A 57,671-nucleotide genomic window follows, 5' to 3' on the forward strand; every position below is an offset into this window, starting at 1 on the left:
AGGTGGTCCCATGCACCTGGCAGAAATCAGCTCACAGTGGTCCCATGCTCATGGCAGACGACAGTAGGGACTTGATGTTCACCTCGGAGTAGTCAGTGTTTCGCCCGCGTGCCAAATAGGTACAGTTCCCGCCTCCATTGCCCCGGAGATCACCTTAAAGAAACAGGTGCTCGAAATGTTCGCGAGGGCGCGACGCGGTAGGCAAACCGGTCGCGATTTCGTGGGTAATGCCGCTGACCATTGTTTCAGCGACCAAGCGTAAACTGCGGTTGTCGAGCGTCGTAGCCGTACATGGGGCCCTGCTCGCGCCAACGATCGGGATTGATCGGTTCTGCGCGAAAGCGCCAGGATCCGAGGTCCTCGGGGACAAATTCTTTCCGAACTGTCTTGCTTCCAGCGTTACGAGCCTGTGCGTCGTGCGGACCAATGCAGAGGAATTCGTATTTCGGTTGATTCGTTCGAGTGCGGCGAGTTGTTCCCAAAAAATGCATCGACAAACCAGCGCCGCCGACCCGCCCCTCCTTCGCGAAGTTCGACAGGGGCAGTTCGACGCGGCCATCACTACCAAATGAGATTATCGAGATGCGGGCGATGTCAGTGAGCAACGGACTGCGTTGGACCTCGTCTTTGAGTTAGTGGAGAGCCTGGTTTACCGCTGGCATACCGCCTGACATCGACCCCGGAGACATCGAATATTAGATAGAAGGTAAGAGTCTAGGCGCCCTCTAAGGCGATGTCGTTGTGCATGTCAAAATGCCCTTCCTCGGCGGGAGTCGAGCAAGTATTTCAGTCTCATGGCACCGCGCGTGTCATCTAATCGATTGACATTCGGGCGGGTGGTTGCCCAATCTTTCTCCGTTAGGCCAGGTTTGGTCGCGCGGAGCTAAGGCATTGTGTTGCGAACTCGGCCCGTCGTGCACGACTTGCGTCGTGATCTAGCATCCTCGACTGGGCGGATGGCGGGTCGATTCGAAGGTATCGCCGTGGAAGTTGGCGCGTCGCCGAGCGATGGACGCGCATTGGTACGCAGACCCAACCTCACGTTCCGCGAGTCGTTAGCGATCAACCCACCGGCCGTCGTGTCGTCGACAGCCGTCGTCACTTCGCATGATTCGATAGATAATTTGCGCCTCGCGGCGGCCTTAGACCCATCTCGCGGGCGCCCACAGCATAGTGAGAGCGTTTGGTCTCACCTGAGACGGACGATTCCAAGGCGCAATAGTGACCTTCCGCAGAACCTCCGCTTTCATTGTATTCGGGAAGGGATTGCCACGCCTTGCGAGGTACAAGCGAGGTGCACCAAACAGCGAAGGATCGTTGCATGAGCACTACTGTATCCGCGAACAACCCGTCCGAGGCGGACGGGCCGCACCCGTATTCGAAGCCCACATTGAGTGATCGCGAGATCGAGGTCTTGCTGGCTTGGTTCAGCTGCGATACGAAGGCGAATGTCGGTAAGGGGCTATACATTTCGCTCGGAACAGTGAACACGCACCTGGCTCGTGTTCGTCAGAAGTACGAATGCGTTGGAAGGGCCGCCCCGACCAAGGCAGCGTTGGTGGCTCGAGCGCTGCAGGACGGACTAATCGATGTCAAAGACCTATGACGGCTGTCCGCCGTCCCGCTGCCGGAATCGGCTATCGATGCCCTCGGCAGCCAAGGCGGCGACGGTCGTAGAGGCAAGGAATTCTCCAAACGAGGATTCGTGGTCAACTGAGGGGCCGATTGTGTTGTGCAAACCTGTGAAGGATGCGGTCGCTACCGTCTGGCGGACTTCGAAGAGCACATCGACGGCAACATCGCCTTGCACGAATACGGCAATTCCGGCGATAGGATGTCCTCGCACCTCGTGGCGTCCCGACGCCTCATCGATTTCCGCGTCAGCGATGAGCGGGATGTCGATGGCCGTTACGTTGTCGAACGGTCAGTTTTTCTTGACAGGCCGAGAGTCTGGTCGCAACGAGGCATCGTGGACTGCGTCGATGAGCGAGCTAATCGCGATTTTCGCGACCGCGACCTCGAAGATCGGTTGATGCAGCACAAATCCAGGCTCCTCGCCAGCGCACTTATAGCTTGTGCCCGCGCGCCGACGGGTTCCAGTTGTCAGATGAAGTGCGACCACGCAATCGACTGTACAACTGTCCAATATGTAGCTGGCGCCGACCGTCGTGGTGCCGCGAACGTCAACGGGGTGGCCGAGGAAGCAGGTTGCCGCGCACAGGCAGGGGCTTGGCCGATAAAACACGGCCGCATTCGTCTGTGCACACGCGTTGTCGGTAATGCGGGAATTCGCGAAGGGGGTCGGAGGTGACGGGTAAGGTTGAGGGGAGCCCAGATTCGGCTGCGCGCTCAGAATTGGGATTGATTCGGGCAGCTGAAAATGTCGAATCGGATCCGCGCTGGGCGCAGTATATGCTCTGGTCGATCCCTGAATGCTCCGACGTCCGGGATGAAATTCTTGCTCGATCTGGCCGGCCAGTCGGCAGTGTCGATCGAGACAGGGTGCTGGCCACGGTGTTTGCCGCGTCGCGGGATAAGTTGTATGAACTCACAATTGATCGTGGCGACGTGAGCTGGGAAGAAACGAAACGCATTGTCGCGAGGCCGGATTTCGATCATCGCCTTCTTTCCGCCTTCTTGAGTACGAAAGGAGCGGTGGGTATCGCAATTAGCGACAAAATAGCGGCTTTCCTCAGCGTCCACGTTCCTGCGTCGGTTGTCCTCCGTGTGCGGTCCGGTGATTTCGACGTCAGGTAAGCGCACCGACTGCATTGGAATCCGTGAATTCCGCACAAACCATCCTGAGGGGAACAGGGACTTCCGCCAAGTCAACGCCGTGGTGCGAGAGATACCGGTGAGTCCGGATGGGTATCCGTGGCCTGAATTTTCACTCCGGTCGCGCGGGATTGCTCGCCGAAATCACGGTTTCGGAGCACGCGTCGCCGATCGGGTCGACTGCGCTGTGCAAGTCGCTCGGTCAACCACCCGGATGTACGATTTCCGGACTCGTCAGAATGTCCGCGTGTGGTTGTGGGCTCGGTAAAAACCGAGACAGTGAACACCGTTGGCACCTCGCGACCGACGTTGTTAAGGATGCGTTCGATCTCATCGTCATCGCCGTCTACGTCGCCGGTGAGGTTGGCACGTCTGGACGATCTCGTGGTCCGGTGCCTGTAGATTGTGGAGAACCCAAAACTGTTGTTGGACTGCATGTTTCGTCCTGCACCGCTCGCGATCGCACTGGCATCGAGGTCGAAATCTTTCCCGCTCGTCGCTCGAATGTCCAACAGATGCAGACCGGCAACGCCGGGAGAACCCGTTGGGTGACTGCACGCGACCGCGTACGTCAAACAGTAGGTCATGACCAGGGCAATGCCCGTGATATCACGATCCGGCCGCGTTCTGCCCTTGACCGGCCAGGTGAGTCACAGCTCGATCAGGAATACGATCCCATCCTGTAGCGCCCGGGCCAGCAACGCGGACTTGGTCGAGGCGGACCGCCCAGCTTCGGCGTACTTGGTGCGAATCCTAGAGATATGAGTGTTGACGGTTCCCATTGTGATGAATAGCTGCCCGGCAGCCTGGGTCTTAGTATCCGCGAACAGCCAAGTTCGCAACACCTCTTTCTCCCTGGTCGACAACGGGACTGGCGCGGGGACGCGGCCAGCGAATGGGCAGTGTTCGCAGGGTCCTTCGGTATTCGGGTTTTCGAGCTGTTCAATCACGCTTATTCCTCCGGGGTCAGTGCGTTCGTGAACGCACCGATTCCCCGCAGGACTGCACGCGTCTGTCAGAAACCCGATGGACACCGATCCGAGCCAACCCGCGACATAGACCCGCTACCCGAGCGCGCCAGACCACCTCAGCCTTTGACCACACTTGTCGGAAGAGGAGGTGACGTTCCCGATCGTGAATCGGATCCCGGAATCGTCGTCGCGCAGCGCCCCATTCATGCAAGACCGGCGGGTCGCGATTCTCGCAGAGCGGCAACGCTGTCGTACCTTGCAGGGTCAACTGCCTGCCCGGGGCTGTGGTCGCGGGGCTGATCGACGCTGTTCGAATCGGCAAAAGTTGCGCGGTTGAGCCAGATGTGACGGGGTGCCGCCGATGTGGTGACCGAATTCGATGTCCGCGTCTGCACCGGGCGATTGCTCGCCGGCGGCCTGCTTCCCATGGTCGCGCGGCGTCGATTGATTATGCCTGCCGCGACCGATGTGTTAGAGGCCTACCGAAATCTTGTGGACAAGTTCTACCGGACGATTCCGCAGTCGAAGGCGGGTCCGGTGTCGATTGACCGACCGCGGGCTATTGCCGATGACGAGGTTGCCCAGACGGCAATTGGTGTAGTTGTGGCTGGACTACCGCAGTCTGCGGCCGAGTTCATCAATGCCCACAACAAGGGTGGCGCAGAAACTGCATGGAGCGGTGGCTCTTTGGAACTGCCCGTCTACGTCACCGCGTTCTTGACGGACGACGTCCGTGACTGTGCTTTTAGTTCCTGCCCTCGTCGGAGATTCGCTAGATTGTTGGCACCCGACCGCGCTTGAAGTCGGCGTCGTTCACAGGCGACCATTCTTTCGTATTGCACGCTGGCGGGCTGGATCCGCGGGTGCGAGGTGGGCGGTTGCCTCAAGCACAACAGGCGGTGGCGTCGAGTCAGCCTCGGGCGGCCGTCGTCCCGCAATGGGGCGTGGGCCAGGAACTGCGTCAGGACTTTCCTTCGTCTGTCCCCTCGGCCTTCTTGCTCAGCCGATCGCGCAGTGCGCCTGCGCGAGCCTGTAAGTGTTGCGCATGCTGCGCGCGAGATTCGGATCCGTTGCCGTGCACTGGCGTCACCGGGATGCGGTGGGCTTGTGCCGTCGCGACAACAGCCTCGGATACACCGTCCAACTCGGCGAGCGCACCGGCGACGAAGAGGCCGCCAGACAATTGCTTCGTGCGGCCGAGCGATCCGCGATATACGATCTCGCAGGGAACCGCGCGAGCTTCGCTTGCAGGTCTGTTGAAGGCCGTGAGTGCGAGCGTCAACAATCCGTCAACGGTTTTGTGCACCAACCACTTGCGTCCCGGAACCGGTGGAAACAGACGGCGGATCCGATCCACTTCTTTGTCGATCACTACGTCGGGGAGTAGGTCGACTGCGCTGTGCAATCGAACTTCCACTACGTCCGACCACGGGATCGTCGTGCCGTCGAAACCCACCTCGGTCGGACTGACGACAACGGCGCCGATGGTATCGAGCGAATGCAACGCGCGCGCCGCTGGGCCGGGAAGCGAGGTCTGGCTGGCGACAAGCGCCCCGACCGACGCCTCCCATCGCTGTGTGACGGGCGCCGCTGGTTGCGGGATCGCAGCTAGCGCTCGCTGTAGCCAATCCTGCGGTGCGCCGGTCGAAATGTTCGAACGTTCCGCAGCACCGCGAATGGACTCGGCCCCGCGCGTGACCGTCGTGGCCAACTTGTCGCGTAGTCCCATCGGTGCAGCTCCTCGCGGGGTTGTATGAACGTTTGCAACTGTCCGACAAGTGTTTCACCGGAATCGAGGGCGCGAAGTCGGCTGTTTGGAGGACACCTCCAAACGAAGGTGCTTGGATCCCCGCCAGCATCGCTCAGAATGCGTCGGAGCCGAAGTGGAGTGACCGCATCGGCTACGCCATGTGTAGAAGTCCTCGGAAGTGGCGGGAATCGTGTTGGGCTCGACCTGCCCAGACCCGGGCAAGGTTCGATGCGAGTCTCGGGTCGTCGGTGCCCTCGACCGCGCAGATTACTACGGCCGGGAGGTTCGGCGTCCTCGACATCGACCGATAGAAGCAACGGCGGCAGGCCCCCGGGTTCGCTCCCTACGGGCGGGCGACCCGGGCGATTCGCGGCTGAACTCGAGCAACCTCGCTAAGCAGCTCCGAGTTCGCTTGGCAGCGTCGGTAAGCCGTTCGAGAACGTCTTTGACGTCTTTGTTTTGGGGCCCTTCCGACGTCTTGGTCGCCGCCAGCGAGCCGCGGTCCCACTGATTCGCTGGCATGTCAACCGTGGACCTTAAGGCAATCCCCACGGTGTTACCCAAACCGGTCTCGTATATGTCGATTGCGCGGCCGAGCGCGCGGCAGAGACAGTGCGAATCGTCGACGGCGTCCGCGGCGACAACTTCTTCGCATACCCGTCGTCGCCGCGAATCTGGGATTCCACCGACTTCCGCACCAGCGCCTTGTTGTCAAGCACCCGATCCACCCGTCGTTCGAGACCGGATCGGCATCGCAGATCGCAGCCGCCCGGGGAATCGGCCGTCCGTGCAAGGGGAGACCCCCTGCACGGAAGGAGAATCCACATGTCCGCACCGGTTTCACGGCTCGACGCCGTCGTTCCCGGCTTCACTCGCGCGCTGCGAATCTTCCACAGCGCTGCGGCTCAGGTGCCCGCCTATCGGGAGTTCCTCGGCGAGCACGGTGTCGATCCGGCCACGATTCGCACGCCCGGCCAGTTCGCGACCGTTCCCCCGGTCACCAAGGAGAATTACCTCCGGCGGTACCCACGCGCGTCATTGTTTCCGAATGGCGATATCACGCGCGCCGGGATCTGGTCCACAAGTTCCGGATCGTCGGGGAAACCCACCTATTGGCCCCGGAACGACCTCGCCGCCGAGCACGCGGCAGTTCTCTACGACCGTGTTTTCCGCAGCAGTTTCGCCAGCCACGAGGCGCCGACGCTACTCGTTGTCGGCTTCGCGATGGGCAATTGGATCGGAGGCACGTACACGCTCGGCGCCGGACTGGAACTGGCACGACGCGGCCACAGATTGTCGGTCATCGCGCCGGGAATCAACGTCGACACCATCCTCAACAATATCGCCGATTTGGGCGGCAATTACGAACGAATCGTCCTTGCCGGATATCCACCCTTTCTTAAGGACGTCCTCGACGCTGCCGGACCCGATGTGCTCGGGCATGACCTGCGGCTATTGATGGCCGGTGAAAATATCACGGAAACATGGCGCGACCATGTCCTCGGGCGAACTGGCGGACGAGCCGAACACACCAGCCTGATCTACGGCACGGCTGACGCAGGCATCATGGGTCACGAGACGCCGACCACGATCGCAATCAGGCGCGCCGCCCGAGACGATGAAGGTCTCGGCACTGCGTTGTTCGGGAACTGCACGGTGGCCCCAACCTTCGTCGAGTACGACCCGCGCTTGCGCTACACCGAGGTCGACGACAAGGGACGGTTGCTGTTCACGATCGACAACGCGATTCCGCTGGTCAGATACAGGATCAACGACGAAGGCAGCGTGCACTCGGCAGCGGACGTCGCGAGAATCCTCGGCGAATCAGAGCATGAACTGGCAATCAGCACTGCCGCGGACCATGGCGGGTTCATCGCGCTGCGCCGCAGATCGGACGTTGCCACCAGCTTTTACGCCATCAATCTGTACCCCGACAGCATCCGCCCCGTGCTGGAACGGAACGACATCGCCGACAGAGTGAGCGGCAAGTTCACGTTGCACAAAGAGGAATCGTTGGAACTCGGACCGCAGCTGGTGTTAGAGGTCGAGTTGGCACGGAACCGATGCGGCGATTCGGCACTCGAAGCGCTCCTGCGCGCGGAAGTAATCGCCGCGCTTACGCGGACGAGCACTGAGTATCGGGAACTCCTCGCGACGAAGGGCGCGGCCGCCAATCCGATGATCCGGTTGCACGTGTTCGGAAGTGAGGTCTTCCAGTACGACGTCAAGGTGTCGTGGGCGCAGTCCTAGTCCGAACGGCGGATCCGTCCCGAGTGGACGGATCGGCCGGTGTCAGTCGTTCGATTGGTTTTGCGGCTAGGGGTCGCGTTTGCCTGTCTCACTAGCGAGAATCTTGTTGCCAGGGGGGTTCGGTCCCAGCTGCGGTTCACGATATGGAGGAATGATGCCGGTGAACCAGCGCCCGCCGTGGCTGGTGCCGAATTGGTGGGCCGAAGACGTTGACTCGACGATCACAGGGCGCCAGTTCTTCGTCAAGATCCACGACAAGATCGGTCGGCCACGACCCAAGAAGGAACTCGTTGAAGTCGAGATGCCGGGTTGGGCTGGGATGCTCGCCGCGCGAGAGTGGGTGCGTCAGCGGTACGGCCCGACAGCTGCGCGGTTGGCGTGGCAGCGCCGCGAAGAATCGAGGGACGCCGACGCGTGGTTCGAAGTGTCGCGACTCGTCGTCGACTTCGTGGACCCACTGTCCCGGTTCACGGTCCAATTCATTGCGGCCGCGCACGATGCGCGCCCAGACTCACTGCCGTCCGATGCGTACGAATTAGTCCGTGGCGCTGAGCGGCGCGTACCGACTTATGTGCGCTCCGTCATGGCGGGCCCTGCGCGCGACGAAGCTATCGGTGGGGTCATCGATTCCGAGGACCGCGTCGATGCGTTTCTCGCCGACTTCGATTCTCGCCGTGACACTTATCTGCCTGTTGCGATCCGCGGCTTCGGATGGTGTCTACTCGACAAACTGCTCCACCTCGACGACCCGGAGGTCGAACGATCACTACGTAAGTGCATCGACAACATAACGGCACGATACGGCGATATCGAGAATCCGCCACGCCCGCTCACCGAGGACGAGGTGGCGTTCGTGCACGCGACGCTACTTGCCGAGTTCGACGCTGACCCCGCACTCCGACAGCTCGACACCGGCGAGGCGTACGAGCGTGCGGCGAAAACGCTTGGAAATCGACTGATCCTGGGCCAAAGGGTGACCCGGACACGCATCGTCAGGGCGCACCTAAAGTGGATTGAGAAAGACGAGGCCCGACGCGAAGCGAAATCCGCTATTCCGAAGGAATTCGTACCCGAGCCTCCGCGATCGGATCGATCTACGCTGGACAACAAACTCGCGCGCGCACACGCGCAACTAATGACATTCCCTGAGTATCACGACGACCGCGTCAGTTGGGAACGCCACCTCGCGCTGAAGATCCTCGACAACCCGCTAGTGATGCACGCCGCCGACACGATCGATGAGCTGGTTGATCAGGCGTGGCATAGCATCGACGATCCACCCCCGACGCATGCCGTATCTGCGGACACGGCTTCGGCGGGAACGCTTGTTAAGGCGTTTCTTGTGATTGCGGCTGACGAGGCAAACCCCGGCCGGCCGTCGACAGGCAATGCGACCGACGACTACGCCAAGCGGCTCCAAGCCACACGCAAACTACTCGATGATCATCGGAAGATGATCAACAGCGGCGAGGATCTGGACCGATGACGACAGTGCACGAACACGTCCCGGTCCCCGGAGTCCTCACCGTTGATGTAGACGGCGCTGCCGAATGGTGGTCCGCGCGCGTCGCTGCGGTCGGGCTGGTCGAGGTGGTCGTCGGCGACTCCTGCACGGTGCGAGTCGATTCGAGTCGTCCCGCCGTGGTGCTCGGTTGGACTGTCGGCGCGGGCGCGGACCCGGACCCGCTGGGCCGCGCCGTCGCGAACATGGCTTTGGCCGAACTGATCACGAGTCTGCGCGGCAACGGCAAATCTGTCCAAATCGTGGACGGTCCAGTGCTTGCTGAACCGTTCGAGCACCTCGCCGCTGTCACCGCCGTCGCACGGTGGACGCTGCGCCCAGTCAACGCCGGCGCGCTACTTCTCGACCGGGCTGTTGCGGCGGAGATGGTCGGCAACCGCGGAGAAGCCTGGCGGCTGTTCTCCTATGCCGAAGACGCCTTACTCGACTTCGCCGAGATGTGTTTGCAGAAAGGCGGTTCGAGTGCGATCGGCGATCGACTCGTCGCGGCACTTGCCGCAGCCCAGACCTGCGGGCTGGACGGCCCTTATATCGACGGACTGCTCGCACAGTTGGAGCAATGGTCGCCGATTGCGGACGCAGACCTGGTGAAGGCCTTCTCGGATTGGCGCAACGCCGAAGTCGTCGGTGCAGTCGGAGCCGCAACCGACATGGGCAACGGGCCCTCGGGGGGCGACCCAGATCTTTTCGTCACGACCTCATATCTGGACATCGAGGCGATCCCGCCGAGGGTGATCGCGTGGGAAGGCGCGGCCAAGCCGGAGTTGCTTATCGAATACCACAGGGCCCAAGACCGCGCCATTGTGACAGCGTCGCTGGCGGCTGGCGTCGACGCGGTATCGCAAGAGGTTCGCCAGCTATTCGCCTATCTCTGCGACAAGGAGACCGGGCGAGTCGTCGCCACAGCACCGATGACGGTGACCGGGGGATCGGTCAGTGCGAACCTGCCGGGAATGGGTCTGACCGTCGATCAGCTCTACGCCGGCCTGTTCAAGACCGGGGTGCGCATCGAATCGCTGCGGACCGATCCGGTCGGGCGTTGCTTGGCCGAGGTCGACCGGCACATGGTGGACGCCTGGGGCCATGCGAGGTCTGCGGTGGCGGTCGGGTTCACCCTTCCGCCGACGGCCTACGATGCCAAGCGACGCGTCGCGATGCGGACGAGGGCCACCCAATTGCGGATGGCTCAAACAGCGGCGCAGAACGCGAGCACACTCCTCACCCGTGAAATCGAGGCGCGCGGTGATTCCGATGCTGACTCGGAAGCCGTCAACGCGTTGCTGCGGGCGCGACTTGACGCAGTCGAGGAATTCGTCGAGGACCTCGGTAATTTCGCTGCGGCACAAGGACATCTATTGCTCACCGAGTTGATCGCGCCCGATCCGGACGACGAGTGATACGCGCAGACCGGGACCCGGCGCAGACCCTTCTGGTCCGCGCAGCCGATGCGGGCGACACCTACCTGTCATGGCGCTGGCTCGACGAGCCAGCAAAACCCGACTACGAGGTGCTGCTTGCTGCCCAACTCACGAACGTTCTCGGTGGCCTGGATGCGGCGTTGGTCGGACGTCGTTCCGGGTCGGCGTCCGATCCCGCGCACACGGCGTTGGTCGCCGGAGCGTTTGCGGATCCAGTGCGCGAACACTCGTTGGCGTGTGCGCTGACCGATTGCGTGCTACCCGCGCGGTTGCGACGCGAAATCGCCGACCGGGCGAAACGGGCGCGGGTTGGATTCCGGATCACCCCGAGCCCACGCCTGGCGCGAGTGCCGTGGGAGTTGCTGTGTGTCGACGAGGAGAGTCGTCTCATCGAGGTCGCCGACGTGACGTACGACCCGCCGGCTGCGGTGCACGCAGGTCGTTCCGCGATGCCGGACGACTGGTCCAACGTCCGGGAGCATCCCGCTGTACTGATCGTCGACCCGGTGCTCCCCGCTGCTGTGCTCGGGGATCTGCGCGCTGTGCTCACTTACGCAGACGGGCTCATCTGGAGCGAACGACTCGTCGACCATCTTGTCGCGAACCGGATCTCGTTGGGCGACTCCGCGCGGGCTCTGCACGCGAAAATCGACCGCGGCCATCTCAGCGTCGCACTGAAGCAACCGCGATCGCGGTTGCTGTACTTCGGGCACGTCACCGCTGCGATCGACCAACCCGGTTCCGCGGCAATACATCTAGACGACACGACCACTCAGTGGGGCGTGCCCCCAGCTGGTGTCGAGTACGGCGATCACCGTCCGCTGACCGCCCTCGACCTGTTGTTGGGCACGCGCCTCGACGGGCCCGGCAGCTGGACGAAGTTCGGTAGCGATGGCCCGCAGGACGGGCACGAACTATGGCCGATGCCGTCACGGGTCGCGATCATTGCCTGCGAGGGCGGTGCCGACTACCGATCGATGGAGACCTTCGGATTGGTGATCGCGATGATCAACTCGGGTGCTGAACTCGTCACTACGACTCGTTGGATCTTGCCGAGCGACAACGCTTTTCGGAGCGTCGGGATCGACACACAGCCTGCAAGCGAACTCGGGTTACGGGTCGACGCCGCGCACGAGCTCGATGATCCGTTGGCCGACCTGACCGCCTGGCAGGTCGACCGATTGGACCGATGGCGTTCCGACGGCGACTTGGCTGCGACGCCGTTGGTGTGGGCGTCGCTCACACACACCTTGGCGCCGCGCCGAGACTAACCTTCTCGCGTCAACCTAGACCTCGTCGCGACAGTCGACTGTGCGGCCAGTATGCCGTACTTAGCGATCGCGACGCCGCCCAGCGCGAGCACCCGTAAATTGCGCGACGGCGTGCACCGCCCGAAGCGCCAGGGTCGCAACGATCACGCGCATCGAACCATTCGTCGGTAGCAGTCCGAACGCGATGTGGGAGGACTGGTGGATGCGCGTTTCGATCACCCCGAACGAGGGCGAAACTCGGCGTTAAGTGAGGGCTTGCCCGCAGCGCGATCGGCGAATCTTTATTGCTGCCAATGCGAATGCGAGGGCACGGAGGACGAACAGCAGGGCAAGAACGCCCACCGAAGTTCCCGGGACTCCTGTCGCTTCTGGTTTCTTCGATGGACGTCGAGGTGCCTGCGACACTGCGCATCGCGCCGTCCAACGAGTAGGCGAGATCCACTACTGCCTTAGGTACCCGGTGACGGAGCTGCCACGACACATGCCGACGGCGACCAGGAACACGTCCGACGGACCGTCGTTGGGCGCCGGTACCGCTAGCGCAACGCGGGTTGCCGCTGTGACCGATGTCCTTGAATCAGCCGTTCGAACGACACTCCGGGGAATCGGTAAGGCAGTGCCACATGGCAACCGAACAGCCGGCGCAGACTGCCGGCCGCTGGATGGGACGGCCACAATGATCGAAATTCTCGACCCCGCAACGGATTCCGCACAGATCGAGGCGGTATTGGCGCCGGGTTCCGGCTACACCCTCGTCGACGCCTGGGAACTCGCCCAGAGCGAACTCGCCGCGATTGACGCGTTCCCGAACATCGATGGAGCCGAGCCGGGCAACCCTGTTACGCCCCGGTTCGCGGTTTTCCCATGGCGCCAAGCGGTGGTGAAGCTTCCGGACTCCGAGCAGTTCCTGAGACTGCGGACCGCACGTAACCGTTACCTGATCGACGGCGGGGAGCAGCGCAAGTGGTCCTCCGCACTCGTCGGGATAGCAGGATTGAGTGTGGGGGCGTCGGCACTGTCGGTGTGCGCGCTCACTGGCGCACGGCGATTTCGGCTCGCCGACCACGACACACTCGGCTTCACCAACCTGAACCGGCTCGTCGGCTCGGTGTGCGACATCGGAGTTGCTAAGCTCGATATAGCACAGCGGCGAGTTCTCGAAGCTGATCCGTATAGCGAGATCACTCCGTTCCACGCCGGTTACACGAGCGAATCCGCCTCGGGCTTCCTGGGAACCGCCGGCGAGCCGCTGTCCGTTCTCATCGAGGAGATGGATGACCTAGCCGCGAAGGTGGATATCCGGATTCGCGCGCGGGCGGCCAGGATTCCGGTCGTGATGGCAACCGACAACGGGGATAGCGCGATTCTCGATGTCGAGCGGTACGACCTCGACGCGAGTTACCCCCTTTTCCACGGGCGTGCGGACCGCGTCGAAGCACTTACGCCTGAGCAACTCGAGGACCAGGGGGAACGGATCCGAATCGTCGGCGGGATCGTCGGCACCGACATCACGCCGCGGACGCGATATTCGCTGACGCAAGTCGGGCGGACGCTGCCGTCGTGGCCGCAACTCGGTACTGCCGCAACTATTGCGGGCGCGGCCGCCGCCTACGCCGCGCGTCTGATCGTATGCGGACACGCGTTGTCCTCAGGGCGCTATCGCATCGACATCGATTCGGCGGTGTTGGGTGCCCGTGCTGGACGCGCTCAGCGCTGGAATGAATTGGACGAGGCGACCTTCCTTGAGACTCTCGCACAGCGGTAGTCGGGCGAAGCAATTCAGCAACGACGATTCGTAATTAGGGCCGCGATCTCGCCGACAGGTTTGTTGTCGCCGAGCACGCCGCTGTCTTGGCCCTAGTTGGACGATCGCGCACGTTTCGTGCAGCTGCGATCGGCGCCGAGACATTGGAACAAGGTTTCGCGGCTGATCCCGAGGTCTCTGCGCGGCTGTCAGCGATTTCTTCCGGCCTTTGAAGACGGCCTCGCGTTTTGGCTTGGGCGATCCCGCTGCAGCTCCACAGATGAGCGCGCGTTCGAATTCGGCGAACGCGCCCATGAAGGAGAGATGATGGTCGCCATTGGTGAGTCGGTGCCTGCGCCTGATCACAACCTGTAGTTGCGGCCACCATGGATCCCGCTCGGCAAGATTAGCCTTGGAGTCGGACACCACCTGGACCTGGGGAAGAGACTATGCCTGAACGACGGCCGAGTCCACGCGACCCGAGCAAAATCGTAGGGCGCGTGGAGCACTCGATGCGCCATTACTCCCTCGACGATTGGGACGAGGGAGTCGTACTCGCCGCATTAGGCGAATGGTTTCAAGCGCTCGACATTCCGATGCCCGGCAGGATCGTCGTCGATCTGAAACCAGACTCGGGCAATTTGAATGATGGTCCCGGTACCGTTTCGTTGCTCGACGAACTCAAGCGGCGCATGACGGGGTACGCCTCGGCTGATCTCGCACTGTGGGGCGTAGCGTACGAACACCTCAGGGTTTCCAGGGAGAGGATCGGCCGCGACCAGTTGGGGTTGCTGGTTCCGAGCCACCTCGCACACGTGGCCGCTGCGCTGCGCAAAGGCGAGAGTGCGCTGGACTTGCGCGCGCTGGCGGCGAACATGCTGACCGCATTCACCAACGGACTACTGGGTGTGAGTGTCGGGCCGGACGCTGTCCACCTCGTGCGACGGCCCGCGATGCACCGCATTGGGGGTCGGCTGCACCGCGTGGACGGACCCGCACTCGAATGGGCTGACGGCAGCCGGTCCTTCTTTCTGCGGGGCACGCAATTCACCGAAGCGGAACACGGTATGGCCTCGTCGCGGTCGTACACCGCAGCGGACGCCGTGGCGATCAGAAACCACTGGAAACGTGCGGCCGCCATTGCCATGTTGATGCCGGAGGAAAAGTTGCGCGCCTTGGACGCCTCGCTGCCGGGTGAGTGGGAGGTCGATGAACAGCATAAGTGGGCGCCGACGCCGCAGATCGGGACGGCCGCCGCGACGTGCGTGCTGTGGAGGAGTCCAGCCGCATTGCGACCCATGAGTGAGGCGTTCGAGCTCGTGGAGACCATCGCACACGAGGTCGGCCTGTGGCGCCATGTGCTGAGATGCCGCTGCTGCGGAGGCAAGTACTTCTTCCAGTTCTACGAGCTCGAAGACGACTGGGACCACGACAATGAGTATTACTGCACGTGGGTGCCGTACGAAACGGACGCGGAACTCGCGAGGATCGTGACTGACCAGTCGAAGGATCTTGCCGAGTACACGCCACGGCTATGTGGCTACTACAGGCTCCTCGATGGCCACGACAACGTCTACTGCCTTGGCGCCAACCCGACTCTGCACTGGGTAGTCCTACCCCATGTTCCTGGGTGATTCCGCAATTCGAATCCATCCCCGAACGCAATCGGCTCGTCGTGCGCCAGTGTGAGCATCGCCGGTCCGAGATCCTTTACGATCTGCCTCACCGTGGTATTCGAAACTGGCGACGATCCCTCTGCCGCAGGAAGTTTGGCGACATGGCGGGTGATCGTCGCCCGCTAGGAATGGGGTTGCGCAACGCCATCTCCTCGATCGCGTGGATCGGGCGTGCATCGGTCTCACGGCTGGTGACCGGGAGAGCTGTGGAGGCGAGGCCGCCAATCCGGATTATCGGTAGCGGTTGCAACCACGCGGGCTATGGTTGTCGACCTACTGGCGACGATTGTGCATCCACAATTGTCGGCGCGAATCTGAGAGAGCGCTTCGCGAGGCGGGGCTTGTTGCCAGCGGCGATCCTTCGGAACTGGCACGCCTAACGTCACCGACTCGACCTGTGGGGTGAGACCGACATCCCGCAATTGGGCGTCGACCGTCACGCTCGACCCGCCGCAGCAACCCCGTGCGGCCCGATCGATAAACTGCCCTTCCCCGCACGGAATCAGCTCACGATTCCGGGTGGGCACACATGCTCCGACTCCGGTCGCAGGTTTGAACGCAGGGCTCTGCAGCCGAGATCCGACCATCTGAAAACCCAGCGCCGAGCCAAAGGCTGCCGCACGCCAGAGGCCGGCCGACGCTGCGGCGGACTCAAGAGACAGACGAACATGCAAACGGGCAAATTAGATCAAAATGGACTCGAATAGGTGAACTCAAACCCCTGACAAGCGGGAACACCCCGGGACCTACGCGGTTGCTCGGATCGGTAACCCAGGCACATCGGACGTGCGGTGGTTAGACGTCGATTCTCGAAGTCATACGGGTTGCGACCTATCGCTCGGTGAGCTGATGTTCGACCTGGATCGAGCTTCCGCAATCCCGCGCTGTCATCGAGAGAAGTGGCCGTAGATAGACAAGAACGTCGATGTAGGACACGAAGTCGGCGACGCCAATCGACGGGGCGAGCCGGCTCAGCCCCGCCATCTGTGCGCAGTTCCGACGATGCGGCACGGTTCCACCCTTCGTCATGGCCAGGCCCATCAGCCGACATCCACGCCGTAGTCCCTCGCGATTCCGGCGAGCCCGTTCGCGTACCCCTGCCCGATCGCACGGAACTTCCATTCGTCGCCGCGACGATATAATTCGCCGAACACCATCGCGGTCTCGGTCGACGCATCTTCGGTCAAGTCGTAGCGCGCGAGTTCACGATCCGTCGACCGGTCGACGACGCGGATGAAGGCGTCGCGCACCTGGCCGAACGACTGACCACGCGCATTCGCGTCGTAGATGGACACGGGGAAGAAGATGCTGCTGACTGCGTTCGTGATCGTCGTGAGGTCGATTTCGATTACTTCGTCGTCCCCATCGCCCGCACCGGTTAGGTTATCTCCGGTGTGGACGATGGCCCCGTCCGGCGACCGTAGGTTGTTGAAGAAGACGAAGTACGTGTCCGACAGGACGCGATTGTCGGAGCCGGTCGCGATCGCGCTCGCGTCGAGGTCGAACTCGATGCCTGCCGTGGTTCGGACATCCCAGCCAAGTCCGACGGATACCGATCGAAGTCCGGGTGCCTGCTTCGAAAGTGAGACGTTGGCGCCTTTGGTCAATGACGAAATTGTTGATGGCGATCGTGGGGTCGCTGACGGCACTGCGCTAGGTTCGGCTGCCGCAGCGTCGGTGGGCGCAAGCGTGGCCAGGACGTCGAGCACGGCATCGCCGAACGCACCTCGGGGGGTGAGTCTTGGAGCGAGAGTGCCGCGTCGGCGGCCGTCGTGGACCTGGGGTTCGTGGACCTCGCCGCGTTCCATCCGCATGACGTCGTCCTTCGCCGTCACCGACCGGATTTCGGTGAGCACCCCAGTTGTCCAACGCGTGTAGTCCCAATTTGTTCGCGCGGGATGCGGGAGCTGCGAATAGGTGCGCTTCTCAAGCAGCGCGGCATGTAGTGTCCCGTCCTCGGCGAGCAGCCAAACGGTCTCGTCGCTTCCCGTGTGCGCGTAGTCGCCGCTGCCGTCCTCGAACTCGTAGGAGAGATGAGAGGCGAGGAGCCAGCCGCGGATTTCGGCCGGCTCGTTCGGTCGCCAATCATCGGTCCTCCAGTCCTGCGGCGCTGCCCCGACTGTGCCGAGAAGGCGGGCGGTGCGGCGCGCTTTCTCGACGATTTCGGCAAATCTCGCGTCGGACGCAGAGGCGATGTAGTCGTTGAGCGTTAGTACTCCGTCAGACGTCTGTCCGGTCGCAGCAGCTATTGGCGGATCGGAATTCGCCGGTGCGGGAACAGGGCGCGTGCCGAGCTGCTGAAGCCGGTACGCGTTCGCCGAGATCTCCCAACCAATGGTGCTGATTTCCTCGTAGGTCATCTGCCGTGCGATCCGGAGCTCCAGTTGCACCATTCCGTTATCGGTGACCTTGACGCTGTATGGCGCGACGTCCTCCCTCCGGATCGCTTCGAGGAGCCGGGGGTCGGGATTGCTTGTAATCAGGCACGACAGCGAATAACAATCGGGGTACGGGCCGAAGAGGACGACCAAGTCCTCGTCGTCGGCGACCGGAAACTTTGCCCTAAAAATCCCGATTCCCAGCGGCTGCCAGCCGTTGGCGCGCAGTGCCCGGGTCACGGTGCCGGGGACGTGGAGCGGTGTGTCGGACCGGCGGAGGTGACCGAGTCCCGGCAGTGACCAGAGGGGTACAGGGTCGGCGGTCCGGAAGATGTCGGCGAATCCGATCGGCGCTTCGGCGGTGCCGCTCGAAAGTGTGCTGTCGAACTGCCACGGAGGCGGAACGGTGCCGTGGGGCATTTCGCTATTCGCGACGAGTTGCATGAATTCGTTCATCCCTTGGAAGCAGTGCACGACGATCGCAGAGCCAGCGGGGCCGTCGACCGCCGTCCAGAACCGTTCCTCGCGGCCGGCAAGGGCACCGACATAGGCGCCGCTCGAGTCAAGCAGACGGGTGCCATCGAACAGTCGCGACGCCTGCGTCACGGCGGTGAAGCAGGCAGCTATATCGCCAGGGCCGTAGAAGAACAGGTTGAGTCCAGCGTCGTGAATACCGATGTACAGCTGCTGCCTGGGATCGTATTCAAGCCCGGGGTCGTCGAGCGTCACACGCTCCGTTTCAACCGACGGCGGCGCCTGCGGACGCCCACCGCCTCTTCCGAAGATTCCCATGGCACTTCCTTCCGATCCGATCGGGCGACAGTCGAAGTCGATTATCGTTGCGCCACATGCATTTCGAATGTCCATCGAACAATCGACATGCGTTGTGTCGACTAGGCCAGATCGGGCTGTCGACCGGAATGGCGGCGCCGCGGTGCCGCCGCCCCGCTTCGTTCAGGGAAGCAGGATGTATGACATCCCGGGCACGTCCTTGATCGTGCGGGTCGACCATTTGCCGGGGCCTGCGGTGGCGTTCATCTCCGTGGTGGTGATGTAGAGGCCATCACTCCGGCGGGCAACGGAATCCACCCAGGCGACGTGGCCGGCGGGTCGGTCGGCTCCGTGTACGCCGGGCTGGAACACGACGATCGAGCGTGCCTGCGCATCGTCGACGACGGTCCAGCGGGCCGCACGCGCCGACGCCGCCCAGTCCTTCGCATTGCCCGCTAGCGCTGGGTAGTGCTTGCGACCGGAGGCATTGAACCACTTGTCGTACGCGCCCCATGTGCATTGGCCGGACACGCCGGTGTTGCTCGCGCGGGTCAAGCCGGTTGCACGGCTGCTCGTGGCTGAAACGGAAGTTTGGCCATCGCCGCAGACCGGCACAACCGGGTTGTTTGATCCAGTCTCAAGCATGGCATCGGTGACGTATCCGCCGTTGTCGAGCCGATTCCAGATGTTGGTCGTGACGCGGTAGGGGCCACCGCTGAAATTCGCACCACGAACGTGGCACAAGATGGTGATTCGTGTCCGGTTGGGGATCGTGCGCACGATGTTGCTGGCGGTCGTGGGCGCCTCACGGACATTGATTTTTCCCGCACCGGTGTTGACAGTGACGACACGGCTGTCGGCGTGTGCCTCGCCAACACCAGTGACCACGCCGATTCCGACTGCCGCCAATGCGATGGCTGTACTGAACTTGCCCATGATGGGATTCGCCCTTCAGATCGGGCAGGTATTGGTCCTGCCGGCTGAAGACGAACCGATTCCCCGGAGCGCCGAAACACAGTCCCCGGTTGCAATTCAGCTGCGCGAGGGCTGGCTGTCCGACGAACGACCGACAGTCAACAGCCGTCTTCTGTGGAATCGTGATGACTGCGGGTCGGAGCATTGACTTTAGTATGTTCGGGCGCATGCAACTAGGAATGTGCGCCGGGCTGAATTCGACAACTGGCCCGGTCGCGGGGCACTACCGATATGTCGAAGGGTGCAAACCACTCACAACTACTCGCTGGAGTCAACAAATGGCCAAGCAGGTGGGATCCATCCTGACGGCGGCTGCGCCGATCGCACAGGTGGCGGCCGCGGTACACAAGGCGGTCTATCAGAAACCTAGGCGGAGCTTCAAGTACCTATTGATGGTCGGTATGGGCGAGAGCTGGTCGATCGAGCGGCTTGGGCTGTCCGATCCTCGTCGATACGACGGCGCCAATCCAGTACCGGCCTATGACTTGGTCGATGCGCTCGGTATGTCGATCCATGTGACATACAGGCAAGATGGCGTAGGTACTAGCGCAGCCATTGTCGGATTCGGATTCGATCCCCCCAAAGCGGCGATTCTCCATTCCGAGAAGTTCGCCCAGCGTACGGCAGAGTTGCTTGCGGAAGTCGGAGTGCAAGCCAGCGTCGACAAACTCAAGGCCTGAGAATGGACATACGTTTCGCCCGAAAATGATTGAAAATGCGGACGGTCGGCCGAGCGGGTTGTCGATCGGACGAGGTTTGTTCGACAATGGAGCGTTCGCCGCGTCGCTCAGCTTCCTGTCGGCGGCGCTAGCGGAATGCCGCGCGGACGGTCGCGACGACGTGTCCGCCGAGTGCCTGCGGTGGATCGGTGCCGCCCATGCGCAGCTCGGTGCGGTCGAGGAAGCGGTTCGCGCTTTCCTGGATGCTCTTGCGTTGCTACCGGATCCGAGGTCGGAGGTGGCGATCGAATGCGCTGAGTCCGCAGGTATCGGGTTGCTTGAGCTCGACCGCCCGCGCGAAGCGCTTCCTCATTTGCGTGCTGCGTCGATCGAGTATCACAGGGTCGGCGCGGGCGAGGCCGCCGCCGATTGTGACGATGCGCTCGGCTGGGCCTTCGTTGGCGTCGAGAACTTCACAGAAGCGACACAGGCTTTCCGTCGCGCAGCTGACGGCATGATCGCGGCAGGTCGGCACGATGACGCCGCCGTGTGTCTGCGCTGGCTCGCGGCCGCCCACGCAAATCTCGACGCCGTCGAGGAATCGGTGAACGCGTTCATCGAGGCAGTGCCACTATTCGCCGACCCGTTGTCAGAGCTGGCGATCCTCTGTGCCGAGTGCGCCGGTCTCGGTCTCAACAAGCTCGACCGGCCGCGTGAGGCGATTCCGTACCTGCGCACGGCGTCGACGCGATACCGGCAGGCAGGCATTGTTGCGGACGCTGCCGAAACAGACGATTCCCTTGCCTCAGCCCTTGTGGACATCGAGGAATCTGCCGAAGCAATCACGGCCTACAGGCGCGCGTCGGACGCCTATCTCTCGCTCGGCCGCGTACAGGACGCCGCCGACAGCCGGGCGCTCGCCGGGACTGCGGCGGTCGAGTTGGAGGATGCTGCACTCGTGCGTGGTGAGTTCAGCGCCGCGCGAGTGCTCTTCGAACGCCTCGACGACGCAGTCGACGACGTTGCACAGTGCTCATTCATGCTCGGACTGGCGGCCGTGGATCTGAATGAGAATGCAAACGCGGAGGTCGAAATGCGCCGCGCGAGAGCAGGATTCGATGCCTGCGGCGGACGCTCCGCGGTTGCGGAGTGCGACGAGAGGCTCGGTGGACTGCTCGCAGATGATGGGCGTCTGGACGACGCTCTGTCGGCGTTCACCGCAGCCATCGCTGGCTACACGGAGTTCGAGCGGCATGGCGATATCGCGGATTGCCATCGTGGGATCGCGAACGTGCACGACAAGTCGGGGCGGATGGACCTGGTCGTGGAGGCGCTAGGCGACGCCGTAACACACGACACTGCCGCCGGTCGACACGATCTGGCTGCGGACATGGACACTCTCCGTGGGATGAGCTTGTTCGAATTGAACCGACGTGACGAGGCAATCGCCGCGCTCGCGGCCGCGCGCGAGTACTACCGCCGAAACGACCGACAATCCGACGTGACGTGGTGCGATGTCGTCGAGGCCGCAGGTCGCATGTCGCTCGGCGAGGATATCGTCGAGGACACCTTCGCCCGCGCGAGCGCGGAGTTCCATGCGGTGGGCACCCTCGACCGCTACGCATGGACCGAACTCAAATGGGCGACTGCGGCGGTGAACCGGGAGGACGTAACTGCCGCACTTATGCATCTCCGGGCCGCGCGCGCAGGAGCCGAGTCAGCAGGTGATGGCGACCTAGCCAGGGACTGCGACATGGGCGAGGCAGCGGCTCTGATGGCGATCGGAGGCTACGACCGGGCGATCGTGCTCGCGATGGCAGCTCGCGCTTCGTTCCTGCGACGCGGGTACGGCGCAAAAGCGGCGAATTGCTTGCATATTATCGGGATCGTCAAGTACTTCCAAGGCCGAATTGCCGAGGCCGAGGTGGCGTTGAAGCAGGCGCGCGTCGAGTCGGATCACCTTGGTGCCGCGTACGAGGTCGCCATGATCGACTTCCATCTCGGTCAGGTCATCGGTGAATCGGGTCGGCTCGATTTGGGCGACGAGGTGATCGGTGCCGCGCGCGCGGGCTTCGCACGGCTGGGACTACCCGAGATGGTCGCCGCAACCGCCGGTATCTCCGCTGCAATGCTGTTTCGGCGTAAGGACTACGCCGGGGCCGAAGCAGCGCTCCGTGCCGCGGAGGTCGGACTTCCGCGCATCACCGATTTCGCCGTGGACCTCGCATTGCTCCGGCAGAATCTGGCGAGCGCGATCCTCCTGCAGGGCGGCGCGGATCGCGCGCTGCCGATGATGCGGAGAGCGCGCGATGCAATCGCGTCGGGCTCAATCCAGCGCGACTTCGTCGCGATGTGCGATATGAACATCGCGGTAGCCGAGCTGATGCGACACCGGCTGGATTCGGCGTACGCGTCGCTGCGATCGGCAAGGAGTGGCTATTCGACTATGGGTGCGACCTTTTTTGTAGCGAAGGCTGACTTTATTGATGCGGCGATCGCAATCGCACGATCCCAACACCAGATCGCGCTCGATATTGCGATACCAGCGGCAATTTTCATCGACGCACAACGGTTCACGTTCGCGCAGGCCGCCTCGCGCATAGCCTGGTCGGAACTGAACGCAGAGTTCCGCGTCACGTTGTTCGACTGGGTGCACAAGTTCGGCGACAAGACGATGCTGGCCGACCTCGTGGAGACGTCGATCAACTCTGGGACGCACTTCGCGGGCGTTGGACCGGCCGATCCAACGGTGAGCATGGGAGCCCTCGTCGGTGTCGGCACTGCGACGACAGACGCCGCCAGTCCCAACACGCGATCCGCGGCTGCGCCATACGACCTCGGTGGTGCGGCCGCACTGCTCGCCGGTCCTGTCCTTCCTCTGCGGCCGCCGCCGCTGCTGATTATGCACAAAGGTCACACCGCCCTTGGCGCATACGCGGAGCGCGCCGACGAGCTGTACGAGCGGATCATTCGGCCGAGCGCTATCGACGCGCTGCGGTGACAGATCACCGTCCGGTCCGGGCACAAATTGTGCGGCCTATACATGCGTGATCCGAAATGCCCAATGTTCGTCTCCCATCACCGAGAAGTGCACCGAACTGTGCCGACGAGCCGGCCTGCCGAAGTTCACAGCAATTGAGCATCGGATGCGCAGTAATCGAGATCGTTTTCGTCTTCCAAAACCTCGCGTATGACCTCGGCACGCTCGCGTAGTTCGACCTTCAAGTCGTCAAGCATCGCGGCGACTATGTCGCGGTAGTTGGGCTTGTGGAGTTCGAGCCATTTGGTGGCCGTGTATTCGATCAGCACCTGAGAGAGCGGCACCTCCGTCCCTAGCGCGCCATGCATTCGTTTGAATATCGGGTCCGTCGCGTAGTCAGTTGCGTTGGCATCGATCCACTCGACCACGAGCTGTTCGTCGCGGTTGATGATCCGTTCGAACTCGTTGAGCTCTATGTCTGTCAGTCCGTCCGATAGACGCGTGCCCACGCGGAGCTCCAGTTCGTAATAGATCTGGTGCAGGAACTTATAGATCTGGTGCAGGAACTTGTCCGCGGCCGCTCGCGGCACGCCTTCGAGTCCGACCTCGGCCAGAAAGTCGTAGTCCAGGGTGATCATGTGAGGTTCCTTGCTCCGTCGGGTTATGCCGAACCAACCGATTCCCCACGGCTGAGTTATCGGAACGAATGAGGCCCTGATAGCCGGGTGTGCTGTTCATCTGAGCGGACACAGTCGCGGACTGCGTGGGGAATCGGTTGAGAGAATGCCGCGACACATCGACGATGCGCGAATCGCACCTGTTGGAGGCGCCGATGTCACGTCCTGAATTCGGAAACAGTCCCGAAAGACCCACAGTGATGCACGGAGTCGAGATGACCGGGCTGCGGCGGCTGGGCGACACCCGCGCTAATGCGCTTCGTCGTGAAATCCCCGAGATGCGCGGACGGCTTGTTGCGGAACTGCCTGGGTCTGCACTGGAATTGCGCGTCGACACCGACCACGACGGTGTCGTACGCACGCTGGTCCTGGTCGACGCAGGCTCGGACACCGAACTCTTGGCCGCCGAGGTTACTGCCGTATTGGAAGGCATCGCTGACGTGCGCTCCATAGGGGCGGCGACGGGAAATGAGCGCATGGAGTGGCCCATCCAGGTTATTCGTGAAGAGTGCACCTTGGGTTATGAAATACCCGGTTCATCGGTCCTTAAGAAGGTCCCGCTCGATGTGTCGGACCGGCGGCGTGCGGTGTGGCTGGGCCGTCCCGCCGTTGTCGACTGGGTTGGTCCTCATCCGGGCCACGGCGTCCGAATTCGATTGTGGGCCAGCAAGGGCATCGAACGCGACGGATGCATCGCGACGTGGACGGTGGTCACGGATGGGCAGTCGCCGTCGTTGCGACTGCGGGCTTGGTTGAGGTCTCTGTTACCGGGCCTCGTGATCGCAACCAACCCAGGTGGAGCCCCGAACAAATTGGAAGTTGGGAGCGAGCAGTTGGGATTGGCACTACCGGTGCCCGTAGTTGGAAGCGACCCCGTCACCGGAGTGAGACTCGGTGCTGCGGCACCAATCCCGATGAATCCATCGGCGCTATCGGATTCGGATGAAACTGCGGTCCGGATCGGTGTCGGCCGCACGCCGGGCGGTAGCCGGTGGCCGCTGCGATTGAGCGAGACCGAGCGGCTGCGGCATCTCCATGTATTTGGGCGTACCGGCACAGGTAAGTCGACATTCCTAGCCGGAATTGTGAACGAGATAGCCACGGGCAGCGAAGGCATGTTGGTGCTCGATCCACACGGACATTTGATCGATCGAATTATTGCAGAGCTACCGGAATCGGCACGCGGGCGCACCTGGGTGATCCGATCCGGTGATGTCGAAGCGCCCGTCCCGCTTAACCCGATGGCGGTGGAGGATCCGGATCGACGTGAGATCGCCATCGAAGCAATGTGCGGCATGTTTCAGTACTTGTTCGACCGGACCAATACTGGAATAGTCGGGCCCCGTTTCCGTGAGCGTCTCGGCATGGCGCTGCGTGCACTTGCGGCAGTTCACGGCGGAAACGCTTCGGTATTGGATGTGCCTCTGGCATTGGCTGACGACAAGTTCATGCGAGCTGCAGTGAACGCGTCAGGAGACGAACGTCTGAAGAAATGGTTCGAGAACGATGTCGTCAACCGGCGTTCAAACGAGTACGGAGATCTCGTCTCCTGGGTCAACTCGAAGTTCGAGGCTTTCACGGCCACCGCCGCGATGCGAGCAATCCTTGGTAGCGGCGCCGATGCCTTCGATATGGCAGAGGCGATGGATTCGGGGCGGATAATCCTCGTCGATCTTTCGAAGTCGTCTTTGGGTGAACAATCAGCGCGTCTGCTCGGTTACTTGCACTTGCATCGGTTGTGGGAAGCGACGCTGCGGCGGTCCACAGCGAGGGCGTTCACGGTGGTCGTCGACGAAGTGCATTCCGTCATTTCAGGTTCGTTGACGGCGATGTTGTCCGAGGGCCGGAAGTTCGGCTTATCGGTGATCATGGCCAACCAGTACCTCGGCCAGCTGGATGACGATCTGCGACCCGCAGTCGACGGCAATGTTGCGACTACGGTCTCTTTCCGATGCGCGGCACAAGATGCCGCAGCGATGTATCGGCGGCTGGGTGGAAACATTGATACATCGACGTTGATGGCGTTGCCCGACCTGACGGCGATCATTCAGCGGACGGCGGCGCCGGGTTCCGGCGAGCCGTACACGATGTCAGTGGACCACAACGCGCGAACCACTCCGCGGATCGCTGCGGACTTGACAGACTTCCACGCAGCACTGGAGGAGTCCACCAATAGGGGGTTGGTGGAACCGCACCGGAAACACACCGAGCGAGCACGGGCAGGCAAGTCCAATCTGAGTCTCCCCATCGCCGATAACCCCGCAACGCCGCCGCGCCCCTCGGTGACTAGCGAGCGCCGGCTGGCAAGCCTCCGGAACGGACGTCGTTCCTCGATGAGTGGCTCGCGAAACGTCAAGCAATGCAGGCCAAATCGGGGAAATCGGTCCAATCGCCGCAGAGTACGGCACCCGCTACTAATGAGGAATCGGCGTAGGGGACCGGCTGTGCGGGAAGTGATTCTGCAATGTTCAGTGGCGGTGTTGGCGTCCGAAAGCGCCCCCGCGGAGCGCCTCAAGGCGGTGGGCGGACCCGAGAGAAGCTGACACCAAGTGATGTTTTGTCCCCGGCGCGGATTTCCGAATGTCGTCGGCGACTGTTCTTGCCCTCCGTCGGCGTCACGTGATGTTGGCGCGGATGAGGCGCCGCTAGGTGATCATGTTTGCGTGAGCACAGTTGAGTCGAGCTACGGGCCGGCCGCAGAGCAATTGTTCTATCGATCGCACGCCATGTCTCGAGCGCGCGGTCACCGCGGCACAACGTGGCTGTGCATTGCCGCGGCGAGTTCGGAACGGGTGTGCCGGGACGACGGTGTAGCGGCAGTAGTCGAGACACTCGATGTGTCTCCCGCTGCCCTCGTCGATGACGTGCAACGGGAACTGCTTGCCGCTGCCCGGCGTGGGGAGCGTGTCCGTCCGCTAATTTGGCGGAGCTATAGCTTTTATGGGTTCGGGGCGGGCTTTCTCCCATGACCGGAATGATCGAATCCGAAGCGCGGAGAATAGATTCGGCCAGCCACATCTCGACGTGGCCGGTGACCGTCGAGTTGGACAATGGGCTCACTGTGACGGTCGATCCGACTTCGCCGAACACGCGGTGGTCGATCGAAGTCCGTGATGTATCGACGTCAGCGGCCGTGCTGGACCAATTGCTCCGCGATCGCCATAGCCCGGCCCCCAAGGTTGGGCGCGCGTGGCCAGGCATTGCGAGGCTGGCGACTCTGGTCTGGCTTGAGTCTTGGTTTCCGTGGCTGCTGGAAGGCGACGCGCTGGACATCGAAATCGCCTCGGTTGCATCTGAAATGGTCGAGATCGGTGCGGCTTCGATAGCGCGCGAAAGATACTCGCGATGCATCGGGACGCTGCTCGACCTGGGTGGACGCACTGGGCCCGGCGACCGTATCGACGATCGAGCGCAAGTTGTCGTTCGGAAGGCGCTCGCTGGTGCTTGGGCCTTTGCCGACGCGTTCGACAAGCGGGATCGAACGCAGCTGCAACGGCTTATGTCGATTGGCGGCCAATCGCGCGGCGGCCGGGTCGAGCCCGAACGCACGGTGGACGATTTGTTGTTGGGCGTCGATTTGTCGACACTGGTCGCCGGGTTTCGCACCCAATCGGGCGGAATTCGCGCCCGACGGACTTCGGTCGACTGGGCAGTTGTTCCTCGCGGCTACCTAGACCCCGGCGAGAATACAGTCACAGTGACGACTCAAGGCGATGAAGTCGGCGTCTCTGTGGTCGCCGCTGAGAGTGCGCAGAACAGCGGCCTGTGGACCCACACGCTGGGCGTTCGAGTGTTCCGCGAGGGAAGCGTCGCACCGGCTGTCCTCGGCCGTCTCGAAGTCGACCGTAGCAGCGGCGAATACCGGGGCACCGTGAAATGTGCTGGTGGGCTTGGTGATACAGACGTCGTGGACGTCTACTCAATGGGAGATTCATTGCCGGCCGCATTGGGCCGCGACCGGGCTATCGCTGCCGCACGGCGCCACGCGACGTGGGCAGCCGCGATATCGCGCCTCGCGATGCTCGATTCGCCCGAATTCGCTGATGAGGCTCTCCGAACCGCACGGACGGAATGGCATGCTGCCGCGTCACTCGCGCCCGTAGGTTCGACTGTGCCGGAAGCGATTTCGGGCCCAGTAGTGCCGCCGTCGTTGGCCGAGATGGCTCTCGTGGGGATTGTTTCCCCTTAGGCACCTGCCACGTCGACGGGATTGGCCGGTCGCGGAACTCGCGCGTACAAGACATCGACCCCCGATATGTACTGTTCTAATGCGATGTTGCCGTCGGGCATCCGCAACTTTGGTGGCGGACTCATCGGCAACACCGGCCACGCTACAAGCCGGTGCCCGCCGTCGAGCGACGCGAGATGGTGCGCGAGTCGCGCTGGATCGATCCCAATCGCAGGCGCAACGAGATCTGTACCTGCGACGTGCATGCCGGAGTTGATGGCGGTTTCGATCAATTCGCAAACCAACGATGAATCCCCGAGTTCTGCTGCCCACTCGAATATAGCTGCCATGCGTTTGACGGTCTGTCGCGCCCAGGCTTGACGTACGGGAGCATGCGCGAATTGGAACCGTTGCGCGTCGAGGAATAAGACGGCTGGCAACGATCGGTCGAGTCCGGCTCGCATTTCTTCGCGTCGCGATGGCGAGTCGACTGGCATCGTGTGCGCTTGCAGGACCGACAAAAGACCGAGATTTACATCGCACCACGCGAGCTTTTCGTGGAGGGAATTGCTGGAGTAATACGAGCGGGCGCGTGTGAGTTTGCCCTGCGCCTCGTCGAACCGCCCAGCAGAGCGCAGCGCAACGCCGATATTCATATCGCAGTCCGCGACCTTCTCGAGACTGCCCATCGCCGTGAAAGTGTCGCTAGCCGATTGGTGAGTCTGCAGAGCTTCATCGGTACGTCTGCAGATTTCGAAGATGATCCCGAGGTTCTGCTTGCACTCAGCCGCCCGAAAGGGCAGACGGGCTTCGAGGAATGCGGCGTGGGCGCGTTGAGTGGCCTCCTCGGCTTCGTCGAACTGCTGATTGGATTCGAACACGACGCCCAGGTTCTGATTGGCTTCGGCTACTCCGACCACGTCGCCCAGTTCCTCGAAAATTGTTTTAGCCCTGAGTAACTCGTGCGCCGCGAGATCGAATCGGCCGGTTGCCTCGTACGTGTTGCCGAGTCCCTGGATAGAATCGGCGAGCCTAGCCATCAGCCCCGCTTTTGCGAACACGACCGTCGCTGCGGTGAATGATTCCTCCGCGCGGCGGTACCTACCCATCGCCAGGTACGTAGCGCCGAGGCCGTGACTGCAATCCGCGCTCCGTTCGAGCTGAGAGTGTTCGGCGAAGAATTCCCAGCCGAGAAGTAGCGCTGCTTCGGCTTGCATATGTCGGTCCTGCGCCAAGCGTACGGTTCCTAGATTCGAAAGACAGTCTCCGATTCGGCGAAGTTCACCGAGGCGTGCATAGCGGATCAACGCATCACAGAGCTGCGCACATGACTCTTCGAACCGATCGTCCTTCGCGCGGCTCATGGCGATTTCTGCGCTTGCGTGGGCTGCGAAAAGTGGATAGCCGTCGCGGTCGAATACGGCACGGGCGGACGATAGGGCATCTGCAGTCTCCTGGGACGCCGCGAAGTCGGAAACCGTCGTGTGGTACGTCGAATAATGCGCCTCTGCGGAAGTAGCAGGCATGTTGCTGGCTGATCGCTCGACGGCGTAGCGAAAGGCGGCTATTGCGTTGCTTATTTCACGCTCGTCGACGCCATTCAATGCCTCGCGAAGCAACGACAACCAATCGGTGAGCCGCTCTGAATCGAGCACTGGTCGGATCGGCCTCCTGTCGGAATCCCGGAGTCTTCTTCGGCAGCTTTAGCCTAAGCGAATGGAGATTGACAGTGAGTCTTTCGCGGCGAGGCTGATGTCTGGCGAGGCGCAGCGCGAGGCCGACCGCTGCGAAGTTGCCAGCGCGATCAGAGAGCAGTAATCCAGGATTTGGTCCGTTGTTGGTGGCGTTGCACCCCGAAACTCTGTCCGCGGCGCATGCGGCGGCCGATGGCGCGGCCGAGTTCGCGCGGCTCGAAGCCGCACGTTGCGCGGGTCCTTGGTCCAGACGATCCGGACCCGCTGGCGTTTTGGCATCTGCTTGCAGAGTGGCGCCTTGAGTTGGGCTATCGCTCGACAACAGTCAGGTCTGCGGGCATGCAAAAGGGTTCGGCCGGCAGATCAGATTGCGCCCCGACTGGCTCGAGGTGCGCGATTGCGCGAGGCTCGCGATCCTTCGGGACAAGTTCCGGCGAAACCCCGACGCGGCAGCAGCGCCGGTTGGCACAGGCGACGCGAGCTTCGTCGAGGGCAACAAATGGCACGACAACTACTGGGGCCGTTGCGATTGCAATGAATGTTGGGCGTCGCCGGCCCGCGCGTCGAACACGTTGGGGCGCTTGCTGATGCGCGTTCGAGGGGAGATAGTGTCCGATCCGGAATCGACCCGTGGTCTGGATAAAAATCCTGTGTGCTCAGCGGATCTATCGTTGTACGTTCGGGGGAATCGGTTTCTGCATTGGAGAGGAAATGCACCGGATGTGTTGACCAATCGAACTCGCCTACGGACACGTCTCGACAGGAGACGTGTATCTACAGGCAGGAGAGATGGAATGGTCGAAAATCGCAGGGTGCAGTTCGCGTTGGCGCAGCTGGCGGGTCGGCTGCATAAAGCAGTGAGAAGCGTTGCGGCTGCGGACCGTGCGCATACTGGGTGGCAGCAGCGGCGCGAGGCGCTGACATGGCAGAGCGACGCGGAGTAACTATGGCAAAGCAACAGCGCGGGCACCGGAAGCCGGGGCAGGCGAGTCCAGTCAAATGGCGTGGGCAGGCGGATGGCGATCGTCCGCCGGTCCTCGGCGTCGACGTCGGTGGTGTCATCGTCGACCGCGCGGCGGAGAACTCGGATACCTCGTTCTTCGGCCTGAAGCCGATGGATACGCCCGCCGTGGACGGTGCCCTTGATGCGCTGCAGCAACTGACAGTCAGCTTCGAGTGGCGAGTACATCTTGTGTCGAAGGCTAGGTCGACGACTGCAGCGACTTCGCGCCGTTGGTTGGAGCACATCGACTTCCATTCGAGAACGGGCATCGATCCGCATAATGTACATTTCGTGCAAAATCGTCAGGACAAGGTGCCTGTTTGTGAGCGTTTCGGGGTCACGCATTTCATCGACGACAGAGTGGAAGTGCTTGGCTATCTTCGTGATTGCGTACCGCGCCGGTACCTGTTCACAGGCGGGCTTGGGACAAACGGACGTCCGAACGGCACGCCCACCGACCTCATCGTCGTCGGCGATTGGACCGAACTTCGGGAGCTGATCGAGCGGACGCTACGACCGTGATGCCGAAGCTGGTGGCCTCGGGCTTACGTCATCGAGACCCTGCGCTTTACCTCTGCAGCGCGGGCCTCGTTGAAGGCGACGAACTCGCCGAACGACAGGCCCTGGGCAGCGACGATTCGATCGAAATCGTCGTCGGGCCGGTGAAACGCAGGTCGGCGGAAAATCTTACCTGCGGCGAAGTCGAACGTCATGAATGCGATGTCTTGCGCGAGCATCGCGGCCAACTGGTCGGGCAGGAGCGCAAAAGTGCCCGGATGATGGTGGGGCGCAGAAACTACAAACGACGCCAGGCGCTTCCGGTATATGTCGTCGCTGTCCGGCATTTGCATCCAGTACTCAAGGCTCGAGTTTCCGATCCCGCGTCCATAGACGGTCACCTCCGAACCGTCAGTATTTTCCCGGGGTACCAAACGGGTACCGTGCCCGGCTGCATCGCACCAGCGATCATTTTGGACGTGGCGTCTCTCCAGAAATAGGTGCCCGAGACGCTCGCTAGCGGCGCAACCCTGGCGAGCAATCCAGTTGCAATCTCCAGCGTTGCACCGCTGACCATTGTCTCGTCGACGACGACTACGTTGCAGCCATCGAGCGTCGTGGGCGCCGCTTTGACTTGTTCGATCCACCCACTGGGGTCTATCGGCTGTGCGCAGAAGAGCGCCCGGATCCGGAGGATAAGGTCGTCGGGGACGAATTCGACGCGGACTGTTTGCTTTCGGCGTTGCGAGCCTGCGCATCCGTGTACCCCATGTGGCCGAGCCAGTCGCGCCGATCGATGCGCAGAAATTCGCATCTTGGTTTGGCGGCATCTGGCGCCGCAAGCTGGTTCCAAAATGCATCAACGAACCACGACGCTGGTCTCGCCGATTTGTCGAGCCAAACGACGACATCTGGTCGTTCAGGCCTGGACTGATTGTCTTGGAGGACTTCCCGTTCCGATATCGTCCCATCCAGCACTCCGATTAGATGGTCGACTGACCGCAGGTATTGTTCGCGGGTGTAGTCGCCATCCCAAACTTGGCGACGACCGTTTACTGGGTGCGATCCGTTCAGCAGTGTGTAATTGGCGTCCGGAGCGTTGAATTTGTTTCGCAGCGCTGTGTAGTCGGTCCTGGACATCGGCCTGCAAGGTCGGGACAATTCAACCCTTTCAACAACCTTTGGGCAGTCATCGTATGCCGTGCGCCGCGGTCGTCGGTGTCAGCAATTCGATCGACACGTCGACCGTGTAGTCGTGACAACGATCTCCGGTAGAGGCCTAGCGTTTACGCGTTCGCGAAAGTCGGATCTCACCTAGGTCGCGAACCACATGCGGCGCTACGACCAAAATGTGCTCTGACGTCGGCGGTTCTTAGCAGACTCGCTGTCCACCCCTTCGATCGTCCCGGCGACGTCGCGGTGTGGTGACTTCGAGTGAGGGATCCTTTGTCACATTGATGTGGATGTCGGTCGAATGGAATACAGAGGCCGACGCCACTGACTGGCACGATAATCCGTATTACCAAGCCCAGGCGCCGCGCAAGGGGGCAGGTCTCCCCGCCGAAATAAGGAGCAGAAATGGTCGCGAAGATCAAGGGAAAGTTTGTGGACTACAACGAGGACCTGAAGGTCAAGGTTGTTTCGTATGGCGAGGACCTTCAGGTCCTTCCGGTTACCTACAACGAAGAATTCAAGCTGAAGATTGTCCAGTACAACGAAGACAAGAAGATCAAGATCGTAAACTACTGAGGCAAGGATTCGTCGTGTCCGACTTTGTCGCAGAGTTCCGCGAGAACCGCGCAGAGGAACTCGGGGAACTGCTCGACGCGTGATTGCAGGACCGTAGCGACCCGCCGTCGAGTCCAGGGATCTTGTCTCTCGATTGCGGAGCTGTACTATTTTTCGCCCGACATGCAAAGGCTCGTCAACATGTGATCCGCGTGAATACCCGCGCCGCCGTGGCGGATTGGGCGGCACAGAAGGGCACCATGGCGGACCTGCCGTGGAGCAAGATCGCAGATGCGCAGGAGCGGCTGCTTGATGCGCCCTTGTGATATGCGCGTGACTGGTCCGACGGGCCAATCGAGGACCATTTCGGCGGAGCGATCGCGGGGAGGTGGATCTTGCGTCCATCGCGCGCGACGTGAAAGAGGCATCGGGACGAGGTGACGAGATCGGTCGCGTTCTCTTGGTCGGAACCACAGTTACATTGTTCTGTTCGCGAAATGGCGAGGTCGACTCGCTTCTGTGGAACACGGTCGCTAGGCGCATCGGTGGGGCTCTGGCGGCAAGTAGGCCTGACGGAGTTCCAGCTGTTGCAGCACATGAAGATCCATACGCTGACCTGACCGAGCCAATTCGTTGATCGACAACGGTCGACGTCGCAGTCAACAATCGACCCATGCAATCATTTCCCCGCTGCCGGCGGGGTTGTCGAGGACAGCGTCGAAGGCTGTTCCCCTGGCGCGGAGCACCGTGAGCTTCCGCTGGTTTGCCTCTGGCGTGTCGTAGAAACCCATAATGAAGCGGCCTCCTGGGGCGGTGTGTCCGCGCACTAGGGCGAGCCAGTTCTGATTTTCCTGCCGTTCGAAATCCACATTATCGCCGACGGCCCAGTAGACATAGTCAAAAATGCGAGATTCGGTCAGTTCGGCCGGATCCAAGAAATGGTGGGCGAGCGACGGAAACATAGCTCTCGCCTGATTCAGTCGTCCCGGGTGATTGTCGACTCCAAATGGTTCTAGTCTGGATCCGGACCATTCCTGTAAGCAGCGCAATAGATAGCCGTTTGCGCAGCCGTAATCGACAATTGTGCCGTCACCGTGTAAGGCCTCGACGATGAACCTGCGGCTTTTCTCCCAGGCCATAAGAGAATCTTCCCGAACAAATGGCTCGGCAAACACGCAGCTACCATTGAGGACTGAAAGCGTCTTTTCATCAGTATCTGTCAACGCGAGAAACTCCGCTGGGTAGCGGGTGGCATGTCCGGCATGTGTCGGGGTCACGTCGCGACCGTACCACTAGTCGAGATGTTGTGTAGTGCAATGATATTGGAACTCAAGGGGAAGGGTCAGCTCCGCAGCAAGGGGCTGCCGTCCGTGTCCTACATACGCATGACATGGGCCCGAAATCGTTGACTGCGATCCCGTCGCGAACCTAACGTTGCATCGTATTTCGCGTCGGAGCGAGACCCCTAGAAACGGAGCTTACAAAATGACCGAAGGAAATTCACGGAAGGCTCTTGCCGACCTCGTCGGCAAGGACATCGACAACGATTCCCTTCTCGAAGAGGCGGTCCGCCGCGCAAAGCGGGAGGCTGCCGCGGACAGCGTGGAATTCTTCCGTCATGGCCAGTTCGGTTCACACAACGCCTGATATGACTGACCTCTGGCCGTACGACGGTTCCTGTGATTTCCAGACCCTCCGCGAGGAGGGCTGGAAGCCACGGCCGATCAACGAGTACATATTCAAGATTCAGACGCGCTGCAATCTGAATTGCGATTATTGCTACGTGTACAATTTGGGTGACGATTCGTGGAAGTCGGCGCCGGCGGATATGTCCGATGAGATCATCGCCGCCTCCGCGAATAAGATCCGCGATCACGCGTTGTCGCACGGCCTAGGGGGCGTCGGGATCTCCATCCACGGCGGGGAACCCTTGCTGCGCGGAATTCGAAGCGTCGAGAACTTCGTCGAGATTATGCGGGCGGGTTTGCAGCCGCTCGCGGTCGAAGTGTCTATGCAGACCAATGCCACTCTGGTGACCGAGGATGTGGCACGCCGCCTTTACGACCTCGATATCCATGTCGGGGTCAGCCTCGACGGCGATCTTCGCGCGAACTCCCATCGACTGGACTTGGGAGGCAAGTCGTCATATCGACGCGTCGTTGCAGGCATTTCGAACTTGGCGAAGTTCCCGGGGCTTATCCAGGGAGCGCTTGCCGTCATCGATCTGGAGAACGACCCGGTCTCGGTGTACGAGTCCATCAAGGAGCTCGGATTTACGAGTTTGGACACGCTGCTGCCCCACGCGACGTGGGAGGCCATTCCGGCGGGCAAGACCGCGGACCGCTCTGTCACAGCTCCCGCGCCGTATGCCGAGTGGCTGATCGCGCTGTACCGGCACTGGTCCACGCAAGAGGGCAGGATCAGGCTTCGCATGTTCGACGACATCCTCCATCTGCTGCTGGGTGGCGAGAACAGCTTCGAGTCGGTCGGACTCGGACCAACTCAGCTGGCGACCATCGAGTCCAACGGTGACATCGAATTGGTCGACAGCATCGGCTTCACTTACGCCGGCGCAGCCGACACCGGTGCCAACGTGTTGCACAACGAGATCGACGAGATCCTCGAGCACCCTGGTGTCATCTGTCGACAGATCGGCGCCGACGCCCTGCCCGAGAGTTGCCGTCGGTGCCCGATCGTCGACGTATGCGGCGGCGGGCTCATCTCGCACCGCTGGGATGCGGTAAACGGCTTCAAGAATCCGACCGTCTACTGCTCGGACATGTATCGCCTCATCGAGTTTATCGAAGCCGACCTGTATCAACGGATCGACGTTCAATTGGCAACGGCCTGAACGATATGGCCCAGAGGACCGAGGTCACATCCTTGTTCGCGGAGATGAGTACACGTTTTCGAGCTCGGGCCGCCGAGCATCAGGACTTCTGGACGCTGATGACGCTCGCGGGATTCGAGCAGATCGACGATTCTACGGCGGCGCAGACGGTGGGCGACATCGCCGAACATGTCGGCGGCCTGGCCGGACGTCGCGTAGCGGACCTTGGGAGCGGCTGCGGGAGACACGCTGCGGCGCTGTTGTCGCATCGCCCGGCGGGCGTCACGGCGATTGAGAAGTCACCGCTTCTCGCGGAGATGTCGCGCTCGATGTATCCCGACGTCGATGTCGTAGTGGAGACATTCACCAACATCGGCGGGCTTGGTTCCTTCGATGTGGTGGTGGCGCTGTCGCACCTGTTGTTCATCCAGCCGGACATAGAATCTCTTCTTGCGGACCTCCGCCATATCCGCGCCGCAATGCCCGATTTCGGCTGCCTGGTGATCGAGCAGTTCGACATCTCGACCGACCTGCGCCAGTGGGGGACTGCTGACGGCCTGCAGGTCGACGAAGCAACCCGCCAGGTGTCGCCGCAAAAGCTGCAGCACGAGTTCACCGTGCTGGACTGCGGCGACCCCGTCATGGCGACGTCAATCCCGTCGCTCGTACTCGCGAGAGCGGAATTCGAGGAAGTGGTGCGGGAAGCGGGGTTCCTTGTCAGCGATTGTTGGGAGCAACGTGCGTCGGCCGGTGAACTGAGCCTGTTCTTCGTCCTGCGGGCGCAGAAGGGCTTCAACTATCTCAGCGACATGCCCGACTTTCTCGAGTCATGGATCACACGATCCCATGAGCGCAACCGGATGTCGCGGACCTTTACCCTCGACGAGCACGGCCGCGCCCGACCACAGGGCGTGTTCAGTTGGGGACAGGGGGCATCGCTGTCCAGGAACCACCCCGAGTTCGTCAGCTGTCTCGAACCCGCTATCCGCCCACTCGTGCTCGAGTTGGTCGACGAGTGGAACCTTGTCACATATTCGAGCTGCGACGGGCACGTCGTCAGTGAGCGCCCCCGTCGGGAGTACTCCGAAAGCTATTGCGGAGTAGTGGCTTTCGACGACGATCACGAGGCCGCGGTCGTGGCGTTGGTCGAGTCGACACTGGTGGGGTGGTGCAGCGACGAAGTTCGCCCAGTCGTGCGCCGACGGGCATTGCTCAGCCCCTACTCGCGTCACCGCGCGGTAGATCTGCTTCTCACGAGAACAGGTCCCGAGGTGACATGGGAGAGCTATGTCGAACAGCGGGACCGGTGTATCAGCCATGTGTGTTCGGTTCTGGCGGGTCAGCGAGGGTGACGACGATGTATGAAGGAAATCCGATTTGGATGGAGCTCGCTTGCCTCGATGTCGACCCAGCAAGGGCTCTCGGAATCTACGATTTGCTCGGCGCGAAGATCCGCCAGACCCACGCTAGACTCGCGAATTCGCTGCGCGCAGCCTTTCCCGACGTCGCCGAGCGCATTGACCTCGTCCTTGCCTGGGCGCCGCAAGTCCTCAGTTATGGCGCCGCGTACCAGTGGGCAACGAGATTGCACTGCGCTATCGAGACCGACGATCGCGAACTGTTCGACTACCTGGTCGCCGACTTCGTCCGGTTCGAATGCGCCGCGGCGATGTTGTCCGGTCAGAATTTCGTCGCCGACGCCGCGTCCGCTCCGCACCTGTGGGACGACGACGCGCCACGCGGCCCGATTGTCATTCCGCTGATCGGAGCGCACGATCTCGGCCGCAGGGGCATCATCGTGCAAGGTGGAGAGATCGAAGGCAAGCTCATCACGCCACGCGCGGTCGGCGGAATGCGTATCGAAGCATTCGAACAGAACTACCGACTAGCCCGATCCAAATCGCAATTCAACCTCGCGGCTGTCGGCGCGTGGGAGCGGGCGCAGGAGGAGATCGAGGCGGCAATCACCCTGAGCGAGCAGCTCGTACCGGGTTTGTTCGGCCGCTATCGCACCGATGTCGTGCCGCTGCTGCGCGAGGGCAACATCTCTAACGCGGGTACCGACGAAGCTGCGCCGTTTGTTGTCTACACATCTTTCGAGCGCGAAAAGGTGGACCTCGTTGCGTGTTTCGCCCACGAAGAGGCCCACGCGCTGATCAACTCCGCCGACAAGTTGCTGGGAGACGTTCTCCCCGACACAACGGTGAAGATGCCGGTGCCGTGGAAACCTGGGATGCTCCGATCACTGTCGAACGTCCTCCATGGACTAATCTCCTTCGGCCGTGCCGCGCAGGTACGCACGCGCGCCAACGCCGCTGGACTGGGAAGTCGCGATAACGACGAAGCGCGCACCCGTGAGATGCGCTGGGTGTCCGACGTGAGCGAGCAGCTGCTCTCTGGCTGCCTCGGAGAGCTTCCCCCGTCGCTCCGTGAGTGGATCGAATCGAACCTGACCGTGTTCGACGCACCCCCACCGTCCCCCCTTGGCCGCGAGGTCATCGGTCGATCAACACCCTCGGCGTCGATGTTCCCGTGGGCACTGGCCGCCGATCCGCAAGGCCACCGCAGCGCGGTCGAGGTGTCGGGCGTGTTGTCGACCGGGCCCTGGCATCGCGGCAGCGGCCACTACCGCGAACAAGACCGAATCGACATCTCAACCGACGACCATCCCCAACTGGCCGACTTCGTCAAGCGAGTCGTGCCCGAGTTGATCGCCGAACAGTTCGGAGTAACGGTCGCAGCGACGGCCGTGAAAGGTCACCGCCTCAGGCCGGGCGATTCGATTCGCACACATTCCGACCACTCGCCGGGACCCGACGCGTTTCGTGCCGTCCTCGGCGTGTCCGCGGTCCCGACCGACGGTGGTTTGCTGAGGTTGTGCGACACGGGCGAACAACCTGTCATCGCTGCGCCGCTCCGGTTCGGCGATTGCCTGATCTTCCAAATTGCTGAACCGTGCAACCACGATGTAACCGAACTCCGTTCCAGCACATACCGTTACACTGTCATCGCTACTTATCACCGAGTTGCCAGTGCGGGTTAAGGATCTGCCCGGAACCGCTGTCGTGCCAAAGGTGGTTATCTGGGACCTGGACGGAACGCTATGGGAAGGCGTGATCGACGCCGGTTCTACTGGAGCCGTCAAGCGCGGGGTAGCGCTGATTCCGCAGCTTGCGGCACGCGGGATCGTCAACACGATCTGTTCGAACAACACTGCCGATATCGCGCGGGATGTTCTCGATGGTCTCGGTCTGCTGCGGTACGTCGTCTTTGAACAGATCGATTGGATCGACAAGCGTCGCCTGGTCGCGCGGATCGTCGAGTTCTTCGACGTGAGCCGCGCCGCGATTCTGCTCGTCGACGACGATCCACGCGTACGCGCCACCGTTGTCGCCGAGTTCGGAATCTGTGCCGCATCCCCGTACGACATCGACCGGATCGACGTCGCCGGTTGGGGTCGACCGGACGACGGCCTGACCCGACTCGGACACTATCGAGTCCTCGCTCGACGATGGGAGGCGAGGGTCGCGCATGGCGCCGATGGTCCGTTGTCGCCGATCGAGTTTCTGCGGACGTCCCGAATTCGCGTCGAGGCGGTCGATGTTCGTTCCAACGCCGACCGCATTGCCGACCTGTCGAGGCGCAGCAACCAGCTAAATCTCACGAACAGCAGACTCACAGTCGACGACGTGCTGTCGTTGGCGACGAGCGATGTCCACGACTGTATAGCCGTGACCGTCCAAGACCGGTTCGGGGACTACGGTTTGTGCGGATTCATCGCCTACCACGTTGGGCATAGGCGTCTCGAGCACTTCTTCTGGTCGTGCCGAGTACTAAATCAGGGCGTCGTCGAGCACTTCGCCGCCGATCTCGCCGTCCGCCACGACTGCAAACTGCGTCACGGCGCGCTACGCGACTTCGGCGTTCCGGTCGATTGGATCCAAGCCGGGGAAGGCGTTGCGCATTTTCGTCATTCGGTGCCTGCGCCGGGCGCTGCGAAGGTTCTGCTCGTTGGCGGTTGCGATCTCGACATCGTTGCCGCGTTCATCGACGAGAACTTCGCAATCGACGTCCACGGACTCGACGAGGCGGAAGGCGTTCAGCAGTATGGGCACAGCAGCCTGGGCTTGCTGGTCGCGCGCGCCCGAACGACAGATCGCGAGTTCGAATCCAGCGCCGCGGCGCTACCGTGGGTCGGGACAGTGTCCGACGTGCGAACCTGGTCGGGCTACGACGCCGTCGTCGTCAGTCTCTGGGTCGACTACTGCTCGATTACCGTCCGTCGTCGCGACGATTCCGACGGAATATCAGTGCCCAGTTACAAGGTGCTCGACGACAATCTCACCGACTGGGAATGGCAGCATTGGGTAGGCTCGACCGTCACCCGCTCGGCGTTTCGGCTCGAATACATGCACGGTCCGCCCGTGGCTGTGGGCGCGGTCGTCGAGAGCATTCGGGACCTCGTCGCGGCGCTTCCGGTTGGCGTCAAGTTGATTGTGGTGAATGCGCCCGAGATCGAACGCGACGACACGTATTCGTGGGGTGAGAACCAGCGCGCGAGAAACGTCGAGCTCAACCGAGCGATTCGTGATCTGGCAGCTGTTACCCCCGGCTTAGGGGTCGTCGACGTCGGCCGGTTGGTGACGACGGAGGACGATCTCCACGAACCGGGGGAATCGACTGGGTTCCACTACCGTCGCGACGTCTACAAGGAGATCGCATCTGAGGTGGTCCGCGGTCTGTCGGTTTCTCATCGATTCGTATGACCGACGAGATGACTAGGCTAATGCGGTCGATCGACCCCCGTCGGCGACCCCAGGACGACTTGTACGCCCACGTCAACGGCAGTTGGCTCGACCAGCACGACCTGCCCGCCGGCGTACACATCGACGGTGCGTTCCGTGAGCTCTGGAATCTAGCCGACAACAGAATTCAATCGTTGATCGACGACGACGGACCCGACGGACCGCTGAACACCCTGTACGAATCGATCAACCAGCGAGTACCCGTCGACGAGCTTGAACCAACTCTGGCGCTTGAGCCCGATCTCGCACTTGTCGGCGGCCTGCGGACTCCTGCCGACCTGGCGACCGCGCTGGCACGCCTGCACCGCGTCGGCATCCACGGACCATTCGACCTCGCCATCGCTTATTGCCGCGAGCAGGCGATCTACCTGCCGAAAGTCAAGATCAGTGAGCAGTGGCGCAGCGCGGACCCCCCGTCGGACGCGCGTGCAGCGGCCGCGAACGCGGTCTTGATCAAACTGAGTTCGACGCCATCCACACATAGTGTGTCGATGACGCCGTCCCGGTTGGATGTCGACTTTCCGGGATTTGCCTGGACCACATGGTTACGCGAGCTGGGTGTTTCGACTGACGCCGTGCCGACCGTCGTCGTCGCTGACCAGGAAGCTATTGCTCGGATGGTCCAGTTCATGAGAGTGCTGCCACTGCGCTCGCTCGAGGAATGGGTCCGTTGGCGTGTGACATCTGCGCGTGCAGATCACTTCGGCCTCGCCTTCGGGTCCCAAAGCGCGAGGTGCGTTGTCGAGCGATTTGCTGGGCCCGAGTTGGCGTCTCGGTACAGCAAGCGCTTCACATCGCCGTCGTCGGTCAGCTTTGTGGTGGACATGTTTGAGCGCATTCGTGACGCTTTCGCGCGTTTGATCGACGATTCAGAGTGGTGTTCGCCTAGTGGTCGACGCGCGGCGATCGCGAAACTTCGCTCGGTGACTTTGTGGACGGGCACACACCACTCCGGCAATTCGGTCGATCTCGACGTGCGCCGTGAGGACCCGGTTGGGAACGTGCGGCGAGGATTCGAATCGCTGTGGAACATAGAAGTCGCGAGGATCGGTCAGGCATTTCATCGTGGGCTGGATGCGAATCGCATTTACAGTGCGAATGGGTTCTACGACCACGAATCGCGCGAACTCGTCATTCCGCCCGGACTAATGAACCCGCCCTTTTTCGATCTGGCACTGCCCGATGCCTACAACTACGGTGCTATCGGCGTAATCATCGGGCACGAACTCGCACATTGTTTGGATCTCGTCGAATGGGGCGCGGCAGCGCCTGCGGAGTGGTCGACGGGGGACGAGGACGAATTCCGCAGTAGGGTGCGCTGTTTGATCAACCAGTGCGTCGCCGGTGTTCCCACCTTGACTGACGAAGAGCCCGTGCTCGACCTAGCCGGGGTGCTTAACGAGGTGCTCTGCGATCACATTGGAGTGCGCATCGCGCTCGACGCGCTCGCCGCTCTTCGAGGGGCGACTGACCTGCGCCACCTGTTTTTCGCTGCCTGGGTGTGGACAATGCGGGCAAAGTGCGACGACACCGAGGCAGCAGATCGCATTGTCCGAGATCCGCATCCGCCGGCAGATGTGCGGTGCAGCTGGGTTCTGCGAAACAGCGACGCGTTTCACGACGCCTTCGGTGTTCGTCGCGGTGATCGCATGTGGATCCCGCTAGACGAGAGGTTCGTGCTGTGGGGCCGCTGACAATCAAATCTCATCGAGAAAGACGACGCCGTCCTGAAGGGCGCGAGCAAGAAGGGCCGCCTTGGTCGGCGCCGGTCGACCTGCATCCGCATACTTGTTGCGAATGCGCCCAATATGGGTGTTCATGGTGCCTGCCGCAGCACAGAGCCGTCTGGCCGCTTGAGTTCTCGTGTCGAAAAGCAACCACCTCGCTTTCTCCTGTGAGCAGAGGGGCATCGTTGCCGCCGCCGACACACAACGGGGGCATCGCGTCCACACGGACTCGGGCTGGGGGTTGGAAGATGTGCTCATGTTGTGGCATTGGTTCGACATTTGCGTTGTGCGCGGATCCGGATGGTCCATCTGCCGCACCGATCCCACAAGCGAGTGCCGACTTGTGGACCGCACCCGTTGTCGCCGCGCGCGGGGGCCGTCCATGATGTTGCGATGATCCGTGCCGACTCGATGGGCGCTGCTGACGTCGCGAACCTGATTCGTGTTCAGTCGCGGCGGATTGCTCGCCGACACTCACAACGAGTCGTCGGGTGGCACCACATCGCACTGGCCGCACTGGATCCGATTTGTTGGGACGACGGCGTGGCCGCGGTTGTCGAAACACTCGACGTCGATGCCGCCGCATTGCGGGACGAACTCGCAGCCGTCGCTAGCGCCCAAACGCCGTTCCTCGATGCCGTGCCAGCGCTCGAGCGGGGGACTGCGGGGGATTACCTATGCGCCGCAGCACATTACGACATCGGTGTCCGGAGCGTACTCGTCGCACATGGCTTCCGCGACGTCGTGGCCAGAGCTGCAATTTCGGCTCAGGTTCTCCGCAGGCAATCGTGTACGCACGCAGCGAGGAAATGCATCGTCGCCGCGTTTCGGACGGCGCATGCCAATGGTCATTCGGTCGTTGAAGCGCGGCACGTGTGGCACGCCCTGACGTCGCCCGAGTTCGCGGGAACGTCTGCGCACCTCGTTCTCGACATACTCAACCTCGACGTCGCGCAACTGCATCGAGTGCTCGACGAATGGATTAGGGCGGACCGTGGACACGCGGGTGTAACCACTTGGGACTCGGCCCTTCGCAGGGAGTTCGACGCCGCACTGGGCCGGACCCTGACAGAAGGCCATCCGATCGACACGGCCCGTTTGCTTCAGGCGTCGACCCCGACCGACACTGCAAAGGGTGGCCTCGGCCGCCTGCTATTCAACCTCGCGGCGAGCCCCAGCCTTATCGAGAGCGCGAACCGCACGGTGCGCAGAGGCGCAGTCGCGCCGTTCGATCGGTCGGTGCCGACGGAACGCCTCGGGTCGCGCGCCGCGTTCGAGATTCCGGTTCCCGTTGTGTCGGAGGTAACTTGGCTGATCCCACCGTCGATCGGACAGCTGTCGAGGGCGCTTATCTTTCGGTCTGACGGCACCCCGCTCGTAGAAGGATATGCGGCCCGTTTGATTCAGGGGCTGTGGCTGTGGATGGTGGCGGTTGGCATCAGTTCCGTCTATTTTCTGCACGAGGCCCTGTGGAACAACTGGTGGCCGGTGCTGTCTTTTGTGTCAGTGGTCTACCGACCTTCCTGGGTCGGGTTTCGGGTGTGGTTGCCGTTGACTCTCGTCGCGTGCATGGTTGCGCCCTGGCCACTGTCAGTCGTGTGTGTGCTCAACGGGATTGTGGTGTGTGCGTCCTTCTGGTTCGAGCTGCAGATACGACGCAACGATTCGGGAAATCCCAACGTCCGGATCGGGCACGTGGTTGAAGACGCGCAAAGTCTTATGCGCATGCTGGTTGGGAAGCGGATCCTCGCGAGCGGCAGGGGCAGAAGGCTGTTCGATGGCTGAACCTGATCGTAACGACGCAGTGGCCAACTGGTTGGCGCAGCGCAATCTCATTCCCTTCGAGGACCGATACCGGCTGCGTGATCTAGTGATCGCCGCGATAACTGAACCAACGCAGGTCGGCGCGGTCCTTGTTGGAATCATTCGGGACCGCCAGGTCGTGCGCGAGAATCGAACGGTCCGTCCGTCGGCGCGTCACCCCGGACGTATCGGCGAGCACATGCCTGACGTCTTTGCGATAAACGCAGCAATTAACTTTACGGCGGTACGGCATCGCTCGATGGTCGTGGCTGCGTCCATCGCCGTTGGCTGGGCACTTGGTTGGCCGATGATGCAAGTAGTGCTAATCGGTGCCGCGACGTTCTGCTTCGGCTTGTCGAAAAATGGTCTGGCAAACGCGATCGCAGTGCTGTTTGGGGTCGCCGCGATTGCTGTGCATTGGCACGACTGGCTCGCGGTCATTGGGCTACTTTTCGTTGCCTACGGAGCGCTGCTTATCCAGGCCAGTCCAGTGCGTACGGGCCTGTTTGTCCCGACACCATACGCGGCCGCCGTAATGCCGAGTCTTGCCCGACTCGCGCATCCGCGCCGCTGGTCGGTGGTATCGATTGCAGTCGAGTCCGCTTTCGCCCAAGATCCCCATGTCGCGCTCCGGTTCATTGAACTGGCCGAGAAGCCGCAGGCGGCTGAGCTTTCGGCTGTTTTGGCGGCAAAGGCAGTGGCCCTTGCAAGGGTCCGTCAAGTCACCCAAGCACTGGTGGTCCTGCAAATGGCGCGTGAGGGTGGGCTCGGATCGAGCCGAATCAAAGCCATCGTCCACTTAGCGGCGGGTGAGGTGCTCCTGGCGGCCGGCCGGTCTGACGAGTCGATGTCTGAGTTTCACCTCGCGGCTACCGCGGCACGAGGCCGGGCAGGACGACCGGTCGTAACGCATGCCCGTCGGCGGATGGTCAACGTCCTCGTCGATCGCGGCGAGTGGGCGCAGGCTCGTGATCAGTTGCTCATTCTTCGAGCGGACGCGCTGGGTAGGCGGCGCGAGGGGTATGACCTGAATTGGACCGAACTGGTCCTCATCCGCATGATGCTGCAGGTCGGGAACATGGAGGGAATACGACGCAGTGCGCTGTTCTCGCTCAAGGCTGATAACCGACAAACGGCACTTGGCTGGACCCCGGACGACCACATCGCGGCGCATCTCCTCTTGGCCGCTTGTGCGATCGAAGACGACCGTCCTGAGGACGCCGATCGGGAGGTCCGGCAGGCGATGGCGCGATTGGCGGATCACCCGAATGTAGCTATGACGACTCATGCCTACTACGTATGGACTCTTGCAGGGTTGGGCCAGGACGTTTCGGTCGACGAGTTGCTTTCACGAATTTTCGGTGCCGTTCGCGAAGGTGAGAGGCTGCGATTCCGTCTGCCGGCCAGTGTCTGGCGGAATGATTGGGCCGGGTCGATGGAACACGTCTACGGTCTGGCCCTAGAGGTCGCGGCCGAAGCAGACGACCCCTTGGCAGTCGTCGAGGTCATCGAGGTCGTTCGCGCGCAACCGGTTCCGGCTCGGCGCGACGAACGGGACGGCAATGGCTCGGCGGCTCGGCGGCTGCTGGAAGCTGCGCTGAGTGTTCGGTCCAAGGACGTGTACGCAGCAGTGGAAAACGAGAGTGACTCGCATACGGCGATCGCTTTTCGTGCCGCGCTGGGCGCCGATCTGCTCGAACCGCCGCCTGCGCTGCGGATCGGTGGCTCTTCTTGGGCAGGTCCGCCCGAGTTTCCGGCCATCGATATCGAAACCTGTTTGGCCTCGTTCGCCTTCGAAGCCGTCTGGTATTTGGGCGGAGCGGTACTCGACGGAATCTTGTGGGTGTCCGTGCGAGAGCCATCCGGCGGGTGGAGTTTCGTCCGTCGAGACTTGTCGGGCGCCGACGGCGCCGCTCTCGCAGCATTGCTCGATGTGCTGCCCGACGTTGCTACGATGTCGACCGCCGAAGGTGCGTACCGGGATCGAGTGCTGCGCAAGGTGACGACAAGCCCGTTGTGGCGGCCGCACTCTCGACGACCGCGCAGTGTGGAGATTCGGTTGTTGCAGCCGATCGCCGATCTGTTGTTGCCACCGCGGCTACAGCGTGCGCTCGCCAGTGCGGGTAGTCGCCGAGTTGTAATCGTCACGGGTTTCGTGGGCGTGCTGACCGCGATTCCGCTTGCAGGGCTTCCTGTTCCAGGTGCGTGGTCTAACGCGGGTGACGAGCTGCGCATAATCGAGGCAGCTGATCTCATCCATCCACCGCCCTGGGCGGAAGTCCATGCGAATATCCGGCTGAGTGCCAAGTATGTTGACCGCGCGGAAGGTCTGGTTGCGCCGTTACGCCTCGCGGTCGTCACTCCTGATCCCGCCGCTGACGCCTTGCTAGACGCGGTCGCCCCGCCAGGAGCCGAAAGAGTGCTGTTCGGGCGCGTCGAACGGCGCGAGTTGGCGGCGGCCTTGCATGCGATCGACCGGGTCGCTCTATCGACCGTGCTGTTCACGTGTCACGGCGTGGGCGGTTCGGCAGGTCAGCCGGCGACCGGGGGGCTCCGGTTCGCGGACGGCGTATTGGAGGTGCGTGACTTGCTCACGTTCAGCGGTTCCGAACCGCGGTATCCGATGCCGGATCGCGTGATTGTGTCGGCGTGCGAAAGCCTTGGCGCCGATGCCGGTGCAGTCCGTCCCGACCCTGCGACTGACCGCGAGCCACAGTTCGACATCCGCGCGAGTCCTGAGTGGATCGGGTTCCCGATCGGATGCCTCGCAGCAGGCGCGCGGCACGTCATCGCGACGCGATACTGCTTGTCTTCGGAAGCGGAGACGAACGTTATCGACCACATGCTTGTCGACCGCTGCACAACGTCGTTCCGGCCTTGGACCGTAGTAGGCGACATGCAACGAGAGCGCCTCGGTGCGGCGCGTGGCGGTGAGAAGGTCAAACCCCTCATCTGGCAAAGCTTTAGCTACTACGGCTTCGGCGCGGGAATCCTACGTGAGACTACCTAGCTTGTTATTCAAGCGCAGAGGGCACCGTGTGCGGCCAGCTCGCCGCACTCGAACTGCGCGCCACCGTCGACACGCCCGCGTCGAGGACCGCATCCGCGAGGCCACGGCGACCGGGCAACGCATCCAACCCCGCCACACCTTCGACGCCAACCAGGCATGGATTGAAATAGTCATGGCGGCAACAGATCTTGTTGCCTGGACCAAACTCATCGGCCTCGCCGACCAGCCCGCCATTGCCAAATGCGAGATCGGGACCTTCCGCTACCGCGTCCTGCACGTCTCCGCCCGCGTCACCCGCAGCGCACCCCAACCTCCGCATCTACGTCACCTGGCGCTGGGCCACCGATATCCCAAGCGTGGCAACGACTCCGGGCCGCATTCCCCTGACAGTTCGGCCATCGACCACCGATGCGAAGGCCCAACGGCCCTGGAAACCCGCCACCGAGCGACACCGGGCAGTCCGCCTCGCGCAACCACCGAAACCGCCTCCGAACAGTTCCAAAATGATCAAGACCAAACCAGACCGATCGGCGCGCAAAATCGAGGCTAAGTGAGGTTAATTGCTTACGGGCGCGAAGGGCCTACCCACGTCGTTCAAACGGACTACAGCGACAATGCCCACCTGGATGACAGGATTGACGCGCCCGGATGGCCGGTGGGCTGTGCAATTGCGTGGTGATGCTGAGGTAATCGCAGAAGATGCTCAAACTAATTGACGCGCAGCGTAAGCCGGGGTTTGCAGACGGTCTCGTAGCGGTGTTCGCGATCTTGGCGATGTCGAGCCTGTTTGGTGAGACTGGCGCGAACGTAGCTGCAACTGCGGGCTTGCTCGGCATTGTCGCGGCGTTCAGTAAATTGACAAGCGGTGTAGCAACGGCCTTGATCTACGGCATGCTCGGCGCATTTGGCGCGCTCGCGGCGCTCGGCCACTACTTCTCGGACGACATGTGCGGCCTCGAGGGCCTGTCCGGTGTCGGCGGGGTCGTAGCACGTGTCGCCACATTGCTTGCATTCGTCGCAATCCCGATAGCGGCCACGATTACTGTGATTCGATCCGGAAACTTCTTAGCCATCCTCGGCATGTTCGGACTGATCGAAGCCGTCACGTTTGCCGCTTCCCCGTTCGGAGTCAACGTATTCAGTGAGCGTGGCATCGGCCCGTTGGTCGGAGTCTTGTTTGTCATCGTGATGTCCGTTGCCTGCGCCCTTCAGGTTGACTTGGCTATCACTTTCTCCGCGGTAGCGATCGGGGTCCTCAGTGTCGCGTTCGATTCCGCTGGCCTGAACTGTTCATCGAGTGGTGCCGACTACCGTGGTGTTACAGGTGTCGTCACCTACTCTGTGGTCTACGGGCTAGTACTTGCCACGTTGAGCCGGAGGCGCAGGTGATGACTGGTTCGTATGTAAACCCGTGTCCACGTGCCGATTCGAGCCCCAACCCATTGAATGAATCGAGGCATCGTGGCATTGTTCGGCAGAACAAATGGTCGAAATGATTCAGGCGCAGTTGCTGGGGGCATGGTTCCGATGGAGCCGCAGAGCGACCCGCTCGCGAACCTATTCGTAGAACTGGTCGAGGTGTCCGGAATTGCGCCGATGTTGTGCGGGCGAATCGAACCCGGCCCGCTCTATGAGCTGATGGTTGATGTGGCGCCATTCCTGAGGGAGTCGTCGGTTCGTCCAAGCGATCATCTTGCGCAGGCGTCGACGCCGACTTTCGACGTCGCCTGGTCGGTATTCACCAACGGCGACATCAGTTCGGTCGTCTGCGTGCTCACTCGACACGAGGGCAACTATGCCGCCGAGATTCTGAGTATGTTGATCAAACCGTTGCAAGAGGCAGCGCAGCTCAAGGGTCTGCACACTTCCGTGGGGAGTAGAGGCAAGGCCGACATGGAATTCGTGACTGCGATGCGCGGTGCACGGGCAGTCTTCATCGACGAATTACGGGGCAAAACGTCACGACCAGGTGTTGTCCCAGAACCGGCCCGGCCAGATGTTATCCCAGAACAGGTCCCACAAGTCCCCGTCAGTTCTGTTGTGCCGCTGCCACACTCGTCGGCAATGACACTCAGTCCCCCTGCCGCTCCGCAGACGCCTCGGATAGTGAATCCCCCTGCTCCACCGCCGCCACCGCCGGTTGTCGCCCGACCTCCCGTACCTGATCTGCCTGGATTCGCGGTGATGGAGCGCCCAGCAGCCAGTACGCCGGCGCCCGTCAGGCCGAAGGTAGAACCTGGGCGTCAGTTGGCCAAGGGGGAGAACATGGTTGTCGGGACAGCTGACCATTGCCCCGAAACCGTGCTCGTGGAGCTGGGATGGAGTGTGCGCGACCAGGTCGGCAGCGCGATCGACATCGATTCCTCCGCAATCGTTGTCGGTGACAATGGCAGAGTGTTGTCCGACGACCACTTCGTATTCTTCAACAACACAACTAACCCAGATGGGAGCGTCGAGCTGACTGGCGGTACTCAGTCCGTCGGCGCGAGCACATACATGTCGACTATCCGGGTCCGACTGACTCGGATGTCCGAGGACGCGGTGAAAGTGGTATTTGCGGTCGCGATCTACAAGGGCAACGCCGGTGGCTTCTCCTTCGCTGATATCCGTGACGCCTACATCGGGCTTCGTGACGAGCGTGGGACCGCCGAGATGGCCAGATTCTCGATGGAACGCCCGGGAAACACTGAAAGCGCGATGATCTTCGGCGAGGTATACCGGCACAGAGGGCAGTGGAAGTTCCGCGCTGTTGGCCAGGGGTACGCACGCGGTCTGGCCGGTATCGCGACCGATTACGGCGTGAACGTCGAGTAAGTATCGACGCTACTCATCAGTAGCCGGCAAGCCCATTCTGCAATTGTCAAACCTGCGATGTCATGCGTTCGACGGATATCAGCCGGTCAGCTTTCCTGTTTAGATTCGTTGGCGCAGGACGCCAGATATCAATCTGGCCTTCACGTTTCGCGCTCTGAGGTCAACGTTTCTTGGAGGAGGCGGGCATCACTGATGTCAGCGGATGATCAATATACTTACGCCGACGAGCCTGCGAGGCCGCTCGATGTGGCCGCCGGTGAACCAGTCGGGACCGACGTGTCGGACGAGGTTGCCGGCGACGCGCCCGACGGTGGTGCAGGTACGACGGACGCTGTGCAAACTGCCGCCGAGCCTGCTGTTCAATCCCGCGAGCTCGCCGACATGGTGCGGGCACTGGAGCGCTTCCATGGCAGGGCGGAACAGTACGAGTCGATCATTCGGAGGATGCAGGCTCGCATCGAAGAGCTGCAGGCAGATCAAATTCGTGAGTTGCTGAAGCCAGTCATTCTCAAGCTTGCGTCTTTGCACACCGAGGCACGCGGTTCAGAAGCGCGGGCAGCGGCACGCAGCGACGACCTTGGGCAGAAGGACTTCGACTTCTTCGTGTCCGAGATCGAAGAGACCCTAGGTCTGCTCGATATCGAATCGATCGGCGTTTCGGTGCTCGACGATTTCGATGCGGGAAAGCACGCCGCGCGGCGGCGAGTCGAGACAGATGACGCGAGCCTCGATCGGCGGGTCGAACGTGTACTGCGGCAGGGATTTACCTACGTCGGCGCGGAGCGCGTATTCATGCCGGCGATGGTGACTGTGTACAGGTACCAGGGCGCCGACGCGGTCGACTCCGCGAACCGCGTGTCGGTTGCTGCGGCGAATGTTTCCGCACCCGCCAACCACCAGAATGAAGGAGAGAACTGACGTGTCCGGTGATGTTTTCGGAATCGATTTGGGGACAACCTATTCGGCGGTCGCCAAGATCAATGATCTGGACCAGGCCGAGATAATCAAGAGTCAAAGCGGTGAGGACACCACGCCTTCGGTGGTCTACTTCGATTCCGGTTCGGCGATTGTCGGCGGTGAGGCGAAGTCGTCGCTGGTGACTGATTCGGACAACGGGTGCGCGTTGATCAAGCGGCATATGGGGACGGAGTTTCCGCAGTCGTTCGGTGGACAAACTTATACGCCCGAGTCGATTTCGGGGCTGATCCTCAAAGAGCTGGTTCAGGCGGCCAATCAGGAGGGCGATTCGAAGGTGGCCAAGGCAGTCATCACTGTGCCGGCCTACTTCGGGGTGAAGGAGAAAGAGGCCACCAAGCAGGCCGGTGAGATGGCAGGTCTGGAGATTGTCGGCATTATCGCCGAGCCGATCGCGGCAGCGTTGTCTCTGGGCGTCCGTGGTGAGAAGCGCGAGACCATCCTGATTTACGACCTCGGTGGCGGCACGTTCGACACGACGGTGATGATTGCCGAGCCGGGCAACGTCGAAGTGGTTGCGGTAGACGGCAACCGCGTGCTGGGTGGTGCTGACTGGGATGCAGCTCTCGCTCGCGTCGTAATCGACAAGTTCGTGGCGCAGGCCGGGATCGCCGATGTCGATCCCGCCGACGATCCGGATTTCATGGTCGAGATCTTGCAGGATGTCGAGTCCAAGAAGAAGCTATTGACCCGTAAACAGGACACGACTTTCCGGTGCCGGTTCGAGAGTCACGATGAGAAGATCGTCGTTACACGCGACGAGTTTGTATCGGCTACAGCGCATTTGGTGAAACAGACCGTCGAAATCACCCAACGCGTGATCGATACTGCCAAGCAGAAGTCGCCGGGACTCGCCATAGACAAGCTGCTGCTGGTCGGTGGATCGTCGCGTATGCCGATGGTGGACGAGGCGCTGCGCGCGGCTGGATTCGATCCCATCCCAACCGATTTCGACCTTTCAGTGGCCAAGGGAGCTGCCATCTACGGGCAAGCAATCGTCGACGGCGCGGTTCCGTTTCCTGTCGGTGAGACGGGCAGCGCGGCCGGTGACCCCCAAGCTGCTGCCCCGACCAACACCGAGGCGAAGTACTTCCTCGGCGGCGCAACAACATTGAATATCAAGAATGCCCTGTCGCGGGGTATCGGGGTCGAATTCGTTCGTGGGGATTCGTCCGGTGGGTTCGAGGAATACATCGGCTTCTTGGTGCACGCAAACGATCCACTCCCGGTAGTGGACGCGAAGCTGGAGGCTGGAACTGCATCTGACAACCAGACCGGCGTCCGCGTCAAGCTCTACGAGCAGGGCGGCGAGGTCGAGTCCGAGAGTATTTCGGCGAACAGTCTGCTCACTGAAGCAGAGATCACAGGTATGCCGCCTATGCCGCGCGGCTCGACCATTGAGCTGTTGCTTAGCATCTCGAACGAGGGAATCGCGACCCTACGGGCGCGCGAGCCGATCTCGGGGCGCGAACTTACTCTCGAGGCCAAGATCTCGGTCCTGAAGCCGGAGGAGGTCGAAGCTGGTAAGGCCCTCGTCGGTGGGCTCATGACTCGGTCATGAGTCTCGAAGAGAAGGCTTATTTCACGCAGGTAGTCGGTCCGCTGGTCTGGCAACCTACTGCGGTTATCGGACTAATGCGGGCGGTGATCGAGCTGCAGGACTCGGTCGGTCTCCACGCGGTATCGCGGTTCCGGTTGTCCGAGTTGCTGGCAATTCCCGATGATTTGTCGGACCTTTCCGCACACTTGGAATCAGTCAACGGTTACTTGAAGAAGTGCGACAATGTCGCGCCGGCTTTCGCGCTGAGAATGCTGATCGCCGCGTTGGAAGCTTGCGGTCACGATCTCACGTCGACGCACTTCTGGCAGGAGCTGGAACCCTGGAAGTTCCGCTATCTCGTAAGGGGCGAAGGAAGGTCCCGAGCCGGACTTGACGGCGTGTTCGGAATCGATTTGGGGACAACGTATTCGGCGGTTGCTCACATCGACGATCTGAATCAGGTCGAGATCATAAAGAATCTGAGCGGTGAGGACACCACCCCTTCGGTCGTCTACTTCGAGTCCGGTGCGGCGATCGTCGGCGCCGAGGCGAAATCGTGTCTGGTGACCGATCCGGACAATGGGTGCGCGTTGATCAAGCGGCATATGGGGACTGTGTTTCCGCAGGAGTTCGATGGTCAAACCTATACGCCGGAGTCGATTTCGGGGCTGATCCTCAAGGAGCTGGTGCATGCAGCCAATCAGGAGGGCGAGTCGAAGGTCACCAAGGCTGTCATCACAGTGCCGGCCTACTTCGGGGTGAGGGAGAAGGAGGCCACCAAGCAGGCCGGCGAGATGGCGGGCCTCGAAGTTGTCGGCATTCTCGCCGAGCCGGTCGCTGCCTTGCTGTCCGTGGGCATTCCGGAGGAACGCGAGACCGTCCTGATTTACGACCTCGGTGGCGGCACGTTCGACACGACGGTGATGATTGCGGAGCCGGGCAACGTCGAAGTGGTTGCGGTGGACGGTAACCGCGTACTGGGCGGCGCGGACTGGGATGCGGCTCTTGCGCGAGTTGTAATCGACAAGTTCGTGGCGCAGGCCGGGATCGCCGATGTCGATCCTGCCGACGATCCGGATTTCATGGTCGAGATCTTGCAGGATGTCGAGTCCAAGAAGAAGCTGTTGACTCGTAAGCAGGACATCACTTTCCGGTGCCGGTTCGAGGGGCACGACGAGAAAATTCTCGTCACGCGCGACGAGTTCGCCGTGGCAACAGCGCATTTGGTTCAACAGACAGTGGGAATCACGCGGCGGGTGATCGACTTTGCGAAGTGCAAATCGCCTGGGCTGGTGATCGACAAACTCCTGTTGGCTGGCGGATCGTCGCGGATGCCGATGGTCGCAGAGGCACTGCGCGCGGCAGGGTTTGATCCGATTCCGACCGATTTCGACTTGGCTGCGGCAAAGGGCGCCGCGATCTATGGGCGGGTCGTTCTGAGCGGCGCCGGCAAGTTGGAGCGTGGCTCTCGAGCTGGAACCTCCACCAATACCGGTGTCGCCGATATTCTCGGCCCTAGCGCAGCCACCCTGAGTGTTAAGAACGTGCTGTTGCGGAACATCGGAGTCGAGTTCGTCCGCGAGGTTGTCGCGGGCGGATTAGTCAGATATGCCAACTTTGTTGTTCATGCCGGTCAGAGTCTTCCACTCGAGGACACCTTCGAGGTGGTGTCCAATTCGCACCAGAACAAATTGCGCGTCCGGGTTTACGAGCGAAGTGACGGTTCGAGATTCGGCAATTTCGATCTGGACCTTGTGCTGAAAGACGTTGAGGTCAATGAAATGTCGATCCCGTGCGGGTGTGCCATCCAATTGCGAGTCATCATCTCGGTTACGGGACTGGCCACCATCGCGGTGCAGCAGGGGCACGAAGTTGCATTTAGCCTCCAAACACGAGTTGGAGCAGATGCGACATGACGACCTTCGATCAAAAGGCCTACCTCGCGGACGTGCTTAAGCCGCTCACGCGCGACAAGCTTCTGCTGGCCGAAATCCAGCGCGCGTTGCGTGAACTCCAAGGCTCGCCAGACGTTTCGGTCGTTGCCGGTCTCGACCTGGCGACGCTCTTGGCTGTTCCAGCCGACCTGAGCGATTTAGCGGCGCATATCACTTCGGTCGACATGTTCTTGAACAAGCGGCAGTCCATGCCGCCGGCTCAATTTCTGAAGAAGCTGATTGCCGAACTGAAGGTCGCTGGTCACGACCTCACGTCACCGGCGTTCTGGAAGCAGCTGCAATCGGCGAAAGCTGATGTCTTCAAATCGAAGCTCGCCGACTTCGCTGCAGCAGTCTCGCTCGAGCATCAGGCTCTGAAGGTCATCACCAAGGAGCAGTTGTCCGACAAAGCCAAGGCCCAGGGGCTGGGCTCAATTTCAGAATCCGCGCTGAAATTGGCTGTCGAGGGGTCCGGCATCGTCGTGTGCTCTGACTTCAAGCTGCCGACGACGCCCATCCAGCGCGGGGTGACCGATATCGGCAGGTTCACGGAGTATCGAAGCATCGTGGATGTGCTGCTGTTGGCAGAACCGCAACGCGCTGAATCGATCCGGGTGATCGATGAACTGACCTTCGGCCCGGGTGGGCGACGTCCGATCACGATCGCGCAGGTCGCCGCAGCACAGAAGGCCGCTGAAACAGGTAAGGATTCGGATGCACTGCAGGCGGCGCAGAAAGCGCTGACCATCGTGCGGACCGATTTCGCCGATAGTGCCGATTTGCAGCAGTTCGTGCTCGCATCGTTCGTCGCGACAACCAAAGAGATGCTCGCCCGCGGCGAATTGCTTGCCAGCGCACTCCTGAAGCTCACGAAGGGCACAGGACTCGACAACGTCGACGCAGCCCGGGTACTCGCCAAGCTCTCTGGATCGACAAGCACGCGCGACCTCAACGATGTGACGAATCTGGTTGCAGAGGGTTCACTTGCCGACGCGCGCAATACCTTCGACGCCGTAGCCAATGTCGACCAGTTCGGTGAAGCGGAGGTCAATCGGGTCGCAGCCGTCCTGGCCGCGGCTGAGAACCGGAAGGCGACCCTGGTAGCCGAATACGAAGCTGCAATCGCGAAACGGGACTACGGGACAGCTGCAAACGCGTTGACCCAGGCGTCGGTTATCGACCGCAAGGATGCGCGGCTGACCGAGCGGCTCGAGAAGCTCCCGCCGCCATCTCCCGAGTACCTTGTCGCGAAACCCCTAGAAAATGGCGGGATAACGCTCAGCTGGAAGTTCGATGGCGGGGCCGACTGCCAGTTCATCGTCGTACGCAGCACCGACGGGCATGCGCCGGCCAACACTGGTGACGGCTCGCAGCTGGCACGAGATCTGACCGCAGCGACGTTTATCGATACCGCTCCGCCTGTGGCCAAACGCGTGCACTACTCGGTTTTCGCTGTCCGCCGCGGCGTCGCGTCGCTACCGGCCTCTGCAGACCAGATTGTTCTGCCTGGCCCGAAAGATGTGACAGCCGGCTCGTCACCGACCGAGATCACGTTGATGTGGCGCCTCGCTCCTGAAGCAGTCGGGGTTCAGGTGACGCGAACGAATCCGGACGGGACCCGGGCGCCAGTAAATGCGGGCGGCACGAATCGGACGACCGTAACCGGCTTGGTGACGGGCGAGCGGTATCGCTTCTCGTTCGAGGCTGTCTATGTGCTGCCAAACGGCACTCGCGTGGTGTCGCCGCCCGTGGCGATCGATGCTTCGCCGCGCGGTGTGATCAGCGTGATCGGTGATTTGCATATCGCCGATGCCAAGCTTTCGGATGGACGCGACGGACACCGTGCAACGTGGACCGAGCCAGGCGGATATTCGGTCGAACTGTGGGCTTTTCCTGTCGACGAAAAGCTGCCCGCGGCTGGAATCGAGGTGGACCTTGCCGACCTCGACGGAATCGATGGCCGACGTGTCAGCGGGGTCCTTGGTGCGTCGTCGGGGCAGACCTCGCTGAGTTTCCCGCGCCTTCGCGATCTGCGGGTGATTGCTGCCATCACGGTCGACGGCAATAGGGGACTGTTCGGGGCGTCCGCGGTCGTCGGGTCGGCGCCGAGCGTAAAGAATCCCCGGGTAGATCGCTACGGTGACGAGCTCGTTGTCTCCTGGGAATGGCCACACGGCGACTATTCAGCCGCTGTTTCTTGGTTCAGCGGCAGCGGGGCTCAGTCGAAGAGCGTCAGTCGCGCGGAGTACAAGATCAATGGCGGCTGTCGGATCCAAGCGACGGCTGTCGATAGAGTGACCATTTCTACCGTGGCCTTCGGGAATGGTCAGAAATGGATCGCCAGCCCGGTCGAGGTTCAGATCGTGGCGCGGCTTCCGGTGGTCAAGTACAAGCTCGAGATTCCGCCCTCCCGGTTCGGTCGCCGCAAGCCTGTCCGCGCAACAGTGGAATCCGACGGATTCTCAGGTCCGGTCTCGCTGTTGGTGGTCGCGCGGGAGAGCTCGATCATGCCGTCCCGGTCTACTGACGGTGAGGTGGTCGAGAAGATCCGTGTCGACTTGGACGGGGTAACTCCTGCCAGCGTCGAGTTCAACATTCCTCGGTTGGTGAGCCCATTCTGGATCCGGATATTTCCTGACGGTGGCGCCCCAGTGAAGCTGGAAGATCCGCCGACGAATCAGCTGAAAGGCTAAGCGAGATGGCACTTTTCCAAAGTAAGGTCCCGTGCCCGTACTGCTACAACGAGGTGAATCCCAACGCGCTCGCGGTTCGGTGTTCGGGTCGTGCGGCACCGGGGCGGACGCGATGCTCCGAGTTGCCCGATCCTGCGCGTATTCAGTTGTTCACCGATGGCACGCCGGTCCTCCCGGTCATTGCCGACGCAGCGGGACGCCAGGTTCTGGCGAAGTCGGAGGCAACGTGTACCGCTTGTGGCGCGGTCAGCGCGATCCGGGTTTGTCCAGACTGTCACTCTCGGATGCCCCGGAGTTTCGACGCCAGTTCGCCCCTTTTCGGGCTCGTGGGTGTTCGCGGCTCCGGCAAAACGGTGATGCTTGCGGTGCTGCAGAAAGAGCTTTACTCCACGATCGCTCGACGATTCGACGCCTCGATCGATTCGCCGGGCGGAAAGAGCGGGCTCGCGGGGCAGTTGGAGACGTTGCTGCGCGGCATGGAAGACGACAAGGGCGTTCTGCCAGAGCAGACCAAGCGCCACGAGACGGGGATGACGATCCCCGCGGTTTTCGAATGGCGGTTCAGTAAGAAGGCGATGGGCGGGAAAGTATCGCGCGACGTCTCCACGATCTTCTCGTTCTACGACTCAGCT

General features: G+C 61.8%; 41 protein-coding genes and 2 pseudogenes (1 of these 43 running past the window's edge). 32 read left to right on the forward strand and 11 right to left on the reverse strand.

Annotation, left to right across the window (positions count from 1 at the left end; genetic code table 11):
- Window positions 1–245: 245 nt before the first annotated feature.
- Entirely contained in the window at window positions 246–605 is a 360-nt protein-coding gene (locus tag ACHIRB_RS20110; protein ID WP_395123619.1) for a hypothetical protein, read from the reverse strand.
- Window positions 606–1,321: 716 nt separating this feature from the next.
- On the opposite strand from ACHIRB_RS20110, the gene ACHIRB_RS20115 reads away from it, so the two are divergent.
- Both ACHIRB_RS20115 and ACHIRB_RS20120 read left to right on the forward strand, forming a co-directional pair.
- On the forward strand, window positions 1,322–1,606 hold the full coding sequence (locus tag ACHIRB_RS20115) for a helix-turn-helix transcriptional regulator (protein ID WP_395123620.1): 285 nt from the start codon (window positions 1,322–1,324) through the stop codon (window positions 1,604–1,606).
- Between the two features lie 701 nt (window positions 1,607–2,307).
- The gene (locus tag ACHIRB_RS20120) at window positions 2,308–2,757 is read left to right on the forward strand and encodes a hypothetical protein (protein WP_395123621.1); all 450 of its coding nucleotides are present in this window, start codon (window positions 2,308–2,310) and stop codon (window positions 2,755–2,757) included.
- Between the two features lie 71 nt (window positions 2,758–2,828).
- Here the strand turns inward: ACHIRB_RS20120 and ACHIRB_RS20125 are convergent, their stop codons facing one another.
- Window positions 2,829–3,362 carry a TerD family protein gene (locus tag ACHIRB_RS20125; protein WP_395123622.1) on the reverse strand — a complete coding sequence of 178 codons (534 nt, stop codon included), beginning with the start codon at window positions 3,360–3,362 and terminating at the stop codon, window positions 2,829–2,831.
- Between the two features lie 63 nt (window positions 3,363–3,425).
- Window positions 3,426–3,725, reverse strand: a complete 300-nt coding sequence (locus ACHIRB_RS20130) for a LuxR C-terminal-related transcriptional regulator (RefSeq protein ID WP_395123623.1) — start codon at window positions 3,723–3,725, stop codon at window positions 3,426–3,428.
- 387 nt (window positions 3,726–4,112) lie between these two features.
- On the opposite strand from ACHIRB_RS20130, the gene ACHIRB_RS20135 reads away from it, so the two are divergent.
- Complete coding sequence (locus ACHIRB_RS20135; protein ID WP_395123624.1) at window positions 4,113–4,547, forward strand: hypothetical protein; 435 nt, start codon at window positions 4,113–4,115, stop codon at window positions 4,545–4,547.
- 160 nt (window positions 4,548–4,707) lie between these two features.
- Here the strand turns inward: ACHIRB_RS20135 and ACHIRB_RS20140 are convergent, their stop codons facing one another.
- Window positions 4,708–5,475 carry a hypothetical protein gene (locus ACHIRB_RS20140; RefSeq protein WP_395123625.1) on the reverse strand — a complete coding sequence of 256 codons (768 nt, stop codon included), beginning with the start codon at window positions 5,473–5,475 and terminating at the stop codon, window positions 4,708–4,710.
- An 846-nt stretch (window positions 5,476–6,321) separates the two neighbouring features.
- Between ACHIRB_RS20140 and ACHIRB_RS20145 the strand changes: the two genes are divergently transcribed.
- The 6 genes from ACHIRB_RS20145 (at window position 6,322) to ACHIRB_RS20170 (ending at window position 15,335) form a co-directional block, all read left to right on the forward strand.
- Entirely contained in the window at window positions 6,322–7,746 is a 1,425-nt protein-coding gene (locus ACHIRB_RS20145; protein WP_395123626.1) for a phenylacetate--CoA ligase family protein, read from the forward strand.
- A 160-nt stretch (window positions 7,747–7,906) separates the two neighbouring features.
- Window positions 7,907–9,232 (forward strand): hypothetical protein, encoded by a 1,326-nt coding sequence (locus tag ACHIRB_RS20150; protein ID WP_395127758.1) that lies wholly within the window; start codon window positions 7,907–7,909, stop codon window positions 9,230–9,232.
- Window positions 9,229–10,665 (forward strand): hypothetical protein, encoded by a 1,437-nt coding sequence (locus tag ACHIRB_RS20155; protein ID WP_395123628.1) that lies wholly within the window; start codon window positions 9,229–9,231, stop codon window positions 10,663–10,665. Before ACHIRB_RS20150 ends, ACHIRB_RS20155 begins: the two co-directional genes overlap by 4 nt.
- Entirely contained in the window at window positions 10,662–11,957 is a 1,296-nt protein-coding gene (locus tag ACHIRB_RS20160; RefSeq protein ID WP_395123629.1) for a hypothetical protein, read from the forward strand. The genes ACHIRB_RS20155 and ACHIRB_RS20160 overlap by 4 nt, the downstream gene beginning before the upstream one ends.
- A gap of 676 nt (window positions 11,958–12,633) precedes the next feature.
- Window positions 12,634–13,722, forward strand: coding sequence for a ThiF family adenylyltransferase (locus ACHIRB_RS20165; RefSeq protein ID WP_395123630.1), 1,089 nt, complete (start codon window positions 12,634–12,636; stop codon window positions 13,720–13,722).
- Window positions 13,723–14,213: 491 nt separating this feature from the next.
- The gene (locus ACHIRB_RS20170) at window positions 14,214–15,335 is read left to right on the forward strand and encodes a hypothetical protein (protein WP_395123631.1); all 1,122 of its coding nucleotides are present in this window, start codon (window positions 14,214–14,216) and stop codon (window positions 15,333–15,335) included.
- Between the two features lie 873 nt (window positions 15,336–16,208).
- On the opposite strand, the gene ACHIRB_RS20175 is transcribed toward ACHIRB_RS20170, so the two are convergent.
- The 3 genes from ACHIRB_RS20175 to ACHIRB_RS20185 all read right to left on the reverse strand — a co-directional run bounded on the left by ACHIRB_RS20175 (window position 16,209) and on the right by ACHIRB_RS20185 (window position 19,462).
- Window positions 16,209–16,406, reverse strand: coding sequence for a hypothetical protein (locus ACHIRB_RS20175; RefSeq protein WP_395127760.1), 198 nt, complete (start codon window positions 16,404–16,406; stop codon window positions 16,209–16,211).
- Between the two features lie 11 nt (window positions 16,407–16,417).
- Window positions 16,418–16,993: a TerD family protein gene (locus ACHIRB_RS20180; RefSeq protein ID WP_395123649.1), complete on the reverse strand. Its 576-nt coding sequence runs from the start codon at window positions 16,991–16,993 to the stop codon at window positions 16,418–16,420.
- A gap of 1,716 nt (window positions 16,994–18,709) precedes the next feature.
- Window positions 18,710–19,462, reverse strand: a complete 753-nt coding sequence (locus tag ACHIRB_RS20185; protein WP_395123633.1) for a CHAP domain-containing protein — start codon at window positions 19,460–19,462, stop codon at window positions 18,710–18,712.
- 317 nt (window positions 19,463–19,779) lie between these two features.
- On the opposite strand from ACHIRB_RS20185, the gene ACHIRB_RS20190 reads away from it, so the two are divergent.
- Together ACHIRB_RS20190 and ACHIRB_RS20195 are read left to right on the forward strand one after the other, a co-directional pair.
- Window positions 19,780–20,181 (forward strand): hypothetical protein, encoded by a 402-nt coding sequence (locus ACHIRB_RS20190; protein WP_395123634.1) that lies wholly within the window; start codon window positions 19,780–19,782, stop codon window positions 20,179–20,181.
- A gap of 25 nt (window positions 20,182–20,206) precedes the next feature.
- Entirely contained in the window at window positions 20,207–23,161 is a 2,955-nt protein-coding gene (locus ACHIRB_RS20195) for an ATP-binding protein (protein ID WP_395123635.1), read from the forward strand.
- Between the two features lie 125 nt (window positions 23,162–23,286).
- On the opposite strand, the gene ACHIRB_RS20200 is transcribed toward ACHIRB_RS20195, so the two are convergent.
- On the reverse strand, window positions 23,287–23,778 hold the full coding sequence (locus ACHIRB_RS20200; protein ID WP_395123636.1) for a DUF5663 domain-containing protein: 492 nt from the start codon (window positions 23,776–23,778) through the stop codon (window positions 23,287–23,289).
- Window positions 23,779–24,032: 254 nt separating this feature from the next.
- On the opposite strand from ACHIRB_RS20200, the gene ACHIRB_RS20205 reads away from it, so the two are divergent.
- Complete coding sequence (locus ACHIRB_RS20205) at window positions 24,033–26,360, forward strand: type IV secretory system conjugative DNA transfer family protein (RefSeq protein WP_395123637.1); 2,328 nt, start codon at window positions 24,033–24,035, stop codon at window positions 26,358–26,360.
- A gap of 431 nt (window positions 26,361–26,791) precedes the next feature.
- Complete coding sequence (locus tag ACHIRB_RS20210; protein WP_395123638.1) at window positions 26,792–28,006, forward strand: hypothetical protein; 1,215 nt, start codon at window positions 26,792–26,794, stop codon at window positions 28,004–28,006.
- Here ACHIRB_RS20210 and ACHIRB_RS20215 read toward each other — a convergent pair.
- The gene (locus ACHIRB_RS20215; RefSeq protein ID WP_395123639.1) at window positions 28,003–29,640 is read right to left on the reverse strand and encodes a tetratricopeptide repeat protein; all 1,638 of its coding nucleotides are present in this window, start codon (window positions 29,638–29,640) and stop codon (window positions 28,003–28,005) included. The two genes, ACHIRB_RS20210 and ACHIRB_RS20215, sit on opposite strands and share 4 nt — an antisense overlap.
- Before the next feature lie 389 nt (window positions 29,641–30,029).
- On the opposite strand from ACHIRB_RS20215, the pseudogene ACHIRB_RS20220 reads away from it, so the two are divergent.
- Both ACHIRB_RS20220 and ACHIRB_RS20225 read left to right on the forward strand, forming a co-directional pair.
- Window positions 30,030–30,623 (forward strand): annotated as a pseudogene (locus ACHIRB_RS20220) (NADAR family protein); the annotation flags it as partial.
- A gap of 2 nt (window positions 30,624–30,625) precedes the next feature.
- Complete coding sequence (locus ACHIRB_RS20225; RefSeq protein ID WP_395123640.1) at window positions 30,626–31,204, forward strand: hypothetical protein; 579 nt, start codon at window positions 30,626–30,628, stop codon at window positions 31,202–31,204.
- Window positions 31,205–31,227: 23 nt separating this feature from the next.
- On the opposite strand, the gene ACHIRB_RS20230 is transcribed toward ACHIRB_RS20225, so the two are convergent.
- Window positions 31,228–31,527 (reverse strand): hypothetical protein, encoded by a 300-nt coding sequence (locus tag ACHIRB_RS20230; RefSeq protein WP_395127761.1) that lies wholly within the window; start codon window positions 31,525–31,527, stop codon window positions 31,228–31,230.
- Between the two features lie 1,231 nt (window positions 31,528–32,758).
- Here ACHIRB_RS20230 and ACHIRB_RS20235 point away from each other — a divergent pair.
- Window positions 32,759–32,929: a hypothetical protein gene (locus ACHIRB_RS20235; RefSeq protein WP_395123642.1), complete on the forward strand. Its 171-nt coding sequence runs from the start codon at window positions 32,759–32,761 to the stop codon at window positions 32,927–32,929.
- Between the two features lie 638 nt (window positions 32,930–33,567).
- On the opposite strand, the gene ACHIRB_RS20240 is transcribed toward ACHIRB_RS20235, so the two are convergent.
- A complete protein-coding gene (locus ACHIRB_RS20240; RefSeq protein WP_395124378.1) occupies window positions 33,568–34,185 on the reverse strand; it encodes a class I SAM-dependent methyltransferase in 618 nt (205 codons plus the stop codon).
- 208 nt (window positions 34,186–34,393) lie between these two features.
- Here ACHIRB_RS20240 and ACHIRB_RS20245 point away from each other — a divergent pair, with 208 nt between their 5' ends.
- From ACHIRB_RS20245 to ACHIRB_RS20320, 16 genes and pseudogenes are all read left to right on the forward strand, one after another.
- On the forward strand, window positions 34,394–34,555 hold the full coding sequence (locus ACHIRB_RS20245) for a hypothetical protein (protein WP_395124377.1): 162 nt from the start codon (window positions 34,394–34,396) through the stop codon (window positions 34,553–34,555).
- Window position 34,556: 1 nt separating this feature from the next.
- Window positions 34,557–35,759, forward strand: a complete 1,203-nt coding sequence (locus tag ACHIRB_RS20250; protein WP_395127762.1) for an FxsB family cyclophane-forming radical SAM/SPASM peptide maturase — start codon at window positions 34,557–34,559, stop codon at window positions 35,757–35,759.
- A gap of 44 nt (window positions 35,760–35,803) precedes the next feature.
- Complete coding sequence (locus ACHIRB_RS20255; RefSeq protein WP_395124375.1) at window positions 35,804–37,090, forward strand: class I SAM-dependent methyltransferase; 1,287 nt, start codon at window positions 35,804–35,806, stop codon at window positions 37,088–37,090.
- 29 nt (window positions 37,091–37,119) lie between these two features.
- Complete coding sequence (locus ACHIRB_RS20260) at window positions 37,120–38,781, forward strand: aKG-HExxH-type peptide beta-hydroxylase (protein WP_395124374.1); 1,662 nt, start codon at window positions 37,120–37,122, stop codon at window positions 38,779–38,781.
- A 22-nt stretch (window positions 38,782–38,803) separates the two neighbouring features.
- Window positions 38,804–40,504 carry a hypothetical protein gene (locus ACHIRB_RS20265; RefSeq protein ID WP_395124373.1) on the forward strand — a complete coding sequence of 567 codons (1,701 nt, stop codon included), beginning with the start codon at window positions 38,804–38,806 and terminating at the stop codon, window positions 40,502–40,504.
- An 8-nt stretch (window positions 40,505–40,512) separates the two neighbouring features.
- Window positions 40,513–42,237: a M13 family metallopeptidase gene (locus ACHIRB_RS20270; protein ID WP_395124372.1), complete on the forward strand. Its 1,725-nt coding sequence runs from the start codon at window positions 40,513–40,515 to the stop codon at window positions 42,235–42,237.
- Window positions 42,238–42,663: 426 nt separating this feature from the next.
- A complete protein-coding gene (locus ACHIRB_RS20275; protein WP_395124371.1) occupies window positions 42,664–44,055 on the forward strand; it encodes a hypothetical protein in 1,392 nt (463 codons plus the stop codon).
- Window positions 44,048–47,083, forward strand: a complete 3,036-nt coding sequence (locus ACHIRB_RS20280) for a CHAT domain-containing protein (protein WP_395124370.1) — start codon at window positions 44,048–44,050, stop codon at window positions 47,081–47,083. Before ACHIRB_RS20275 ends, ACHIRB_RS20280 begins: the two co-directional genes overlap by 8 nt.
- Before the next feature lie 20 nt (window positions 47,084–47,103).
- Window positions 47,104–47,470, forward strand: a pseudogene (locus ACHIRB_RS20285) (transposase); the annotation flags it as partial.
- A gap of 369 nt (window positions 47,471–47,839) precedes the next feature.
- Window positions 47,840–48,472: a hypothetical protein gene (locus tag ACHIRB_RS20290; protein WP_395124369.1), complete on the forward strand. Its 633-nt coding sequence runs from the start codon at window positions 47,840–47,842 to the stop codon at window positions 48,470–48,472.
- A 138-nt stretch (window positions 48,473–48,610) separates the two neighbouring features.
- On the forward strand, window positions 48,611–49,897 hold the full coding sequence (locus ACHIRB_RS20295) for a TerD family protein (RefSeq protein ID WP_395124368.1): 1,287 nt from the start codon (window positions 48,611–48,613) through the stop codon (window positions 49,895–49,897).
- A gap of 192 nt (window positions 49,898–50,089) precedes the next feature.
- Window positions 50,090–50,815, forward strand: coding sequence for a nucleotide exchange factor GrpE (gene grpE / locus ACHIRB_RS20300; RefSeq protein WP_395127763.1), 726 nt, complete (start codon window positions 50,090–50,092; stop codon window positions 50,813–50,815).
- Between the two features lies 1 nt (window position 50,816).
- Window positions 50,817–52,433 (forward strand): Hsp70 family protein, encoded by a 1,617-nt coding sequence (locus tag ACHIRB_RS20305; protein WP_395124366.1) that lies wholly within the window; start codon window positions 50,817–50,819, stop codon window positions 52,431–52,433.
- A gap of 134 nt (window positions 52,434–52,567) precedes the next feature.
- Window positions 52,568–54,328: an Hsp70 family protein gene (locus tag ACHIRB_RS20310; protein ID WP_395124365.1), complete on the forward strand. Its 1,761-nt coding sequence runs from the start codon at window positions 52,568–52,570 to the stop codon at window positions 54,326–54,328.
- Complete coding sequence (locus ACHIRB_RS20315; protein ID WP_395124364.1) at window positions 54,325–57,039, forward strand: fibronectin type III domain-containing protein; 2,715 nt, start codon at window positions 54,325–54,327, stop codon at window positions 57,037–57,039. Before ACHIRB_RS20310 ends, ACHIRB_RS20315 begins: the two co-directional genes overlap by 4 nt.
- 284 nt (window positions 57,040–57,323) lie before the next feature.
- Window positions 57,324–57,671: the start of a hypothetical protein gene (locus ACHIRB_RS20320; protein ID WP_395124363.1), read on the forward strand. 576 nt of this gene lie beyond the right edge of the window; the window shows 348 of its 924 coding nt (coding positions 1–348); it begins with the start codon at window positions 57,324–57,326; the stop codon falls past the right edge of the window.

The sequence above is a fragment of the Antrihabitans spumae genome, assembly GCF_043944905.1.
Taxonomy (GTDB): Bacteria; Actinomycetota; Actinomycetes; order Mycobacteriales; family Mycobacteriaceae; genus Antrihabitans; species Antrihabitans spumae.

Bases quoted from the DNA above. Each gene is read 5' to 3' on its own strand.
- ACHIRB_RS20140 (WP_395123625.1), bottom strand. From the start codon at position 5,475: ATGGGACTACGCGACAAGTTGGCCACGACGGTCACGCGCGGGGCCGAG.
- ACHIRB_RS20275 (WP_395124371.1), top strand. From the start codon at position 42,664: ATGATCCGTGCCGACTCGATGGGCGCTGCTGACGTCGCGAACCTGATT.
- ACHIRB_RS20190 (WP_395123634.1), top strand. From the start codon at position 19,780: ATGGCCAAGCAGGTGGGATCCATCCTGACGGCGGCTGCGCCGATCGCA.
- ACHIRB_RS20155 (WP_395123628.1), top strand. From the start codon at position 9,229: ATGACGACAGTGCACGAACACGTCCCGGTCCCCGGAGTCCTCACCGTT.
- ACHIRB_RS20255 (WP_395124375.1), top strand. From the start codon at position 35,804: ATGAGTACACGTTTTCGAGCTCGGGCCGCCGAGCATCAGGACTTCTGG.
- ACHIRB_RS20185 (WP_395123633.1), bottom strand. From the start codon at position 19,462: ATGGGCAAGTTCAGTACAGCCATCGCATTGGCGGCAGTCGGAATCGGC.
- ACHIRB_RS20270 (WP_395124372.1), top strand. From the start codon at position 40,513: ATGACTAGGCTAATGCGGTCGATCGACCCCCGTCGGCGACCCCAGGAC.
- ACHIRB_RS20235 (WP_395123642.1), top strand. From the start codon at position 32,759: ATGGTCGCGAAGATCAAGGGAAAGTTTGTGGACTACAACGAGGACCTG.
- ACHIRB_RS20145 (WP_395123626.1), top strand. From the start codon at position 6,322: ATGTCCGCACCGGTTTCACGGCTCGACGCCGTCGTTCCCGGCTTCACT.
- ACHIRB_RS20200 (WP_395123636.1), bottom strand. From the start codon at position 23,778: ATGATCACCCTGGACTACGACTTTCTGGCCGAGGTCGGACTCGAAGGC.
- grpE (WP_395127763.1), top strand. From the start codon at position 50,090: ATGTCAGCGGATGATCAATATACTTACGCCGACGAGCCTGCGAGGCCG.
- ACHIRB_RS20175 (WP_395127760.1), bottom strand. From the start codon at position 16,406: ATGACGAAGGGTGGAACCGTGCCGCATCGTCGGAACTGCGCACAGATG.
- ACHIRB_RS20315 (WP_395124364.1), top strand. From the start codon at position 54,325: ATGACGACCTTCGATCAAAAGGCCTACCTCGCGGACGTGCTTAAGCCG.
- ACHIRB_RS20245 (WP_395124377.1), top strand. From the start codon at position 34,394: ATGACCGAAGGAAATTCACGGAAGGCTCTTGCCGACCTCGTCGGCAAG.
- ACHIRB_RS20225 (WP_395123640.1), top strand. From the start codon at position 30,626: ATGGCAAAGCAACAGCGCGGGCACCGGAAGCCGGGGCAGGCGAGTCCA.
- ACHIRB_RS20210 (WP_395123638.1), top strand. From the start codon at position 26,792: ATGATCGAATCCGAAGCGCGGAGAATAGATTCGGCCAGCCACATCTCG.
- ACHIRB_RS20250 (WP_395127762.1), top strand. From the start codon at position 34,557: ATGACTGACCTCTGGCCGTACGACGGTTCCTGTGATTTCCAGACCCTC.
- ACHIRB_RS20195 (WP_395123635.1), top strand. From the start codon at position 20,207: ATGATTGAAAATGCGGACGGTCGGCCGAGCGGGTTGTCGATCGGACGA.
- ACHIRB_RS20125 (WP_395123622.1), bottom strand. From the start codon at position 3,362: ATGACCTACTGTTTGACGTACGCGGTCGCGTGCAGTCACCCAACGGGT.
- ACHIRB_RS20295 (WP_395124368.1), top strand. From the start codon at position 48,611: ATGGAGCCGCAGAGCGACCCGCTCGCGAACCTATTCGTAGAACTGGTC.
- ACHIRB_RS20205 (WP_395123637.1), top strand. From the start codon at position 24,033: ATGACCGGGCTGCGGCGGCTGGGCGACACCCGCGCTAATGCGCTTCGT.
- ACHIRB_RS20165 (WP_395123630.1), top strand. From the start codon at position 12,634: ATGATCGAAATTCTCGACCCCGCAACGGATTCCGCACAGATCGAGGCG.
- ACHIRB_RS20280 (WP_395124370.1), top strand. From the start codon at position 44,048: ATGGCTGAACCTGATCGTAACGACGCAGTGGCCAACTGGTTGGCGCAG.
- ACHIRB_RS20115 (WP_395123620.1), top strand. From the start codon at position 1,322: ATGAGCACTACTGTATCCGCGAACAACCCGTCCGAGGCGGACGGGCCG.
- ACHIRB_RS20230 (WP_395127761.1), bottom strand. From the start codon at position 31,527: ATGCCGGACAGCGACGACATATACCGGAAGCGCCTGGCGTCGTTTGTA.
- ACHIRB_RS20170 (WP_395123631.1), top strand. From the start codon at position 14,214: ATGCGCCATTACTCCCTCGACGATTGGGACGAGGGAGTCGTACTCGCC.
- ACHIRB_RS20260 (WP_395124374.1), top strand. From the start codon at position 37,120: ATGGAGCTCGCTTGCCTCGATGTCGACCCAGCAAGGGCTCTCGGAATC.